Raw genomic sequence first — 55,646 nt, forward strand, 5'->3', positions numbered from 1 at the left:
CCGACCGCGACCAGCAGCACCCAGCCCCAGGTCGACGGCGTGCGCGCCGCCTGCCAGGAGGCACGGCGCTCGGCGGCGCTGGCCGGACGCCGCAGGAAGTACAGCAGCAGCGCCGCGGAGAGCGTGCTGACCAGGGCGATCAGCAGTTGCGCCAGCGCGCCCGGCTGGCCGACCCGCTGCGCCACCACCGATGCCAGGCGATCGGCGGGGATGCCGTGCGCCTTCAGTTCCATCGCCAGCTGGAAGCCGCGGATCACGCCCCAGACCAGGCCGCTCAGCACGCTCACCGCCAGCAGCACCACCGCCGCCAGCAGCACGTCGAGGAAGAAACCGAGGATCGGCCGGCGCGGGCGGGCCGGCGGCGCGGAAGGCAACGGCAGCGGGGTGGCGGGCAACGGCGGCGCGGTCATCGCGATCCTGTGCGGAAGCGGGCGGAAGGCACAGCGGGACGCCCGCCCCGGCGCACGCCAGGGCGGGGACCGCCAGGGTCAGATATCGAGGTTGGCGACCTTCAGCGCGTTTTCTTCGATGAAGTCGCGGCGCGGTTCGACCACGTCGCCCATCAGCGTGCTGAAGATCTGGTCGGCGGCGACCGCGTCCTCGATGCGCACCTGCAGCAGGCGACGCGTATCCGGGTTCACCGTGGTCTCCCACAGCTGCTCGGCGTTCATTTCGCCCAGGCCCTTGAAGCGCTGGATCTGGCGGCCCTTCTTGGCCTCCTCGAACAGCCAGGCGTAGGCCTGGGCGAAGCTGGTGATGGCCTGGGTCTTGTTGCCGCGCACGATCTGCGCGCCCTCGCGCACCAGCCCATGCAACTCCCGCGCGATCTCGCGCAGCGGCCGCAGCTCGCCGCTCTCGAACACCGCCATCGGCACCACATAGGTGGTCTCCTCGCCCATGTGCCGGCGCTCCACCAGCAGGGTGGCCGGGCGCTGCGCGTTGGACGCCTGGAAACGCAGGCTATAGCGCGCCGAGCCCAGGCTGCCGCGATTGAGCACCGCCTGCAGCGCGTCCAGGCTCGGATGCGTCTCGCCCTCGCTCTCGAGCTGGGCCACGTCCAGCGGCGGCAGGTCGATCAGCGCGCTCAGCAGCGCCGGGTCGTAGCGGTGCGCATTGCGCGCCACCGCCTCGTTGGCGCTGGCGAACAGCAGCAGCAGCTTCTCCAGCGCCGCGCCGGTGATCGGTGGCTCGTTGCTGGCCGGGACCAGCGCCGCGCCTTCGACCGCGCTGCTGGCCAGGTAGGCGTTGAGCGCGTTGTCGTCCTTCAGGTACAGCTCCTGCTTGCCCTGCTTGAGCCGATACAGCGGCGGCAGGCCGATGTAGACGTAGCCGCGCTCGATCAGCTCCGGCATCTGCCGGTAGAAGAAGGTCAGCAGCAGGGTGCGGATGTGCGCGCCGTCGACGTCGGCGTCGGTCATGATGATGATGCGGTGGTAGCGCAGCTTGTCCGGGTTGTACTCGTCGCGGCCGATGCCGGTGCCCAGCGCGGTGATCAGCGTGCCGACCTGGTCGGAGGACAGCATGCGGTCGAAGCGCGCGCGCTCGACGTTGAGGATCTTGCCGCGCAGCGGCAGCACCGCCTGGTTCTTGCGATTACGGCCTTGCTTGGCCGAGCCGCCTGCCGAGTCGCCCTCGACGATGAACAGCTCCGACAGCGCCGGATCCTTTTCCTGGCAATCGGCCAGCTTGCCGGGCAGGCCGGCGATGTCCAGCGCGCCCTTGCGGCGGGTCAGGTCTCTTGCCTTGCGCGCGGCCTCACGGGCGCGGGCGGCATCGACGATCTTGCCGGCGATGGCCTTGGCCTCGTTGGGGTTCTCCTGCAGGAACTCCTCCAGGCGTGCGCCGAAGGCGTTCTCCACCGCCGGGCGCACGTCGGAGCTGACCAGCTTCTCCTTGGTCTGGCTGGAGAAGCTGGGGTCCGGCACCTTCACCGACAGCACCGCGATCATGCCTTCGCGCATGTCGTCGCCGGTCAGGTTGATCTTGGCCTGCTTGGCGATGCCGTTCTGCTCGATGTAGGTGTTGAGCACGCGGGTCAGCGCGCCGCGGAAGCCGGCCAGGTGGGTGCCGCCGTCCTTCTGCGGGATGTTGTTGGTGAAGCAGTACATCGTCTCCTGGTAGGAGTCGGTCCACTGCAGCGCCACGTCCACGGTGATGCCGTTGTGCTCGCCGGTGACCGAGATCACGTTCGGGTGCAGCGGGGTCTTCAGCTGCGCGAGGTGCTCGACGAAGCTGCGGATGCCGCCCTCGTAGTGGAAGTCGTCGCGGCGCCCCTCGCCGCGCTCGTCGGCGAGCACAATCTTGACCCCGGAATTGAGGAAGGACAGCTCGCGCAGGCGCCGGGCCAGGATGTCGTAGTGGAACTCCACGTTGTTGTGGAAGGCCACCACCGACGGCCAGAAGCGTACGGTGGTACCGCGCTGGGTGGTCTCGCCGAGCTTGACCAGCGGCGCGACGGCCGCGCCGTTGCTGAATTCCTGCTGGTAGTGCGAGCCGCCCTGGAACACGTCCAGCAGCAGCTTCTCCGACAGCGCGTTGACCACGCTGACGCCCACGCCGTGCAGGCCGCCGGACACCTTGTAGCTGTTGTCGTCGAACTTGCCGCCGGCGTGCAGGACGGTCATCACCACTTCGGCGGCGGAGACCTCACGGCCGAGCTTGGCGCTCATCTGCGCGTGCTTGCCGACTGGGATGCCGCGGCCATTGTCCGACACCGAGACCGAACCATCGGCGTGGATCGTCACCGCGACGTGGTCGGCATGCCCGGCCAGGGCTTCGTCGATGGAGTTGTCGACGACCTCGAACACCATGTGATGCAGACCGGTGCCGTCATGGACGTCGCCGATGTACATGCCGGGCCGCTTGCGGACCGCCTCCAGGCCTTCCAGGGCGGTGATGCTGTTGGCGTCGTAGTTGCCGTTGCTGGGCGGGGTGTTCTGTTCGTCGGTCATGCGGGTGCCGTAGGCTCCACGAGGCGGCGAAGACAGGCCGGGGCCGGTTCGCGCCGCTGGATAGGGGATTGGCGGAAATTATAGCAGCCCGGGCCGCCGGACCCGCGGCGGCCTAGGAAACGGCCAGGATCTGGCCATGTTCCACGTGGAACCGGGCGATCGGCAGGCTGGCGTCGGCCAGCGCCTGCGGGGTCTCGGTGGCAGTGACGAAGACCTGCGCCGGCCCGGCACGCAGGCGCTCAAGCACCCGGGCCTGGTGGTGGCGGTCCAGCTCCGAGCCCAGATCGTCCAAGGCGATCACCGGCCATTCGCCGCGCTGCTCGGCGTAGTCCTCGGCCTGCGCCAGCAGGCAGGCCAGGGCGGTGAGCTTGGCCTGGCCGCGGGAGAGCGCATCACGGCCGGGAATCTCGGCAAAGCTGAGGCTCCAGTCGGCCCGGTGCGGACCGGCAGAGGTATAGCCGAGCTGCCGGTCGCGTTCGCGGTTGAGCAGTAGCGCGTCGGCCAGCGACACCTCCTGGCGGCGCCAGCCGGGCGCGAACTGCAGATGTGAGATACCCAGCGCTGGCGCCAGATCCGGGGCGAGGGCGAGCAGACGCTGAAGCAGGCGGTCCAGGTAGTCCTGGCGGCGCGAGGTCAACGGCTCACCAGACTCGGCGAGCTCGTGATCCCAGGCATCCAGCGCCGCGCCGCTGCCGCCGCTCTTGAGCAACGCATTGCGCTGCTTGAGCGCGCGGGCGTAGCGCCGCCACAGGGACAGGAAATCAGGTTCCACGTGGAACAAACCCCAGTCGACGAAGCGGCGGCGGGGCTCGCCGCCACCGCTGACCAGCAGGTGGCTGCCCGGCTCGAAGGTCACCACCGCCAGCGCAGCACACAGGGTGCCGAGGTGGGCAACGTCCTGGCCGTCGAGGCGGCCACGCCATTCCTGGCCGCTGTGGCGCAGTCCGGCGCGGCGCCGGCGTGTAGTGCCGACCTCAGCCGACTGCTCCTGCCATTCGACGAAGACGTCCAGCGCGTCCTGGCCCTGGCTGACCAGCCCATCGCGCACGCGACCACGGAAGCTGCGGCCATACGCCATCAGGTGCATCGCCTCGAGCACCGTGGTCTTGCCGGCGCCATTGTCGCCGGTGATCAGGTTCAGTCCAGGCGCGGGCGCCAGCTCGAGCGCCGCGAACCGGCGCAGGTGGTGGAAGTCGAGGCGGGAGACGTGCATGCGGGGATAGAGGCGAAGGCGCTCGCACCGGGCGCACGCAGATCGGGGCTTGGGGTAGGGCGGCAGCATACCCAAAACGGCTGATGGGCGCTGTCAGGACGGCCGCGCTCGGGAAACTGGCAGCGCTGCGTGCCAGCAACCTCCGCATCATTGGGATGACGGACTCCCGCGGGACGGTGGAGGCGTGGGTAAGAGGGTCGGCCAGGCGACCACAGGCACGTTGTCTTGCCGCACGGTCTCCTGGCGCTTCGATAATGGTGTGATCCCGCCGAGGTGCCGGAGCCCGTCTCTTTGCAGACACAGTCACGGCCGATGCGTTTTGGCCGGGTAATGCAAGGGTGCAAGCTGCGCGGGCCTCCCGTGGCAACGGATCCCTCTCAGTGCGGGAGCGTTGATCTTGGAGCCCAACAAAAAGAAAACCCGGCACGAAGGCCGGGTCGCTTTCGCACGTGTTCCACGTGGAACACGAACGGGAACCGTCAGAGACGCAGCGGCATCACCACGTGACGGGAGCGGGCGCTGCTGGCTTCGCGCACCAGTGCCGACGAGTTGGCGTCGCGCAGCTGGATCACCACGAACTCCTCGCGCAGCGCGGACAGGGCGTCGAGCAGGTAGTTCACGTTGAAGCCGATCGCCAGGTCGCTGACCTTGGTGTCCGCTTCCACTTCTTCCTGCGCTTCTTCCTGTTCCGGGTTATGCGCGCTGATCTTCAGCTGGCCCGGCGAGACTTCCACGCGCACGCCGCGGTACTTCTCGTTGGACAGGATCGCCGCACGCTGCAGCGCTGCGCGCAGGATCTCGCGATCCAGCTTGACCTCGCGGTCGGCACCGATCGGGATCACCGCTTCGTAATCGGGGAAGCGACCGTCGATCAGCTTGGAGGTAAAGGTGACATCGTCGCGCTTGACCCGCACATGTGCCCGGCCGACTTCCAGCTCGACTTCGCGCTCGCCGCCTTCCAGCAGGCGCTGCAGCTCGGTCACGCCCTTGCGCGGCACGATGATCTGGCGCTTGGCGCCGCCGGCGTTCTCCAGCTCGGTCTCGCACAGCGCCAGGCGATGGCCATCGGTGGCCACGCAGCGCAGGGTCTGGTCGCGCAGGTCGAACAGCAGGCCGTTGAGGTAATAGCGCACGTCCTGCTGCGCCATCGCGAACGCGGTGCGCTCGATCAGTTCCTTCAATGCCGCTTCCGGAACGACCACGCGCTCGGTGGCTTCCACTTCGTCGACCGAGGGGAAGTCGTTGGCGGGCAGCGTGGCCAGGGTGAAGCGGCTGCGCCCGGCCTGCACGGTGATCTTGTCGCCGGACTGGGACACGGTGACCTTGCTGCCGTCGGGCAGGGCACGCACGATCTCGAACAGCTTGCGAGCCGGGATCGTGGTTTCGCCGTCCTGGGCATCGTCGACCGCAATGCGCGAGACCATTTCCACTTCCAGATCGGTACCGGTCAGCGACAGCTGGCCGCCCTGCACCTGCACCAGGAAGTTGGCCAGAACCGGCAAGGTCTGGCGGCGTTCGACCACATTGACGACTTGCGCCAATGGCTTGAGGAAGGCTTCGCGCTGCAGTGTGAAACGCATGTGGTTCCGTGCCCCTATGCTTTAAAAGATGTGGAATAAATCAAAAGCTTGGTGGTGATGGTAGAGCGAAATTCGGTGCAAATGTAGCTCAAACCACTGAAAACAAAAGATTTTTATCGCCCTCAATCCCGTGTACTACTGTCCCGGAACTGGTGGGGAAACCTGTGGATAGTTTTGCCGTCGCCGCCGCGTCGCGCTTTATCCACAGTTTCTCCCGGATTTGTCGCGAAGTCATGCACCGATTTATCACGTGGCTCCAGGTGACCGCCGAACGCACACGCTGCGCGTGTGGATCGGCGTGTCGCCCTGTCCTCTCCGGGCTCACTCGCTGAGCTTGCGGATCAGCTTGTCCCAGTCTTCGCGGAGCTTGCCGTCGGTTTCCATCAGGTGCTTGATCTGCCGGCAGGCGTGCAACACGGTGGTGTGGTCGCGCCCGGCGAACGCATCGCCGATCTCCGGCAGGCTGTGTTCGGTCAGTTCCTTGGTCAGCGCCATCGCCACCTGGCGCGGCCGCGCCAGCGAGCGCGTGCGCCGCTTGGACAGCAGATCCTTGATCTGCAGGCCGTAGTAGTCGGCCACGGTCTTCTGGATGTTGGGGATGCCGATCGCCTGCTGCTGCGCACGGAGCAGGTCGCGCAGGGTTTCCTGGGCGAATTCGGTGGTGATCGCGCGGCCGGTGAAGTTGGCGCGCGCCGCCAGCGTGTTGAGCGCGCCTTCCAGGTCGCGCACGTTCGAGCGCATCTTCTTGGCGATCAGGAACGCCACGTCGTCGGGGATCTCCGCGCCGCGCTCGCGCGCCTTGGCCAGCACGATCGCCGCGCGGGTCTCGAAATCGGGCGGATCGATCGCCACCGACAGGCCCCAGGCCAGGCGCGACTTCAGCCGCGGCTCCAGGCCCTCGACCTCGCGCGGGTAGCGGTCGCAGGTCAGGATGATCTGCTGACGGCCGTCGAACAGCGCGTTGAAGGTGTGGAAGAACTCTTCCTGGGTGCGGTCCTTGCCGGCGAAGAACTGGATATCGTCGATCAGCAGCGCGTCCACCTGCTGGAACTGGCGCTTGAACTGGTCCATGGTCTTGTCCTGCAGCGCACGGATCATCGCGCTGAAGAACTGTTCCGAGCGCAGGTACATCACCCGCGCGTTCGGGTTCTGCTCGCGCATGGCGTTGCCGGCGGCGAACATCAGGTGGGTCTTGCCCAGGCCGGTGCCGCCGTACAGCAGCAGCGGGTTGTGCGCGCGGTCGCCGGGCTTCTGCGCGGCCTGCACCGCCGCGGCCAGGCCGAGCTGGTTGCTGCGGCCTTCGACGAAGTTGGCGAAGGTGTAGTGCGAATCGAGGTTGCCGGCGAACGGCTCCAGCAACGGCGGCGCCGGCGTGCGTGCGGCCGCGGTCTCGCTGGGCGGGGCGGCCGCCGGTTCCGGCGCGCGCGGACGCGAGCCGACCTGCAGCAGCACCTCGCCGCTGCCGGCGAAATAGGTCAGCAGTTCGCGGATACGCGGCAGGTAGCGCTCGCGCACCTGCTCGACGATGAAGGCGTTCGGGGCGTACAGCACCATGCTGTTGTCATGGCGCTGTTCGGCTTGCAGCGGTTTCAACCAAGTGTGAACGTCCTCGGCTGGAAATTCGGCTTCCAGACGTTCCAGGCAACGGGGCCAAGCATCCATCAGATCTAAATTCGTCGATAGACCGGGCATGAAGGGCGCGCTCGGGCGCGGCGCATTCGGCCGGTGGGAGAGGAAAGCGGATGGATCAGACTACCACCGGCGCGCAGGGTCGGGAATGGTTTTCCCACGGCTATTCACAGATCCATCCACAGGCCTGGCGTGGCCGGCCTGTGCCGTCGTCAATACAGGGAGTTGACCGCGGCGTGAGTGGTCCTATAGAATTTCCGGTTCTTTCCGCCCCATTCAGATCAGAGCGCCCCGATGGCCACCAAGCGCACCTTCCAGCCCAGCAACCTCAAGCGCAAGCGCGACCACGGCTTCCGTGCCCGTATGGCCACCGCCGACGGCCGCAAGATCCTGGCCCGTCGCCGCGCCAAGGGCCGCAAGCGCCTGAGCGCTTGATTGCTTCGCCGCCCCAGGCGGCGCCTGCAATCCGGACCGTGAATCATCCCGACCCGCGTAGGCGATTTCCTCGCTCTGCGCGGGTTCGCACGTCTGCGGAATACCGCGTCGTGTTCGATGCCGCGCGCCGCTGTTCCGAGCCGCTGATGAGCCTGCACTGGCGCAGTGCGCCGCACCCGGCGCGGCTGGGTCTGGCGGTGTCGCGCAAGGTCGACAAGCGCGCGGTCGTGCGCAATCGCATCAAGCGCGTGCTGCGCGAGGCCACGCGGCAGCTGTTGCCGTGGCTGAAACACGGCGACTACGTGGTGGTGGCGCGCAGCGCCGCCGCCCAGGCCAGCGGCGAGCAGTTGCGCCAGGCCTATCTGCGCCTGCTGCGTCGCGCCGGCGCATTGCCGGCCCCGGCCGCGGACGGCACAATGCCGCCGCCCGATCGTCCTTCTTCCCCCACATCCACGTCAGAACCTGCTTCTGGCTGAGCCGAGCTTGCCTGTCCGATGAACCAGACCCGCCTTTTCCTGATTTTCGCCTGGCTGATGGTCGCGGCGCTGTTGTGGATGGAGTGGAACAAGGAACACGCGCCGAACGCCACCGCGGCGACGGTCGCGGCAGCGACCACGGTGCCGCCGGCGCAGGACGCCGATGCCGGCGCCACGCATGCCCCGGCCGTTCCGCAGGCCACGGTGCCCGGCACCGCGCCGGCCAGCACCACGCCCGAGACCGCCGCGGCCAGCGCCGCGCCGCGGGTCACCGTCACCACCGACGTGCTGCGCCTGACCCTGGACGGCCGCAGCGTGTTCGACGCCGATCTGTTGCTGTTCCCGCAGACCAAGCAGCCCGGCAGCCCGCCGGTGCAGCTGCTGACCGAGGACGCGGCGCATCCGTACACCGCCACCAGCGGCTGGGTCGGCGAGCACAACTCGCCGTCGCCGGGCCCGGCGGGCTTCCGCCCCGAACACCCGGGCCAGGAGTACGTGCTGGCCAAGGGCCAGGACAGCCTGCAGGTGCCGTTCGTGTGGAACGGTCCGGACGGCGTGACCATCCGCCGCGTGTACACCCTGCAGCGCGGCCATTACGCCGTGCAGGTGCGCGACGAGGTCGTCAACCACGGCAGCAAGCCGTGGCAGGGTTACGTGTTCCGCAAGCTGAGCCGGGTGCCGACCATCGTCAGCCGCGGCATGACCAACCCGGATTCCTTCAGCTTCAACGGCGCCACCTGGTTCAGCCCGGCCGACGGCTACCAGCGTCGTGCGTTCAAGGACTACCTGGAAGACGGCCCGCTCAACCAGACCATCTCCGGCGGCTGGATCGCGCTGCTGCAGCACCACTTCTTCACCGGCTGGATTCCGCAGGCCGACCAGCAGGCGCTGTACGTGCTGTCCAACGACGGCCCGCGGCATGTGATCGAAGCACGCGGCCCGGGCTTCACCGTGGCGCCGGGCGCCAGCGCCAGCACCGAGGCGCGGCTGTGGGTCGGCCCGAAGCTGGTCAGCCAGATCGCCAAGGAGAACGTGCGCGGCCTCGACCGCGTGGTCGACTACAGCCGCTTCTCGCTGATGGCGCTGCTCGGCCAGGGCCTGTTCTGGATCCTCAGCCACCTGCACAGCCTGCTCGGCAACTGGGGCTGGTCGATCGTCGGCCTGGTGGTGCTGCTGAAGCTGATGCTGTATCCGCTGTCGGCCGCGCAGTACAAGAGCATGGCCAAGATGCGCAAGTTCCAGCCGCGCATCCAGCAGCTCAAGGAGCGCTACGGCGACGACAAGCAGAAGTTCCAGACGGCGATGATGGAGCTGTACAAGAAGGAGAAGATCAACCCGATGGGCGGCTGCCTGCCGGTGCTGATCCAGATGCCGATCTTCTTCGCCCTGTACTGGGTGCTGGTGGAGTCGGTGGAACTGCGCCAGGCGCCGTGGTTCGCCTGGATCCAGGACCTGACCGCGCGCGATCCCTACTTCATCCTGCCGGTGATCAACGTGGCGGTGATGTGGCTGACGCAGAAGCTGACGCCGTCGCCGGGCATGGATCCGGTGCAGGCCAAGATGATGCAGTTCATGCCGCTGGTGTTCGGCGTGATGATGGCCTTCGTGCCGTCCGGTCTGGTGCTGTACTGGGTCACCAACGGTTCGCTGGGTCTGCTGCAGCAGTGGTGGATGACCAAGCGCCACGGCGAACCGGCCACTGCCGGTGGTGGCGGCAGCGGCAAGCCGCCGGCCAAGGCCAAGAAGTAAACCCGACAACGCCCGCCCTCCGGCGGGCGTTGCGCATGCGGCCGGGGAAGGCGCCGGCGTCTGCGTTCTTCCCGTAGCGCCTTGCTCGCGAGTCCGTGGTCATGCGCAAGCGCCGTCGTCCGTTGTCGTCGTCCGTGGTCATGATCGGCCTGCTCGCCTTGGCCCTGGCCGCGTGCCAGCGCACGCCTGCCGATAGCGCGGCCACGCCGTCCAAGCCCGCGCCATCGTCGCCGGCGATCGCCATTCCAGGCTCTCCCGCATTGCAGGCCCAGGCGACGACGCTGCTGCAAGGCCTGCAGGCGCAGCTGGCGGCGCAGCGCAAGATCATCGTGTTGCTGGCCGACGAGGCCAAGCAGTCGCAGGCCGACCGACAGACCTCCAGCAGCGTCGGCCAGCAGCTGTTCCACGAGGGCCTGGAGCGCCGCGAGACGCTGGCCAAGCAATTCGATGCGCTGCTGGCGCTGCCCGACCCGCAGCGCTTCGCCGCGGTCGGCAGCCTGCTGGACTACGTCGAATCGGCGCCGGACCTGTACGACGCCGACCGCCTGGCATTCCGCGAGATTCTCGCCGACTGGCAGGTGCGCATCGGCAAGGACTCCTCGCTGCCGGCGATCAAGCTGCACCAGCGCATCGGCGAAGACCTGGAAGCGCTCGACGAGATCGAACGCACCTACAACCGCGAGATCACCGCAATCTTCAGCCGCTTCGATCGCACCCGCGCGATCGTGCAGAAGCGCGAGAAGTGGGAGGACTATGTCGCCCACCTGGGCACGCTGTACACGCGCGAGGCGATCCTGCGCGACTACGGCGTGATCACCCCGTACCCGATGTCGATGAAGGACAGCGACCGCGAGGTGTTCGGCCGCGACCTGCCGCCGAAGACCGTGGTGCTGAGTTTCGACGACGGCCCGCATCGCGAATACACCGACGAGATCGTGGCCATCCTCAAGCGCTACGACGTGCCGGCCACGTTCTTCGAAGTCGGCCGCAACCTGGGCAAGCTGGAGCCGGATGGCAAGGTCGATCTGTCGCCGCTGGCCAGCGTCAGCCGCAGCCTGATGGAGCAGGGCTACACCGTCGGCAACCACAGCCTGACCCACGCGCAGCTGTCCAAGGAAACCGGCGCCGCGCTGCGCAGCCAGATCCTCGACACCGACCGCATGCTGCGCGCGGTCGATGCCAAGCGTGCGCCGCTGTTCCGCTTTCCCTACGGCGCGCGCAACGCCGAGGGCATGCAGATCCTCGGCGAGGCTGGCCTGAAGTCGGTGATGTGGAACGTGGATTCGCTGGACTGGGCCGACCCGGTGCCGGAGTCGATCGTACAGCGCGTGCTCGAGCAGGTCGGCCGCGAGCAGCGCGGCATCCTGCTGTTCCACGACATCCACGAACGCACGGTCAAGGCGTTGCCGCAGATCCTGGACCGACTCAGCGCCGACGGTTACCAGTTCGCCGCGTGGAACGGGCGCGACTTCAGCGTGGCGCGCGCCGCCAGCAACGCTGCCGCGCCGGCGGTGACCAGCGGCTACGACAAGTCGTGGGCCATCGTCATCGGCATCGACGACTACGCGCACTGGCCCAAGCTGCAGTACGCGGCCAACGATGCGCAGGCCATCGCGCAGACGCTCACCGGCAGCTTCGGCTTCCCGTCGTCGCAGGTGATCGTGCTGAAGAACCAGGAAGCCACCCGCAACAATATCCTCGCCGCCTTCCACGATCGCCTCGCACACGGCGGCGTCGGCAAGAACGACCGCGTGTTCGTGTTCTTCGCCGGCCACGGTGCGACCCGCAAGTTGGCCTCCGGGCGCGACCTCGGCTACATCGTGCCCGCCGACTCGGACCCGGCGCAGTTCGCCACCGACGCGATCCCGATGACCGAGATCCAGGACATCGCCGAAAGTCTGGAAGCCAAGCACGTGCTGTTCGTGATGGACGCGTGCTACAGCGGCCTGGGCCTGACCCGCGGCGGCGGTACCAGCGCCTACCTGCGCGAGAACGCGCGGCGTATCGCCCGGCAGATGCTCACCGCCGGCGGCGCCGACCAGCAGGTCGCCGACAGCGGCCCCAATGGCCATTCGGTATTCACCTGGGTGCTGTTGCAGGCGCTGTCGGGCAAGGCCGACCTCAATGGCGATGGTCTGATCACCGGCACCGAGCTGGCCGCCTACGTGGCGCCGGCGGTGTCGAGCATCTCGCAGCAGACGCCCGCGTTCGGCAGCCTGCCCGGTTCGCAGGGCGGCGAGTTCGTGCTGCAGGTACCGGAGGGCGAAGAATTCCTCACCGCCAGCACCCAGCAACTGTCCTCGGCGGCGATCGCGATGAACGACCGCGTCGATGCGGCCGCGCCCGCATCGACCGCGACCCCGAACGCCGGCGCCAGCAGCGCCGACGCACCGCCCGCTGCGTCCAAGCCGGCGGTGGTGGTCAAGGACCTGCAGGGCGGCGAGCGACCGCTGGCGGTGCCGGCCGCGGCCGGCCCGGTGTCCGACCGCCAGCGTGCGCAGCGCGCCAACGACCGCGGCCTGCAGCTGTACAAGGAGAAGCGCTACGACGAGGCCGAAGCGCAGTTCACCGAGGCGCTGAAGCTGCGCCCGGACTTCGCGCTGGCGGCCAACAACCTGGGCTTCATCTACTATCGCCAGGGCAAGTACGCGCAGGCCGTGCGCTGGCTGGAGAACACGCTGAAGATCGATCCCTCGCGCGCGGTGGCCTACGTCAACCTGGGCGACGCCTACCGCCAGCTCGGCGATGCGGCCAAGGCCAAGCGCGCGTTCCAGACCTATCTGGAGCTGCAACCCAACGGGGCGTCGGCCGCCTACGTCCGCGGCCAGCTGCAAACGCTGTGATCCATCGCGCCGCCGAACCTGTCGCCTTCGCCATGCCGCCTTCCGCCACCGAGACCATCGCCGCCATCGCCACCGCTCCCGGCGCGGGTGGCGTCGGCGTGGTGCGCGTGTCCGGTCCGGCGGCGGCGGCCATCGCCGAGGGGCTGGGCCTGGGCACGTTGGTGCCGCGCAGCGCGCGCTACGCGCGTTTTCGCGACGCGCACGGCGAGATCGTGGACGACGGCATCGCGCTGTGGTTTCCGGCGCCGCGCAGCTTCACCGGCGAGGACGTGCTGGAACTGCAGGCGCATGGCAGTCCGGTGCTGCTGCGGCACCTGGTGGCGCGCTGCTGCGAACTCGGCGCGCGGCCGGCACGCCCGGGCGAGTTCAGCGAGCGCGCCTTCCTCAACCGCAAGCTCGACCTGGCCCAGGCCGAGGCGATCGCCGACCTGATCGCCGCCGGCGACTTGCGTGCGGCGCGCGCCGCACGGCGCTCGCTGGACGGGGTGTTTTCGCGGCGCGTCGACGATCTGGCCGAACAACTGATCCGCCTGCGCATCCACATCGAAGCGGCGATCGATTTCGCCGACGAGGCATTGGACACGCTGGGCGGTGCGCAGGTGCGCGCCGGCCTGGCGCAGGCGCGCACGGATCTGACGCAGTTGCGTGCCGACGCCGAACGCGGCCGGCGCCTGCGCGATGGCCTGCACGCGGTGCTGGTCGGCCCGCCCAATGCCGGCAAGAGTTCGCTGCTCAATGCGCTGGCCGGCAGCGATCGCGCCATCGTCACCGACATCGCCGGCACCACCCGCGACACCTTGCACGAGACCGTGCGCCTGGACGGCGTGGAACTGACCCTGGTCGACACCGCCGGGCTGCGCGAGGGCGGCGATGCGATCGAGCGCGAGGGCATGCGCCGCGCGCGCCAGGAACTGCAGCGTGCCGACCTGGCGCTGATCGTGCTCGACGCGCGCGAGGCCGAGGCTGGCCGTGCCGCGATCGCCGACGCCATCGCCGATGTGCCGCAGCGCCTGTGGATCCACAACAAAAGCGACCTGCTCGCTGCCGTGCCCGCCGCCAGCGCCGAGCGCGTCTACGTTTCCGCCGCTACCGGCAGCGGGCTGGAGCAGTTGCACGCGCAGTTGCGCGTGATCGCCGGTGCCGCGGCCGGCGAGGGCAGCGACGGCGAGTTCTCCGCGCGCGCCCGCCATGTCGACGCGCTGCAGCGTGCCGCGACGCATGCCGACGCGGCGGCGGTCGAACTGCAGCACGAACGCCTGGAACTGGCCGCCGAAGAGCTGCGCCTGGCCCATGCCGCGCTCGGCGAGATCGTCGGCACGCTCAGCGCCGACGATCTGCTCGGGCGGATCTTCTCCAGTTTCTGCATCGGCAAGTAGCGCGCATCCGCGCGCCGTCGAGTTCGCTTACGGCTTCAACGCCGCCAGCTGCGCGCGCTGCTCCTGCAGCCACTGTTCGAACGGCAGCGGTGCCTGCCCGGTCAGCGCCTGGTAGTCGCCGGTGACGGTGGCGACGCGGCCGGCGGCGGTGTTGGTGTCGAACGAGGCGTAGATGCGCGCGACCGGCTCGGGCAGGCCGGCGCCGACCATGCCCTGCACCAGGCCTTCGACCGGTACCGGCACGACCTGGATTTGCACCTCCAGCACTTGCGCGACCTGCGCGGCGATCTCGGCGGTGGTGTAGGCGCGCGCGCCGCTGAGGGTGAGCGTGCGCTTGCCGTCGCCGCCGGCCAGGGCGACCGCGGCGGCGCGGGCCAGGTCGTCGCGCGCGATATGGGCGATGCCGCCGTCGCCGGCCGCGCTGTACCACTGGCCCGAGGCCAGCACCGACGGCAGGCTCATGAACAGGTTTTCGAAGTACCAGTGGTTGCGCAGCACGGTCCAGGCGGGCAGGGCGCTGGCGGCCAGGCTGTCCTCGGTGCCGGCGTGATCCGTGGCCAGCAGCAGCGGCGAGTCGTGCGGTTCCGGGCAGGAGGTGTAGACCAGTTGGCCGACGCCGGCACGCTCGGCGGCGGCGATCGCGGCCTGGTGCTGCTGCAAGCGGTGGCCGGGGCGGTCCAGCGCGTCGGTGCTGATCAGCAGCACGCGGCCGGCGCCACGGAATGCGGTGTCGAGCGAAGCGGCGTCGTCGAAATCGCCGTGGCGCACGGCCACGCCGCGCGCGGCCCAGGCGGCCAGGCGCTCGGGCTGGCGGGTCATCGCCACCACCCGCGCCGGCGCCACCTTGAGGGTGTCGAGCAGGTGCGCGAGCACGCGCTGGCCGAACTGGCCGCCGGCGCCAGTGACGAGCAGGGAATCGGAAGATGCGGACATGACGGGTCTCCTGAGGAAGGGCGGCGTCGCAGGACGCCATGGTCTGGAAAAGGAACCTGGTCTATCCTAGAGACCTTGGCCGACCTGTAAAGACGGCACTTTTTCCGCCCCTGCTTACCCCGAGGTAACCACCATGGACACCGTCGTACCGCCGGTCGCCGCCTGCGACGCGCTGTTGAGCCAGCAGTTGCAGGACTACCAGCGTGCCGGCATGGCCATCGACCAGTGCCCGGTGCGCGACGTGCTGGCGCAGATCGGCGACAAGTGGAGCACCCTGTTCGTGATGCTGCTGGCCGAACGCCCGCACCGCTTCGGCGAACTGCGCCGCGCGGTGCCGGACATCTCCCAGCGCATGCTGACCCAGACCCTGCGCGACCTGCAGCGCGAAGGGCTGGTCGCCCGCGAGGTGCTGCCGACCGTGCCGCCCGGCGTGGAGTACCGGCTCACCCCACTGGGGCACTCGTTGAGCGTGGTGCTGGCACCGCTGGTGCGCTGGGCTGCCGATCACCACGCGCAGATCCGTGGCGCGCGCGCCGCGTTCGAGGCCGATGCACCGGCGCGGGCGGTGGGCGCCGCGTACGGTTGACGCGTCCCGTACGAGCGGCTTTACCGAGAACGCCCGGTCGCGGCGGAAGCCGCTCCTTACGGACATTCCCGCATTACCCGCAACCCCGACGGCCCCAAACGCCCGAATTCGGCAACCGCGGATCAGCTCTCCGCAACCACCCGCGCGCTGTAGCTGTCGCCGTCGCGCTGCACCCGTACCGGTCCGCCGAACACCGCCGACAACGGCGCATCGGCCAGCAGTTCCTCGCGCGCGCCGTCGGCGTACACCTGGCCCTCGCGCAACAGGATCACCCGTGCGATTTCCGGCACGATCTCTTCGATGTGGTGGGTGACCAGCACCAGGGTGATGCCCTGACGGGCGAGGTCGCGCATCGTCGCCAGCAAGTGCTCGCGCGCGACCAGGTCCAGGCCGGTACTGGGTTCGTCCAGCAGCAGCGCCTGCGGCCGATTGACCAGGGCGCGCGCGATCAGCACGCGTCGGGTCTCGCCGGCTGACAGTTCGGCGTAGGGCCGCCGCAACAGCGGCAACGCGTGCGCCGCCTGCAGCGCCTCGCGCGCGCGGCCGCGCATCGCATCGGTGACCTCGCGGTGCGGCGGCACCACGTAGCTGGCGAAGAACCCGGACAGCACCGCGCTTTCCACGTCCAGCCCGGGCATGTCGGCGAGATTGACGCTGAGGTCGCCGGTGACGATGCCCAACTGGCTGCGCAGCCGGTCCACCTGCCAGCGGCTCTGGCCGAGCACCCGCACCGCCGGCTCCTCGCCGACGCGCGCCAGCGGATACAGCTCGCGGGTGATGAGCTTGATGAACGAGGATTTGCCGCAGCCGTTCGGGCCGAGGATCGCGGTGTGCTGGCCGAGCGCGATGCGCAGGCTCAGCGAATGCAGCACGCGGACCTGGCCGCGGACGACGCTGGCGCGATCGAGTTCGATCAACGGCGCGGCCGCTGGCACGGGGGTTGCTTGGGAAGAGGCGGCTGACATGGAACCGAAACCGTTCTGTGATCGGAAGCGCTTGGCGGCTGAATACCATACGCGAGCGCCTGGTGAAGTTTGCGCCCGCAACCCCCATCATGTCGTCATCCCCTCACGCCGTCCTACGCTCTGGAGCTTCTGGCAATGTTCGACGCGATCCTCGACTTCCTCGGCAACGGCCTGCTCGGCGTCGGCTGGTGGGGCATGCTGGCCGTGCTGCTGCTGTTCACCCAGCTCACCATCTTCGCGGTGACGCTGTATCTGCACCGCAGTCAGGCGCATCGCGGCGTGGACTTCCATCCGCTGCTGTCGCACTTCTTCCGCTTCTGGACCTGGTTCACCACCTCGATGATCACCAAGGAGTGGGTGGCGATCCATCGCAAGCACCACGCCAAGGTGGAGACCGAGGAAGACCCCCACAGCCCGCAGACCAAGGGCATCGCCCGCGTGTTCTGGCGCGGCGTGGAGCTTTACCGCGAAGCGCGCACCCAGCGCGGCGACATCGAGCAGTACGGCAAGGGCGCGCCGGACGACTGGATCGAGCGGCACCTGTATACCCCGTACGCGAACCTGGGGCCGGTGGCGCTGTTCGCGGTCAACTTCGCGCTGTTCGGCCTGCCCGGCATCGCGCTGTGGGCGCTGCAGATGGCGTGGATCCCGTTCTGGGCCGCCGGCGTGATCAACGGCCTGGGCCACTGGTGGGGCTACCGCAACTTCGAGTCCGCCGACACCTCGACCAACCTGACCCCGTGGGCGCTGTGGATCGGTGGCGAAGAACTGCACAACAACCACCATGCCTTCCCGAGCTCGGCGCGTTTCTCGATGCGCCGTTGGGAACTGGACATCGGCTGGATCGCGATCCGCGCGCTGGCCGCGCTGCGCCTGGCCAAGATCCTGCGCGTGGCGCCGACCCTGGACGTGCGCCCGAACATCGCCGTGCCCGACGCCGACACCCTGCGCGCGCTGCTGTCGCATCGCTTCCAGGCGATGACCGATTACCAGCGCAACGTGTTCAAGCCCGCGCTCAAGGAAGAAGCCGCCCAGGCCGGCGCCAAGCTGCGCAAGCTGCTGCCGCGGCGCCTGCGCAAGGGCCTGGTCGACGATGGCCGCTGGCTCAAGCCCGACGCGCGCGAACAGCTGCAGCACTGGGTGGCGCAGCGGCCGCGCATGCGCACGCTGGTCGAGCATCGCGCCCGCCTGGCGGCCCTGCTCGAAGCGCGCACCCACGATGCCAGCGAGCGTCTCAAGCACCTGCAGGCCTGGTGTCACGACGCCGAAGCCAGCGGCATCGCCGCGCTGCAGGCCTACGCCGCACGACTGAAGGGCTACGCCCTGGCATGAGCCGCGGCGCACCGCATATCCCGTCGCACGAACGCCGCCTTGCGCGGCGTTCGTCGTTACTGGCCGGACTGACGCTGCGCATCGCCTGCGCCCTGTTTGCCGGCGGTATCGTCAGCGCCCACGCGCAGGCGATCGACAGCACCACCAGCTACCTGCAGCGCATGGACCGCGATGGCGACGGCCGCGTCAGCCTGGACGAATACCTGGCCTGGATGAGCTATGCCTTCGACGCGCGCGACCTCGATCATGACGGCGTGCTCAGCCCCGCCGAATTGCCCGGCGGCCGCGGCCCGCCGATCACCCGCGCACAGCACCTGGCCACCCTGACCGCCCGCTTCCGCAAGCAGGACACCAACGGCGACGGCTACCTCAGCGCGCGGGAGTTGGCGGCGCCGCCGCAGTAGGGGACGCCGATCCGGCGGGTGCTGTGCTCGCCGATTCCGGGGCTGGCGCTGCGGTGTCCGGCGCCGAGGCGAGTCTGCGAGCAGAAACCAGGTGCAGCCGCGCCACGGAAAGAAAGGCAATGGCGGTCGTATGCATCTGAAGGCTGACCATCACCCAGGCGAGCAAGCAATACATCGCCGCAAGCTTGCGGTGCATGGACGGCAGCATGGTGATGGCTTTTATCCGCATCAGCGCGACGTCGCCTCGCGATCCGGGATCCAAAGACATTCGCGCATCAGGTGACGCCCTCCAAGACCCAGGCCTTGCAGCGCTGGAAATTCTCTTCCCCTTTCCAGACCTCGGTATAGGTGGGTCCGCGCACGCGTTCGATCAGTTCCAGGGCTTTCTCCCGATCGCGCGCCAGGCAGGCGAAGCGGGCAAAATTCTGCAAATTCCATTCGTCCGCATAGACTTTGAGCACGTCGTCGATGCCAGCGCGCATGGTCGACCAGCGCGCCAGCGATTCGGTGAACAAGCGTTCGTCATAGATCGATTGCGAGGCGTACCAATAGATGCGTGCGTACAGTCCCTGGCCTTCCCGCTCACGTGTGCGCTCCATCGCCATCCTGGCGAAGCGTTCGATGTCGACCGCACTGCCTCCCCACTTGGGCGAATAGAACTCGATCGCCTGAAAGTAGATTTCGTAGTATTCCGGGTACCGGGTCATCCCTTCATTGATCAAGGCTTGGAACCGCGCATCGTCCCATTGCTGCGCCTTGGCTACCGCCTCCATCTTGATGTACCACTCCGGATCCAATGAGGCGATCTGCTTATTGTCCTCAAGATAGCGCCTGGTCGCCTCGATTCCCTCTCTGAACGGCGCCCAGTCTTCTGCGCGTACCGTGTTCGCATAGCCGCCGCCGCGGCGATGCCATGCACGCCTGGCCAAGACTTCCGCATAGGCAAGCCGAGCGGTGGGAGACTTCGGATACGTCTTTACCCATTGTTCGGCGATGTGCTCCTTTTCAGCCAATGTCGCCTTGTCGTACGACGCGAGCAAATAAAAGCGATTGATTCCGCCATGCAGCACGCTCAACTTCCACACGCCGCTGGACGTCCTTGCCTGTTTTGTTCGGTATAGCGCTGCTAGTTGCTCAAGCGCCGCGAGGTCACCCTGCATCATGGCCTTGGTGGTGCTATCCAGAATGGCTGTGCGTTCCTGGATCTCTTCAGCAACCACACGGGTTGGCAATGCTGATGCGGCAAAAAACAGCAGAAAAATCACTAGGCGATGCAGCTTCCTTTGCATGCAATCAATCTCCTTGAAAAGAGGCTTGCTTTCGCGATGGCGCTTCGCTGTTGGACCAATGCTTACCTGTTTTCGCCCAAGCCAAGTAGGTCATGCCGATCTCCAACAACTGCCACCCCCAATAAGCATTCCCTGCATGCGCATTCATCACAGATACGACGAAGTGAATGGCAATCAACGCCGGCGCGGCTAGGAAAATTGCAACAAAGAAATGGGGCCATGTCCGGGCTGCGCGAATCGCGGACGCGAGGTACACGCACAGCGTGATCCCAGGGAAGAAGATCAGATAGCGCAGATAGTCCCCCGCGTCGTACTGATCAAGGAGATGCCGGTTGGCGAAAAAGGTATTCAATCCAGCCAGGAAAAACAGTGCGAATGACATAAACACTGGCACCCATTTGATGAACTTCATGCTTCACCTGCGGCCGCTATCAGCGACGCCGTAGAACGCATGGCGACCGGGTAGGCCGCAGTGGGCGCAGCGGGGAAAAGTCTGCGGAATGCCCGATTCTGGGCAGATGGCCTCAGCCGCGAGTTGGGCGGTAGAGCGAACGGAAATACCACGTTGCGCATCCGACAATCCTTGTCATCACTGAGGCCGATGCTAGTCGAGACCCGTGCCGCTGGCAATCGAGGGCCGGCTGTGGCCATCGCAATGAACCATCCGACGAAACTTGTGCGCATGCACCCACTTCGATGTGCGTCTGTCTGGAGGCGATGCATCCAACGCTGGAAAACGCCCCTAATGATAGAGTTGGTAGCTCCTAGTTCCCGCCCGACCGCTACGGCCGCGTTCCATGCCCGAACTCCCCGAAGTCGAAACCACCCGGCGCGGTCTGGAGCCGCATCTGTCGGGGCGGCACATCCATGGGGTGATCCTGCGGCGGCCGGATCTGCGTTGGCCGATTCCCCCCGAGGTGGCCGAGCGGTTGCCGGGGCAGCGCATCGACGGCATTCGCCGGCGCGCGAAATACTTGTTGCTGGATACCGCGGTCGGCAGTGCGCTGTTGCATCTGGGCATGTCCGGCAGCTTGCGCGTGCTGCCGGGCGACACGCCGCCGCGGGCGCACGACCACGTCGACATCAGTCTGGAAGACGGGCGCGTGCTGCGCTTCAACGACCCGCGCCGGTTCGGCTGCCTGCTGTGGCAGGCGCCGGGGGAGACCCATCCGCTGCTCGCCGAGCTGGGGCCGGAGCCGCTGTCGGATGCGTTCGACGGCGATCATCTGTTCCGGCTCAGCCGCGGCCGCACCGCGCCGGTCAAAACCTTCCTGATGGATCAGCGCATCGTGGTCGGGGTGGGCAACATCTACGCGGCAGAGAGTCTGTTCCAGGCGGGCATCAGTCCGCTGCGCGAGGCCGGCGACGTCTCGCGTGCCCGTTACGCACGCCTGGCCGAGGCAGCCAAGGCGATCCTCGGCTATGCGATCCAGCGCGGCGGCACGACGTTGCGCGATTTCATCAGCCCGGATGGGGCGCCGGGCTACTTCGAGCAGGAGCTGTCGGTCTACGGCCGCGAGGGCGAGGCCTGCAAGCGCTGCGGGCGCACGCTGCGCCACGCCAGCATCGGCCAACGCGCCAGCGTCTGGTGTGGCCACTGCCAGCGCTGAGCAACGAACGCGATCGCGCTGCATGCACCGACGAAGGCGGTCCGGCGTCCGCAGGGATACCGCCAGCACCGCGCTTCTTGTCTTGCAGCGTCTCGGCACGATGGGCCGTCGCGACCGCAAGCGCGATTCAGCCGCGACGGGCATCACCTGTAACGCGTCGGCTCAAGCGCACATGTCGCTGGGCTTCTCGGTGGGCCTTGTCGCGTCGTTAGCGGCTCCCGAAGAGGCCTTGCCCACTCGGGCATAGCGACGCCGATGTGGTCGGGTTGGCAACTGTCTCGGCCGGGGCCCGCCCGCCCACCTCCAGCACGTCTGCGTTCGGGGCTCGCACCCACGGGCACCATCCCTCACCGCCACCTTCGGCGCCGCTTGTCTATGATGGGCGTCCTTTTCCGTTTCGATCCGGCCATGCAACGACGCGATTTCCTCAAGAACGCCGCCGCCGCCTTCGCCGCCATGGGCTTGCCGGCGATGCCGATGCTCGGCCAGGCGGCCCCTGCGGTGGGCCTGCGCCGCCTGGGCAAGCCGCAACCGTTCGACTACGCCTGGCTCAAGGGCCACGCGCGGGCCATGGCCGATGCGCCGTACCAGAGCCACAAGCGGGCGCTGCCGGCGCCGGTGGAGGGCTTGACCTGGGACCAGTACCAGTCGATCCGCTACCGCCAGGATCACGCACTGTGGGCGGCCGAGCAGGGTCCGAAGTTCCAGGCCAAGTTCTTCCACCTGGGGCTGTACTTCAAGACGCCGGTGCACATGTTCGACCTGGTCGACGGGCAGGCGCAGGAACTGGCCTACGACAGCGCGGCGTTCGATTACGGCAGCAGCGGGCTGAAGGGCAAGCCGCTGCCGAAGGAACTGGGCTTCGCCGGTTTCCGCCTCAACACCAAGCAGGACACCGAGCGCGACTTCGCCGCGTTCCTCGGCGCCAGCTACTTCCGTGCGGTCGGCAAGGAGGGCCAGTACGGTCAGTCGGCGCGCGGGTTGGCGATCGATACCGGCACCGGCGGCCCGGAGGAATTCCCGGACTTCATCGCCTACTGGCTGGAGCAGCCCAAGGCCGGCTCGGACACGGTGGTGGTGTACGCGCTGCTGGATTCGCCCAGTGTGGCCGGTGCCTACCGCTTCGCGATCACCAATGGCGACGTACTGCTGATGGACATCGACAGCGCGCTTTATCCGCGCAAGACCATCGAGCGCCTGGGCCTGGGGCCGTGCACCAGCATGTACCAGGTGGGCGAGAACGACCGCCGCATGGATTGGGACTGGCGCCCTGAGATCCACGACACCGACGGCCTGGCGATGTGGACCGGCGGCGGCGAGTGGATCTGGCGGCCGCTGTGCAATCCGCCGCACCTGCGCTTCAACATGTTCGTCGACGAGAACCCGCGCGGTTTCGGCCTGCTGCAGCGCGACCGCAACTTCGATCATTACCAGGACGACGGCGTGTTCTACGAGAAGCGCCCATGCCTGTGGGTGGAGCCGAAGCAGGGCTGGGGCAAGGGCTCGGTGCAACTGGTGGAGATCCCCACCGTCGACGAGACCTTCGACAACATCGTCGCGTTCTGGAATCCGCAGGACAAGCCGCAGCCCGGCCAGGAGCTGCTGTTCGGCTACCGCCTGTACTGGGGCGCACAGGCGCCGGCGTCCTCGCCGCTGGCGCACTGCGTGGCCACGCGTACCGGCCTGGGCGGCGTGGTCGGGCAGAAGCGGCATTACTTCTCGTGGCGCTTCGCGGTGGATTTCGTCGGCGGCGAACTGGCCAAGCTGGGCAAGGAGAAGGACGCCAAGGTCGAGGCGGTGCTGCAGCTCAACCGCGGCCGCACCGAGATCGTTTCGGCGCGGCCGTTGCACGAGATTTCCGGCTACCGCGCGATGTTCGACGTGGTGCCGCCGGACGACGGCACCGAGCAGATCGACATCCGCCTGTACCTGCGCAGCGGCGAGCGCCCGCTGACCGAGACCTGGCTTTACCAGTGGACGCCGCCGCCGGCGGCCGAGCGCAAGTTGTACTGAGCCGCGAAGCGCTCGGCGCCGGCCGGCATCGGGCGCTCGTTGGATGGGGCGGTTGCGCGGGTGTTTAAGTCCCGACGCAGTCGGGGGTGCGAGTGCGGTGCGCCTCGCGCGTCGCGGCTGAGCCACTCCCACAGGGGCGCACAGGCCCGGCACTGAGCTGCTGTGGGAGGGACTTCAGTCCCGACGCGGGAATGGCTCCGCGTTCAGTGCTTGCCCGGCTCCTGCGGCGGCGTTGGCGGTGCGCCTTCCGTGCTGATGTCCTCGACATCGCCGATGTCGACCCGGCCCGGGGTGCGGCCGTCCCACACCTGGTCCTGCAGCTTCCAGTACGCGCTCGGTTCCCAGAACTGCTTGGCGTAGAACACCTCCGGATCGATGCTGCCGCCACGCGGGCCGTTGATCGACAGCGGGCCGGCCGCGCCGGAGTGGCCGAGCAGGCCGCCGGTGCTGCGCATCGCTTCGCGCCGCAGGACCGCTTCCTGGCGCGGCTTGGCGACCTGATCGCCGTAGTCGGCGAGCATCGACTTGTCGAGCTTGGCCGCGCGCTTGCGCTCGTCCGGAGTCAGCTGGTTCCAGTACTCCATCTTGCGCGCGCCGAACTGGTCGTAGCCGCGCTCGGCGGCCAGCGCCATCCACAGGAAGCCCATCGTATGGTCGGCGGCGCCGCCCTGGCCTTCCCAGTACATCTCGCCCAACCGCGCCTGCGACGGCTTGTCGGCATAGCGTGCGGCCAGTTGGTACTGCTTCCTGGCCTCGGCGTACTCGCCCTTCTTGTCGGCGCGGATACCGGCGCGGCGATAGAACAGGTCCAGGTGCGCCTCAAGGAAGCCGTCGGTGAGCACCTGCGCCGGGATGTCCTGGAAGGTGTGGTCGCCCGGGGCCGCAGCGGCGGGGCCAGGCAGGGCGAGCAGCAGGGCACAGGCCAGTGCGGTGCCGCTGCCGGCAAAAAATCCTTTGAACGAAAGCATGTTCCTCATCCCATGAGTGCGATCGGCGCGATTCTAGGCATGCCGCCTGGGCGCGCTCCATAGACTGATGGCATAGGCACGGGCGCCTGCGCGGCAATCGTCAGCGGCGGTTCATCGCGGTCCGATCCGACGCACCAGTGCGGTGCGTCGCGCGTTGCATGCGAGTTACAGCGGCAGTGCGATCTGCAGCGGATCGATGCGCCCTTCGCCGCGCATGATCTTCTTGAACTCGGGGCGGCTGACCGACACGTAGCGCTCGTTGCCGCCGATCTCCACCTGCGGGCCGTCCTGCACCGCATGGCCGTTCTCGTCCACGCGCACGGTCATCGTCGCCTTGCTGCCGGTGTGGCAGATGGTCTTGATCTCCTGCAGTTCGTCGGCCCAGGCCAGCAGGTACTGGCTGCCCTCGAACAGCTCGCCGCGGAAATCGGTGCGCAGGCCGTAGCACAGCACCGGGATGCGCAGCCGGTCGACCACTTCGCTGAGTTGCCAGACCTGCGCACGGCTGAGGAACTGCGCTTCGTCCACCAGCACGCAATGCAGCGGCCCGTGGCTGGCGATGTCGGCCTCGAGGGTGGTCAGCAGATCGGTGTCGGCGACGAAGGGCATGCCGTCGGCGCGCAGGCCGATGCGCGAGGCGACCACGCCGCTGCCGGCGCGATGGTCCAGCCGCGGCGTCAGGATCGCCGTGCGCATGCCGCGCTCGCGGTAGTTGTGCGCCGACTGCAGCAGCGTGGTGGTCTTGCCGGCGTTCATCGCCGAATAGTAGAAATACAGTTTCGCCATGCCGCCGATTCTAGCGCGGCGGCCGCGCGCCCCGGCCGCCGGGCGGTTCGCGAACCGGTTCAGCGCCGGCGCGGCGGTGGGGCGTCGGCGCCGGCCGGCGCCCGTTACAATGCGCGGCCAAGGGAAGTCTTCATGCACGGTCTCAATCCTCCCCAACGCGCCGCGGTCCTGCATTGCGAGGGTCCGTTGCTGGTGCTGGCCGGCGCCGGCAGCGGCAAGACCCGCGTGATCGTGGAAAAGATCGCGCACCTGATCGCCAGCGGCCGTTACCCGGCCAAGCGCATCGCCGCGATCACCTTCACCAACAAGTCGGCCAAGGAAATGCGCGAGCGCGTGGCCAAGCGCATCCGCAGCGAGGCCGCCGACGGCCTGACCATCTGCACCTTCCACGCCCTGGGGCTGAAGTTCCTGCAGATCGAACACGCGGCGGTGGGCCTGAAGCGCGGCTTCTCGATCTTCGACGCCGACGATGCCGCCGCGCAGATCAAGGATCTGATGCCCGGCGCCAAGCCCGATGCCATCGAGGACGCCAAGAACCTGATCTCGCGCGCCAAGAACGCCGGGCTGTCGCCGGAGCAGGCGATGGCGGCGGCGCGCAGCAACCGCGAGCAGGAGGCGGCCAGCCTGTACGAGCGCTACCAGGCGCGGCTGAGCACCTTCAACGCGGTGGACTTCGACGACCTGATCCGCCTGCCGGTGCAGGTGCTGGAGGAGAACGAAGACATCGTGATGGCCTGGCGCGAGCGCATCGGCTATCTGCTGGTGGACGAGAGCCAGGACACCAACGATGCGCAGTACCGGTTGCTGAAGATGCTGGCCGGCCCGCGCGGCAACTTCACCTGCGTGGGCGACGACGACCAGAGCATCTACGCCTGGCGCGGCGCCAATCCTGAGAACCTGTTGCAGATGGGCCGCGACTATCCGGCCCTGCAGATCATCAAGCTGGAGCAGAACTACCGCTGCTCCAACCGGGTGCTGCGCGCGGCCAACGCCCTGATCGCGCATAACCCGCACGAGCATCTGAAGACGCTGTGGAGCGATCAGGCCGACGGCGAGCGCATCCGCGTGTGGGAGTGCCGCGACAGCGAACACGAGGCGGAGAAAGTGGCTGCCGAGATCGCCTATCTGGGCACCGCCAAGCAGGTGCCGTGGAGCGATTTCTGCATCCTGTTCCGCGGCAATTTCCAGTCGCGGCCGCTGGAAAAGGCGCTGCAGATGGCCAGCGTGCCGTACCACATCACCGGCGGCACCGCGTTCCTGGAGCGGCAGGAGGTCAAGGACGTGCTGTCGTGGCTGCGCCTGCTGGTCAATCCCGACGACGACGCGGCGTTCCTGCGCGCGGTGCAGGCGCCCAAGCGCGAGGTCGGCGCGACATCGCTGGCCAAGCTGGCCGAACTGGCCTCGGCCAAGCACCTGCCGATGTCGCGCGCGGCCGAGTCGGTGGGCGCGCTGCAGCAGTTGCCGCCGCGCGCGGCCAACGGCCTGAGCGACTTCGTCGACATCCTGCACGAACTGCGCACGGCCTCGACCACGCTGTCCTCGGCCGACGTGGTGCGCCAGCTCGCCGAGCAGTCGGGGCTGATCCGCGAGCTGCGCAGCCAGTGCAAGGACGAAGCGAGTTTCCAGCGCCGCCGCGGCAACCTGGAGGAACTGGCCAAGTGGTTCGAGGGCGGCCCGCGCGGCGCCACCGTCGGCGACCTGGCCGCGCAGCTGGCGCTGCTGTCGCGCAACGACAAGGACGACGGCGGCAACCAGGTGCGGATGATGACCATGCACGCGTCCAAGGGCCTGGAGTTCCGCTACGTGTTCATCGTCGGCTGCGAGGACGGCGTGCTGCCGCACGAGGTCAGCCTGGAAGAAGGCAACCTGCAGGAAGAGCGGCGCCTGCTGTACGTGGGCATCACCCGCGCCAAGGAGCAGCTGTGGATGAGCTACAGCAAGCTCACCCGCAAGTTCGGCGAGCATATCCGGCTCAAGCCCAGCCGCTTCTTCGACGAGATCCCGGCCGAGGAAATGCAGCGCGACGGCGCCGACCCGGTGGCCGACGCAGCGCGCAAGAAGGAGCGCGCCAATGCGGGGTTGGCGGCGATCCAGGCGTTGTTTGATTGAAGGCCGGGATTGGGGAGTTGGGATCGGGGATTCGTAATGGCGGGGTGCGTTGTGCGCGCCGTGGCTGGGAGGGGACGTGCGGATGTGCGCAGGGGCTAGTCGGCTGTTCCTTCTCCCGCCGGGACCACGGCCCCCTTTTGGGGGAAGGTGCCCCGGAGGGGCGGATGAGGGTGCGGGCGAAGCCTCGTGTCCTCAATCTCTGCATGTCGCTTCGCGCCGTACCCTCACCCCAACCCCTCTCCCGGAGGGAGAGGGGCTAGTCGGCTGTTGCTTCTCCCTGCGGGACCACGACCCCCTTTTTGGGGAAGGTGCCCCGAAGGGGCGGATGAGGGTCCGGTGAAGCCTCGTGTCCCCAATCTCTGCGGGTCGCTTCGCGCCGTACCCTCACCCCAACCCCTCTCCCGAGGGGAGAGGGGCTTAGCGCGGGCGCTTGCACACGTTGTTGTGAAGGACGCAAGCGAACGCGCCTGCAGGGGGCTTGCGGGCAGCAGGGAGCTTGCACTGTGGGAGGGACTTCAGTCCCGACGCATTGCGGTGTGCCGAAGCCATTGGCGCCGAGCATTGCCGCAGGAGCTCCACCCGAAAAACGAGAACGGGCCGCGCGAGGCGGCCCGTCTCCGGTTCGACGCTTCTGCTGCTTACGCCGACAGGTGCTCGATCGCCGCGACGCTGCCGAGGCGGTCGCCCAGGCGCTTGAGCAGGGCCAGGCGGTTGCGACGCAGCGCCGGGTCGTCGGCGTTGACCATCACCCCGTCGAAGAACGCGTCCACCTGCGGACGCAGCCGTGCCAGGAAGTTCAGCACGGTGACGTAGTCGTGCTGGCGCAGCGCGCCGTCGGTCTCGGCAATCGCCGCTTCCACCGCCTCGGCCAGCGCGCGCTCGGCCGGCTCGCGCAGCAGGCCCGCGTCGACCTGCGCCGGAATCTCGCCCTCGGCCTTACGCAGGATGTTGCGGATGCGCTTGTTGGCCGCGGCCAGCGCCTCGGCCTCCGGCAACGCGGCGAAGGTGCCGATCGCGTCGATGCGGCGGTCGAAGTCGTACAGGGAGGCCGGCTTCAGTTCTGCCACCGCGTTGAACTGCGTCGCCGGCACGCCCTTGTCGGCGTAGTAGCCGCGCAGGCGGTCGAGGATGAAGTCGAAGATCTCCTCGACCTGCTCCAGCGAAACCGTACCGAACTGATGTTGCCCGGATGCAATCTCAGCGCCTTTGCGCTTCGCCTCTGCTGCTGTGTCCAGCTTCTTCAGCAGGGCGGAACGCCGAACTGACTCCATCGCCTGGGTCGCAGCCGTCGACAGGAGCGCCTTCACATCCACATCAAACCCACTCTCAATCACCGTCCGCGCCAACCCCAGCGCATTGCGCCGCAGCGCGAACGGATCCTTGTTGCCGGTGGGCTTCAGCCCGGCCGCGAACCCGCCGGCCAGCGTGTCCAGGCGTTCGGCGATCGCCAGCACCTTGCCCAGCGGCGACAGCGCGATGTCGTCGCCGGCGAAGCGCGGCTGGTAGGCCTCGTCGATCGCCAGGGCGATCTCGCTCGGCTCGCCGGCGGCGACGGCGTAGTGGCGCCCCGCGATGCCCTGCAGCTCGGGGAATTCGTTGACCATGCGCGACTGCAGGTCGTTCTTGCTCAACTCGGCGGCGCGGCGCGCCTGCGCCGGGTCCACGCCGACCTGCGCGGCGATCGCCTCGGCCAGCGCGGCCACGCGCTGCACCTTGTCGGCGATGCTGCCCAGTTTGGCCTGGTAGGTGACGCTGGCCAGGCCGGCGCCCATCGCCTCCAGGCCCTGCTTGAGGTCTTCGTCGAAGAAGAACTTGGCGTCGGCGAAGCGCGGGCGGATCACCCGCTCGTAGCCCTTGGCCACTTCGGCGACGTCGCGCGAGACGATGTTGGCGATGCCGATGAAATGCTCGGTGAGCTTGCCGCCGGCGTCCAGCACCGGGAAGAACTTCTGGTTGCTCTCCATGGTCTCGATCAGCGCTTCCTGCGGCACCGCCAGAAACGCCGGCTCGAACTTGCACAGCACCGCCGACGGCCATTCGACCAGGTTCACCACCTGCTCCAGGTTGTCCTCGGCGATGCGCGCGCTGCCGCCGGCCTCGCGCGCGGCCTGTTCCACCTCGGCGACGATGCGCGCGCGGCGCACGTCCGGGTCCACCAGCACCTGCGCGGCCTGCAGCGCGGCCACGTAGTCGCCTGGCTGCGACAGCGGCACCGGTGCGTCGTGCAGGAAGCGGTGGCCGCGGCTGTCGCGGCCGGCCTGCACGCCGAACAGCGGCATCGGCACCACGTCGCTGCCGAACAGCAGCACCAGCCACTGCACCGGCCGCGCGAAACCGTAGTCGTGGTCGCCCCAGCGCATCGGCTTGGGGATCGGCATCGCCGCGATCGCTTCGCGCAGGATCTCCGGCAGCAGCGTGGCGGTGCGCGCGCCCGGGTTCACCGCGCGGTGCACGAAGCGCTCGCCCTTGGCGTCGCTGGTGCGCTCCAGCGCGGTCCAGTCGATCCCGGCCTTGGCGGCGAAACCTTGCAGCGCCTTGGTCGGCTGGCCGTCCGCGTCCAGCGCGATGTTGAGGTAGGGGCCGAGCACTTCGGCGCGCTGCTCCGGCTGTTCGACGGCCACGCCCGGCAGCAGCACCGCCAGCCGGCGCGGCGTGGACAGCGGCCTGGCGTCGCCGCGCTCGACCGCGATGCCGCGCTTCTCCAGCCCGGCGATCACGCCGTCGAACAGCGCCTGGGCCAGGCCCGGCAATGCCTTGACCGGCAGTTCCTCGGTGCCCAGTTCGATCAGCAGGGGGTGCATGCTCATATCACGTCCTTCCGGGTCGCCAGCAGGTCGCCGCGCCCAATCGATTTGTCTTTAGGCTTGCCGCGGCTATCGCGGTCGTCGCCGTTGATCGCCAGCAGCCACAATCCGGCTACCGGCAGCAGGAAGCAGCCGAACAGGAACCAGCCAAAGGCGCTGCGCCCGCGCTGCTGTGCCCACCAGGCGCAGAAGTAGCCGAACGCCACCGGCGCCGACCACAGCAGGCCCAGCACCACGAACAGTTCCCGATCAGGCCGCATCGGCCGCGCCTCAGCGCTTCACGCCGGGGAAGCCCAGCTTCTCGCGCTGCGCGTAGTAGGCCTTGGCCACCGCCTGCGCCAGCGCGCGTACGCGCAGGATGTAGCGCTGGCGTTCGGTCACCGAGATCGCGCGGCGTGCGTCGAGCAGGTTGAAGGCGTGGCTGGCCTTGGTCACCTGCTCGTAGGCCGGCAGCGGCAGCCCGACCTCGACCAGCGCCTGCGCCTCCTGCTCGCAGGCGTCGAAACGGTGGAACAGTTCGGCCACATTGGCGTGTTCGAAGTTGTACGCGCTCTGCTCCACCTCGTTCTGGTGGTAGACGTCGCCGTAGGTGACCGGCGTGCCGTCGGGGCCGTAGGTCCACACCAGGTCATAGACGTTGTCGCAGTTCTGCAGATACATGCACAGCCGCTCGAGACCGTAGGTGATCTCGCCCAGCACCGGCTTGCACTCCAGGCCGCCGGCCTGCTGGAAGTAGGTGAACTGGGTGACTTCCATGCCGTTGAGCCACACCTCCCAGCCCAGGCCCCAGGCGCCGAGCGTCGGCGATTCCCAGTTGTCCTCGACGAAGCGCAGGTCGTGCACCAGCGGATCGATGCCCAGCGCCTTGAGCGAATCCAGGTACAGCTGCTGGATGTTGTCCGGGTTCGGCTTCATCGCCACCTGGTACTGGTAGTAGCGCTGCAGGCGGTTCGGGTTCTCGCCGTAGCGGCCGTCGGTGGGACGCCGGCTCGGCTGCACGTAGGCCGCGTTCCACGGCTCCGGCCCGAGCGCGCGCAGGAAGGTGGCCGGATGGAAGGTGCCGGCGCCCACTTCCAGGTCCAACGGTTGGATCAGCACGCAGCCGTGCTGCGCCCAGAACTGGTTGAGGGTCTGGATCAGACCCTGGAACGTGATCGGAACGGACCGGGAAACGGACATCTCGCAGGGGGCCGGTTGAGGGGTGCGCTAGTATAGCGACCGACTCGCGGGGACTTCCGCGCACCGGACCTGGACCATGGATTCGCGCCCTGCCGCGCCGCCCGCGTCGTCGCCCGCCGAACCCACCGTGGCGTTGCCGCCGGGCCGGTTGAGCTTCGAGCGCGTGGCCGCCGCATTGCTCGCCGACGGCCTGGTCGCACCGGCCGAACGCGGCCGCGTGCAGTTCTCGGCACAGACCGCACGCACCGTCAGCGACGTGCATCCGCTGGTGCTGTTGTCCAACCTGAAACTGGCCGCCACCCGTCCGCCCGGCAGCGAACTGAGCCTGGAACGGCTGACCGAGTGGCTGGCGCAGCGCTGCGGCCTGCGTTACCTGCGCATCGATCCGACCCGGGTCGACGTGGCCGCGGTCACCGGCGTGGTCTCGCACGCCTATGCGCGCCGCCACCGGATCCTGCCGCTTGCCCTGCAGCCCGAGCGTCTGCTGGTGGCGACCAGCGAACCGCTGGCGCTGGACTGGCTCGGCGACGTGCAGCACCTGGCGCGGCGCCGCATCGAGGTGGTGGTGGTCAACCCGCTGGACCTGCATCGCTACACGATGGAGTTCTTCGGCGTGACCCGCTCGGTGCGCGGCGCCAAGGACGGGCGCACCGAACAGAGCAGCGGCCTGCCCAGCTTCGAGCAACTGGTGGAACTGGGCCGCGGCGGCGACGTCAACGCCGACGACCACCATATCGTGCACATCGTCGACTGGCTGCTGCAGTACGCCTACGAGCAGCGCGCCAGCGACATCCACCTGGAGCCGCGGCGCGAGGCCGGGCGCATGCGCTTCCGCATCGACGGCGTGCTGCACAAGGTGCTGGAAGTGCCGCCGGCGGTGATGACCGCCATCGTCAGCCGCATCAAGGTGCTCGGGCGCATGGACCTGGCCGAGCGGCGGCGCCCGCAGGACGGGCGCATCAAGACCCGCTCGCCCGGCGGGCGCGAGACCGAGATGCGCCTGTCGACCATGCCCACCGCCTTCGGCGAGAAGTGCGTCATGCGCATCTTCGACCCGGATGCCGCGTTCAAGAGCGTGGACCAGCTCGGTTTCAGCGCGCAGGAAGCGGCTGGCTGGAACGCGCTGGTGGAGCGCCCGCACGGCATCGTGCTGGTCACCGGCCCCACCGGCTCGGGCAAGACCACCACGCTGTACTCCACGCTCAAGCGCCTGGCCACGCCGGACGTGAACGTGTGCAGCGTGGAAGATCCGATCGAGATGATCGCCACCGAGTTCAACCAGATGCAGGTGCAGACCAACATCGACCTGGACTTCGCCAGCGGCGTACGCACCCTGCTGCGGCAGGACCCGGACATCATCATGATCGGCGAAATCCGCGACCTGGAAACCGCGCAGATGGCGGTGCAGGCCTCGCTGACCGGGCACCTGGTGCTGTCGACCCTGCACACCAACGATGCGCCCTCGGCGATCACCCGCCTGCTCGACCTGGGCGTGCCGCATTACCTGGTGGCCTCCACCCTCAACGGCGTGCTGGCGCAGCGCCTGGTGCGCACCCTGTGCGGCCACTGCAAGCGCCCGCACACCCTGGAAGCGCACGAGTGGGACGCGTTGCGCGAGCCGGGCGAGGCCCTGCCCGAGCCGCTGCAGCCCTACGCCCCGGTCGGCTGCCTGGAGTGCCGCCGCACCGGCTACCTGGGCCGCGTGGGCCTGTACGAACTGCTGCCGGTGACTCCGCGCCTGCGCACCCTGATCCGCGCCGACATGGACCTGGCCGGCTTCAGCCGCGCCGCCCAGGACGAGGGCGTGCGCACGCTGCGCCGCGCCGGCCTGGAAAAGGTGGCCGCCGGCCTGACCACCATCGAAGAAGTGCTGTCGGTGCTGCCGCCGCGGGAGTAAAGCGCGGGGCGCTTCCCCGCCTCATGATCGCCAGTTATATGGCTATGCCGCCACCGCCGCGCGGCCTTGAACAATCCACGGCGACGGCGTCTAGAATCCCACCATGCCGTTCGCTTCTCCCGTCCGTCGCCGTGCTGCGCCCTTCCTGATCCTCGAAACCGGTGAACCGGTGGCGACGATGCGGCGCTACGGACGCTTCCCGCACTGGATCCGCGTCGCCGCCGGCCTGGCCGAGCGCGAGACGGTGGTGACCAACGTCGCCGCCGGCGAGGCGTTGCCGGCAAGGGGCGACTTCGCCGGGGTGATCGTCACCGGCTCGGCGGCGTTCGTCACCGACCGGGCCGAGTGGAGCGAACGCTCGGCGGCCTGGTTGCGCGAAGCCGCCGAGGACGGCACGCCGCTGCTGGGCATCTGCTACGGGCACCAGTTGCTGGCGCACGCGCTGGGCGGGGAGGTCGCCTACAACCCGGCCGGGCGCGAATCGGGCACGGTGGACATCGAACTGCATCCGCCAGCGGCCGAAGATCCGCTGTTCGCCGGTCTGCCGGCGAGGTTCCCCGCGCATGCCACGCATCTGCAGACCGTGCTGCGCGCGCCGTCCGGCGCCACGGTGCTGGCGCGCTCGGCGCAGGACCAGTGCCACGCGTTCCGCTGGGGCGAGGCGACCTGGGGCCTGCAGTTCCATCCGGAGTTCGCCACCCACCACATGCGCGGCTACGTGCAGGCGCGCGCGGACTGTCTACGCAGCGCCGGACGCTGCGCCCGTACCATCGCCCGCGAGGTCAGCGCCGCACCGCTGGCACGCAAACTGTTGCGGCGCTTCGTTCAGCACGCACGCGGGCAGCACAGCAGCGGCCAGGCAAAACCGCGATAATCTGTGCAGTCGCCGCCGCTGTACGGCGTCCCCCACTTCGGATTGGCAATGATCGAGATTCGCAAGCTGCCGGCCTCGGCCGGCGCGGAATGGCTGTTGGCCGGTGTTGCGCTGCTGCGCCGTGCGCCGCTGGCGCTGGGTCGGTTGGGCGCCACTTGGGGCTTGGTGATGCTGTTGGTCGTGTTCATCGGTTTGCTGCATCCAACACTGGGCATGCTCTCGCAACTGCTGATGGGCATGGCGGGACCGGTGCTGTTTGGCGGCCTGGTGTGGGCGGTCCGCGAAGTCGACCAGGGCCGTAGCGCGCAGCCGGCGCACCTGTTGCAGGGCTTGCGCGACCAGCGTTTGCCCAATCTTCTGGTGGCGTTGCTGCCGCAGGCGGTGGTGGGGCTGACGCTGAGCGTCCTGGCCGTGGTGGTGATCACTCCGAGCGGCTTTGAGCAGATGACCACGGTGATGACCCAGCTCAACGAACTCAGCCAGTCCAATGCGCAGCCGGATCCGGCGCAGGTCGAGCAGTTGGTGGCGACGCTGCCGGCCATGCGTATCCTGCTGTGGCTGCTGCTGGTGGCGCTAGGCTTCGTGGTGGTAGGCCTGGTCCTGTTTGTGTTCGTGCCGCAGGTGATGTTCGACCGGCGCAACGGGCTGGAAGCCATACGTGATGGCCTGCGTGCCTGCCTGCACAACTTGCCGGCGCTGCTGGTGTTCTTCGTACTCGCCTTCATCGTCATGTTCATGCTGTCGTTCGCGTTGGCGGTGGTGATCAAGCTGCTGCAGATGATGGTGGGCGCCACCCTTGCCGCCCTGATCGCGCAGCTACTGGCGACGGCGTTGGTGACCCCCGTACTCGCCGGTGCCGTGTACGCGGCCTGGAAGCAGATGTTCGTGCATGCCGAAGACGCCACGCCGGTGGTACCGCCGCCGCCGCCGTCCGACGTGTTTGTGGCGTAGAGCCGGGATTGGGGAATCGGGAATCGGGAATCGTCAGAGCAACAGCAACAGCAAAAACGGCCCCGAGGGGCCGTTTTTGCGACGTGCGATCTGGCGGGGGGGCGTGAGGCGAAGCGAACCGCTGTTCCGATTCCCTATTCCCGTGCCTCGATTCCCGGCTTCTTGGTCACCGCCGCTGCCGCGATGATGCCTAGCTCGTACAGCAGGCACATGGGGATCGCCAGCATCAGTTGCGAGACCACGTCCGGCGGGGTCAGCACGGCGGCCAGCACGAAGATGCCGACCACCGCGTAGCCGCGGCCCTCGCGCAGTTGCTGCGGGGTCACCCAGCCGAGCAGGGCCAGGATCACCAATGCCACCGGCAGTTCGAAGCTGGCGCCGAAGGCGAAGAAGATCGCCAGCACGAAGTCCAGGTAGGCGCCGGCATCGGGGGTGAGCTGGATCACGTCCGGCTTGAACGTGGTCAGGAAGTGGAACACCGCCGGCAGCACCAGGAAGTAGGCGAAGCCGCAGCCGAGGTAGAACAGCAGCACTGCCGAGGCCAGCAGCGGCAGCGCCAGGCGCTTCTCGCGCTGGTACAGGCCGGGGGCGACGAAGGCCCAGGCTTGGTACAGCAGCCAGGGGGCGGAAACGAACAGGGCCAGGAAGAACGCCAGCTTCAGCGGTGCGATGACCGCGCCGGCCGGGTGCGTGGCGATCACGCTCTGGCCCACTGGCAACTGCGCCAGCATCGGCTCGGCCAGCCAGGAGTACAGGCGCTTGGAGAAGGGCAGCAGCGCCACCACCACCACGCCCAGGCCGATCAGCGCGCGCATCAGCCTCGCGCGCAGTTCGATCAGGTGTTCGATCAGGCTGCTCTCGGCTTCCACGTTCATCGCGGCGCCTCCGGATCAATGGAGGGCGGCTGGCCGGTGTGCGCCGTGGCGGTGGACGCCGGATGCGGTGCGGCGGCACCGCGCGCGGCGGCCGGCACCACGGAAGCGGCGGGCACCGTCGCGGCAGAGTGCGTGGGCAGGGGCGTGGTCGTGTCGGGAGCGTGCGGAGTCGGGGTGTCGATTGCGGCGGCTGTCGCTGGCGGCACGGTCGACGGCGCGCTGTCGGCAGGCGGCACCGGCGGGTTCGGATCGATCTCGCGGCGCAGCGCCTCGGTCTGCCGCTGCAGTTCCTCGCTGCCATCGCGAAACTGGGTCTCGGCATGGCGCAGCGAGCTCTGCACGTCGTGCAGGCTGCGCTTGAGTTCCTCGGCTTCCAGTTCGCGTTCCAGTTCCTGCTTCACCGAGTCCCACTGCGCGCGGGCGCGGCGCACCCACAATCCGGCGAAGCGCGCCGCCTTGGGCAGGCGCTCGGGACCGAGCACCACCAGGGCCACCACCGCGATCACCAGCAGTTCGCTGAATCCGATATCGAACACGCCGGCGGGGTCCCGTCAGTGCGCGTCGCGGTCGCGCTCGGCCTGGGTCTGGCGGGACGGCTCGCTGCTGCTGCGCGTCTCGTCGCCGAGCTGGCCGGCGGGCTTGTCGTCATCGCGCATGCCTTTCTTGAATTCCTTGACCGCGTTGCCCAGATCCTTGGCGCCGCTCGTCAGCCGCTTGGTGCCGAACACCAGCAGCACGATCACCAGCACCACCAGCCAGTGCCAGATGCTAAGACTGCCCATGATCCGCTCGCAGAAAAGTCGTAAGGAACCCGCAGGATAACGCACCGCGCCGCGCCGCGTTACCTTTCCCGGCCGTGCAGGCCTGCCTGCACGGCGCGATGGACAGGTGGCGTTGGGAACCGCGCTCAGCGATCGCCGTCGAGCTTCTCGGTGCGGATCTCGCCGTCGGACACCGGCTGGAAGCCCTGCTGCGCCGGTTGCGCCTGGCCCTGCAGGGGGACGGTGCTGGCAGCGGCGTCGGGCGCGGCGGTCGGTTCCGGCGTGGCCTGCGGTGCCGGCATGGCCGCCGGTGCCGGGGCGGCGCCCGGGCTGCCGTTGCTGTCGGTGCCACGGCTCTGCCGCGCGGCGTAGGTGGCTTCCTCGAGCTTGTCGCGGAAGGCGACGATGTCGTTGGACGGCCGGTTGGTGGTGCGGCCTTCGAAGATCATCCGCGGGGTGGTGTTGCTGCCGTAGGCGTTGAGGTCGGCGGCATCGTCGATCTGCAGCGCGGCGCCATCCAGGGCGACGCCGGCGAACAGGCCGCGCGCGCGCGACCACGACCAGATCTCGGCCTTGAGCTGGCCGTCGGTGGCGGCGGCGGCGTTGCGCCCGACCGGGCCGGCGGCGACGCCGGCATCGGCGCCGAGGGTGAACTTGCCGTTGACGATGTTGTCCAGGCTGCGGTCGTTGCGGAACACCAGCACCACGTCGGAGGACTGCACGCCGACCTGGAAGCCGATGCTGCCGCCGGTGAGCTTGACGAACACCGGGTTGGACCAGGTGCCGTCGGGGCGCTTGACCGACATCAGGCCGTGGCCGCGACGCCCGCCGATCACCAGGCCGGCCTTGAGCGTATCCGGGATCACCACGATGGCACGGCCCTCGTCGAGCAGCTTGTCGGGGATGGCCTGCTCGGGAATCTTCTGGATGTCGGTCAGCACGCGCAGCGCGTTGCGGGCGCGCTCGTCCTCTTCCGGTCCGGCCACGGCGTGGCCGACGAACAACAGGGTGCTCAACAACAGGGCGAGGCGCGGCAGGAGGGGCATGGCGGGCTCCGAAATAGGTCCGCAGCAAGATACTGCAAGTGCTTGAACTTAGTCACAGGGCAATGAATCGGCAATGAGTGGTGCCGGCACCGCATGCAGGCGCCGTCGATCGCCGCGATCGAGCGTATCGACACGCCGCAACGCGCGCGCTCTGCCACAATGCGCGCATGTCCGACGCACCCGAGACCGCCATCCTGGTGGTGAATCTAGGCACGCCCGAGGCGCCGAACGCGCCTGCGGTCGCCCGTTATCTGGCCGAGTTCCTTGGCGACAAGCGCGTGGTCGCGATCCCGCGGCTGTTCTGGTGGCCGCTGCTGCACTGGGTGATCCTGCCGCGGCGCTCGCCGAAATCGGCGGAGAAGTACGCCCAGGTGTGGCTGGCGGACGGCTCGCCGCTGGCGGTGTACACCCGGCGCCTGGCCGAGGGCATGCAGCGCGAGCTGCCCGGGCACCGGGTGGCCTGGGCGATGCGCTACGGCGCGCCGGCGCTGGCGCCGGCCCTGGACGCGCTGCGCGAGGCCGGCGTGCGCCGGATCGTGGTGCTGCCGCTGTACCCGCAGTATTCGACCACCACCACCGCCTCGATCGAGGACGTGGTGCAGGCCTGGCAGGCGCGCCATCCGCAGCTGCCGGTGCACCTGATCGAGGACTACCCGACCGATCCGGCCTGGGTCGCGGCGGTGGCCGACAGCGTGCGTGCGCACTGGGCGCAGCATGGCCGCGGCGAGCGGCTGTTCTTCTCCTTCCATGGCCTGCCGCAGCGCGTGGCCAACAACGGCGATCCCTACCCGCAGCGCTGCGAAGCCAGCGCGCAGGCGATCGCCACCGCACTGGGCCTGGAGGCGGGCCAGTGGGAGCTCGGCTACCAGTCGCGCTTCGGCGCCGAGCGCTGGCTGCGCCCGTACGCCGAGCCGCGGCTGTGGGAGCTTGCCGGGCAGGGGGTCAAGCAGGTGGACGTACTCTGTCCCGGCTTCGCCACCGACTGCCTGGAAACCCTGGAAGAAGTGGCGATGGGCTTCGTCGAGACCTGCGCCGAACGCGGCATGCAGGTGCGCTACATCCCCTGTCTCAACGACGCCCCGGCGCACGCGCGCGCGCTGGCGCAGCTGGCGGCCCGCGCCGCATGAGTTTGCGTGCTTTTGCCTGCCCGTCGCGGGTGGGCGCGCTGGCCGGACTGCGCAGCGGCGACCCGCAGGGCCCCAAGGCACTGGCCTTGCACGGATGGCTCGACAACGCCGCCAGCTTCGTGCCGCTGAGCCGACACCTGCCGCAACTGGACCTGGTGATGCTGGATTTGCCCGGCCATGGCCACAGCAGCGACCTGCCCGATGGTGCCGAATACCTGCTGGCCAGCGCCCTGCACCCGGTGCTGGACGCGGCCGATGCGCTGGGCTGGGAGCGCTTCGTGCTGATCGGCCATTCGATGGGTGCGGCCATCGCCAGCCTGCTGGCCGCCGCGGCGCCGCAACGCATCGAGAAGTTCGTGGCGATCGAGATGCTGGGCGGCCTGGCCGAGAGCGAGGCGGGCGCGGTGGAACGGCTGCGCAACAGCGTCGCCAGTACCCGCCGTGCCACCGCCACGTCGTTGCGCGTCTTTCCCGATCTGGCCGCGCCGGTGCGGGCGCGGATGCTGGCCAACCAGCTCAGCGAGCCGGCCGCGCGGCTGCTGGTGGAACGCGGCGTGCGCGCGGTGGACGGCGGCTACGTGTGGCGCAGCGACCGCCGGCTGACCCTGCCCACCGCGATCCGCCCGACCGAGCCGCAGATGCAGGCGCTGCTGGCCGGCATCGAGTGCCCGACCGCGGTGGTGTTCGCCGATCCGGCGCAGGACATCCTGCCCGAGTCGCTGCGCCTGCAGCGCGCGGCGTGCCTGCGCGACGGCCGCGTGCACACGCTGCCCGGCACCCACCATCTGCACATGGAACAACCGGCGGCGGTGGCCGCGTTGCTGCACGGCTTCCTCTGACGCAGACGCGGCGCTGACCGCGTCGCCATGCGTCTGCACCGCCGCGACCATCGCATCCGGGCATCGCGCACGCACACTGCGACGCAGTGGGCGCCGGTGCTGCGCAGGCCGCCGCAATTGTTCCTTTCGCGGCGTCACAGTTCGACATGTTGTCGCCGTGCCGTCGCGGTTCGGAAAACTTCGGCGCACAGCGTAGCGCGCACCTTTCCCCCTGACGCCGCGCTTCCATGATCCGCCTCCTTCGCCGCTACCGGGTCGGCCCACGCCTGACCTTCGCCTTCGCTGCCCTGCTGTTGATCTGCGGCGCCCTGATCGTGGCCAGCCTCGCGTCGATGGCGCTGGCGCGCCAGCAGCTCGACGACATCGCCCTGGACAAGATGGAGAAGATCCGCCTGTCCAACGCCATGGTCGCGGCGCAGGCGCGGCTGGAGATCGGCCTGCTCAACGACGTCATCCTGACCAACCCCGACGAGAAGCAGGCGGTGGTGCGCGCGATCGGCCAGGCCCAGCGCGACTACGCGCAGGCACGGCGCAAGCTGTTCGCGCTGCGCCTGGACCCGGCCGACCGCACCGGCGCGCAGCTGCGCGCGGCGATCGACAAGGCCTATGTGCAGGTGCAGCCGTTCCAGTCGCAGGTGCTGGCGATGGCCGCCGACAACCAGAACCTGGATGCGCAGACCTTGCACCTGTACACCTTGCAGCCGCTGCTGGCGCAGTGGCAGCAGGCGATCCAGCGCAACGCCGCGCACCTGCGCACGCTCAGCGACGGCTCCTATGCGCAGGCGGTGACCACCATGGCCCGCGCGCGCTGGTTGCTGCTGCTCGGCGGCGGCCTGCTGCTGGCGGTCAGTGCGTGGCTGGGCTGGTGCATCACCCAGAGCCTGGTGCGGCCGCTGCGCGAAGGCACCCGCGTGGCCGCGGCGATCGCCGCCGGCCAACTCGACGCGGTGTTGCCGGCACAGGGCAACGACGAGGCCGCCGAGCTGCTGCGCAGCATGCAGACCATGCAGACCCAACTGCGCGCGGTGCTGGCCGAGCAGCGGCGGATGGCGCAACGACATGCGGACGGCGCCATCGCCTGCCGCGGCGATGCGGCCGCCTTCCCGGGCGACTACGGTCAATTGCTGCGTGACGCCAATGCGCTGGTCGACCTGCACGTGGGCACCGCGCAGTCGATGGTGGCGCTGATGCGGCGCTACGCCATCGGCGATCTCAGCGAGGACATGCCGCGCCTGCCCGGCGAGCAGGCCGCGATCTCCGAGGCGATGGATGCGATCAAGGCCAACCTTGGTACGCTCAGCCGCGACATCTGGCATCTGGCCGAGGCCGCCGCGGCCGGCGACTTCAGCGCGCGTGCCGATCTCGGCGCGCACCAGCACGATTTCCGCATCATGCTCGAGAGTCTCAACCAGCTGATGGCGACGGTGGACGGCAACCTGGGCGAGTTGTCCGGGCTGTTGCGCGCCATCGCCAGCGGCGACCTCGGCGTGCGCATGCACGGCGATTTCCATGGCGTGTTCGCTGACATGCGCGACGACGCCAACGCCAGTGCAGACCAGCTCGCGGCGATCGTGGCCGGCATCCAGCATGCGGCCGCGGCGATCGATGCCGAGGCCGGCGCCATCGCCGGCGGCCACCAGGACCTGTCGCAGCGCAGCGCCGAACAGGCCGGCACGCTGGAGCGCACCGCCCGTGCGGCGGCGCGCCTGACCGACACCGTGCGCCAGAACGCCACCCATGCGCACCATGCCAACCAGCTGGCCGACGCCGCGGCGACCGTGGCCGGCCAGGGCGGTGCTTCGATCGATGCGGCGGTCGGTGCGATGCAGGGCGTGGAAGCGGCCTCGCGCAAGATCGGCGAGATCATCGCGGTGATCGACGGCATCGCCTTCCAGACCAATATCCTGGCGCTCAATGCCGCGGTGGAGGCCGCGCGTGCCGGCGAGCAGGGCCGCGGCTTCGCGGTGGTCGCCAGCGAGGTGCGTGCGCTGGCGCAGCGCTCGGCCGATGCGGCCAAGGAGATCAAGCGCCTGATCGAGGCCTCGGTGGACCAGGTCGCGGTGGCCTCGGCGCAGGTGCACGACGCCGGCCGCACCATGGGGCGCGTGCTGGCCTCGGTGGACGAGGTCAATGCCCTCATGGCGGGCATTGCGGCGGCCTCGCAGGAGCAGGCCGCCGGCATCGACGAAGTCGGACAGGCGATGGCGCAGATGGACCGCAGCACCCAGCAGAACCTGGCGTTGGTGGAGCAGGCCACGGCCGCATCGCGCGCCTTGGAGCAGCAGGCCGGCAGTCTGAGCGAGGCGGTGGCGGTGTTCCGGCTGGCCGATGCGGCACCGTCGGTCCCGCCGGCGGAGCAGGCGTTGCCGGTGCTGGCGATCCAGCCTGCGCCAGCCGGCTTCGACTATGCGCGCAGCGCCTGATGCGGAAGCGTTCGCAGGAGCGGGGCGCCGCGGGCAGTGCGGTTGACGACCGCTACGGCGTCCATCGCCAGGCCGAACGCACCCACGTCGGGGACACGCGGACAGGTCTGTAGGTGTGTTCCCTACACACCTATCGTGAAGCTTGTGTGTAAAAGAATTTTCGCTTAAGTTGCGCCCGCGCCTGCCGTCAACAGGCGTAGACGCGATACGTCCTGTGTACGCGGCTCGATCCCGGCGTCCTGACATGCCGGCGTAGTGCCGCACGGACCGTACCGCCTCGCTGGCGCCGGAGGTCGCGCCTGATTCGCGGTAGGCGGGAGGAGAGGGGGCCTGCCGGGCGCTGCATGGAGTTCTGCTTCCGCAGCGCTGGGCCAACACACCGCGATGCGACCGCATCGGCGCGCCCACCCGCCTGCTCGTTCCCCCTTGTTCGCATCCCCGTTTGCGCCATGTCGTGCCGCAGCGCAGCATGCGTGCCCGATTCGCCGCTCGACCGCAGCCTCGCCGCGGCCGTCGATCGCGCCGCGATGTTCGGTGTTCAGCCGTGGTCCTGGCGCACCCGCCGCAGCGTCTTCGAGCGCTTCGACGAACGCGCTCTCGCCCAAGCCGATCTGTCGGATGCAGCCTGTCCTTCAGAAGCTGCTTCTACGGAGTGTTTCCCACCATTCGTGGATGGACGCTTCAGTCGCGATCCGGCCGCAGCAGCCAGCGCAGATGCGCCTTGAGCTGGCGACCGTGCTGGTGGAACCAGGTGCGCTCGGCGCGCCAGTCGGGGAAGCGCGCTTCCACTTCGTGCCAGAACGCCGGCGAATGATTGGCCTGGATCAGGTGGCAGAGTTCGTGCACCAGCACGTACTCGAACGCCGAGGGGCGTCCCAGCACCAGCGCCAGATCCAGCGCCATGCTGCCGTCGGGCGCCAGCGAGCCCCACTGCGAGGACATGACCTTGTAGCGCACCGCACGCGGCGCGCGCGGCAGCGACGGCAGGTACTGCGGCAGCCAGCGGCCGACGTCGGCGCGGGCCTGGGCTTCGTAGAAATCGCGCAGCGCGCGGCGCAGTGCCGCGTCGCCGCCGCGTGGTGGCAGGTGCAGGTGCGCCACGCCGTCGGCGACCTCGATGCGCGCGTAGCGGGCGTCGTGCCAGGCCACCGGCAGCGACTGCCCGCGCAGCGGCAGTTCGCCGGCCTCGCCCGGGCGCAGCGGCGTCAGCGTCTCGGCGGCGACATAGCGCGAGAGCTGCTGCGCCAGCCACTGGCGGTTCTCCAGCAGGAAGCGCTCGCCGGCGATCAGGCTCGCGCGCAGCGGCAGGGTCAGGCGTGCGCCGCGTTCGTCCACGCTGAGCTTGATGCGCCGCGCGCGCGGATCGCGCACGCGCAGCACCTCGACCTCGCGCTCGTCCAGGCGGAAGCGGACGAGGTCGCGTTCGACGGCCGCCGGGGGCGGCGCGATCAGGCGACGGAGCAGATCGGGCATGGGCACAGCATACCGCCGGCGCGGGTGCGCACGGTGACAGCCGCGTGCACCCGCTTGCGCCGCGGCATCAGTCGGCCTTGCTCAGCTTCAGCGCCGCTTCCAGCAACAGGAACAGGCGCCGCACTTCGGCGCTCATCAGCGCGAAGCGCGCGTCCAGTTCGGCGCGCACGCCGTCCTGGTCGGCATGCTCGAGCTGGTCCAGCGCACCGTCGAGGAACTTCAGCTTGCGGATCACCAGATCGTCGCCGAGCACGAAGGACACGTGGTCGTCGAGCACCAGCGCCAGCTTGGTGACCTGCTTGCCGGCTTCCAGGTGCTTGTCGATCTCGTCGCAGCGCAGCTCCTGGTGCTGGCACTTGACCACCGCGCCGCCTTCGATCGGATCCTTCATCTCGCATTCTTCGCCCAGGCTCAGGCCTTCGGGCAGCGGCTCGCCGGCGATCCAGCCGGTGAGGATCGAGCGCGGCGCCACTTCGGCGTTGAGCGGCAGCGCCGGGAAGCTGCCGAGCAGGCCGCGGATCTCCGACATCACGTTCTCGCCGGTCTTGCGGCTGGAGGTGTCCACGGCGACGTAGCCGTGCTGCAGGTCGAGCATGGCGTCGGTACGCGAGGACTTGACGAAGGCGCGCGGCAGCAGCTCGTGGATCAGGTCGTCCTTGAGCCGCTTGCGCGCGCGGCCGCCGGGGCGCCGGCCTTCCTTCTCCTCGATCTCGGCGACCTTGCGCGCGAGCAGGTCGTTGACCACCGAGCCGGGCAGGATCTTGTCCTCGCCACCGACGGTCAGCCACAGGAAATCGGCGATGCGGTGCGACAGCGCTTCCTGCTCGTCGCGGCCGAACGGGGAGATGAAGCCCCGCGAGCTCATTTCCAGCGGGCCGACCGACTTGAGCAGGGCCTCCGGCAGGAGCGTTTCGACCTCCGAGAAATCGAGCGTGGTGGGGAAGCGGAACAGGGTCAGATTGCGAAAGAACATCGAGCATCCAGCGGAAGGAAACGGAACGGTCCGGCGGCGTGCGCCGGGGAGCGGTGGCCATTGTCGCATCGCGCCCGCCCCGGCACCGCATCGGGCGGTTCAGCGAGATGGATCAGCCCAACGGGTCGTCCGCCCAGGCGCCGGCCGTGGCCGCGCCGCCGAGCGCGGCGAAGTCGAACAGCGCGCGGTCGGCCAGCTGCGCCGGATGCACGTTGCCCAGCGCGCGAGCGATCTGCTCCACCCGCCCCGGATGCTCCCGGTCCCACTGCTGCAGCAGCTGGCCGACCTGGCGGCGCTGCAGCGTCTCCTGGCTGCCGCACAGCGTGCAGGGGATCAGCGGGAAGCCCTGCGCCTGCGCATAGGCGGCGATGTCGTCCTCACGCACGTAGGCCAGCGGCCGGATCACCACGTGGCGGCCGTCGTCGCTGCGCAGTACCGGCGCCATCGCCGCCAGCTTGGCGTGGAAGAACAGGTTCATGAAGAACGTGGCGACGATGTCGTCGCGGTGGTGGCCCAGCGCGATCTTGGTGATGCCGTTCTCCGCCGCGTAGCGGTACAGCGCGCCGCGGCGCAGCCGCGAACACAGCGAACACAGGGTCTTGCCTTCCGGCACCACCCGGGTGACCACGGAATAGGTGTCCTGCTCGATCACATGCCAGGGCACGCCGCGCTGGCGCAGGTAGGCCGGCAGCACGTCGGCGGGAAAGCCCGGCTGCTTCTGGTCCAGGTTCACCGCCACCAGCTCGAACGGTACCGGCGCCTTGCGCTGCAGCTGCAGCAGGATGTCCAGCAGGGTGTAGCTGTCCTTGCCGCCGGACAGGCACACCATCACCTTGTCGCCGGCACCGATCATGCCGAAATCGGCGATCGCCTGGCCGACCTGCCGGCACAGGCGCTTGCCCAGCGCCGCGGCGTTGCGGGCGGCAGGCGGTGTGGGATCGGCGAGCGGGTGCAGCGGCGGCAGGGGCAGGGGCGAGGTCATCGGCGGTAGTGTAGTCGGCGCGGCTGGCGCAGCACCGCGCGGGCGGCGTTGCCGGTCATTCCAGTTCCGCCACCTCGACCGTCCCGAACGTGCTGGTCAGGCGGGCGATGACCGTGCCGAGGCAGCGCAGTCCCTCGCTGGTGTTCGCGCAAAAGGACAGGCCGTCTGCGGTGCACCAGAACACTGCGTCCGGCATCGGGCGTGCCAGCGCGGCGGCGCCGGCACCGCGCGCGTCCGCGTCTTCCACGCCCGGCAGCTGGCCGATGGCTTGCCGTGTCTTTGCTGGATCGGCGCCGGCAAACGTCAGGCGATACTCATATCCCATGTGCTGCTCCGATTCGGGGCGGTGCCTAGCGGCGTGCGACGTCACCGCTTCGCGGATGCGATGCCCCGGCACAGCCGACACGCCAATTTCGTAGTGCTGATGTTCGGTCGGAATGGGCCTTCGTACACCGTCGAGTCTTACGCGCCGACGCCGACCGGGTCTTGGGTCAGCGTACCGCCGCGGCACCGCGCGCGGCTCCACGCCTCCGCTACACCGGACGGAAACGCGGCCCGCGGCCCACAAACATCCACACCGACGACAGCGTTATGGCGTCGTCCCCTGGTCCGTCGCAACGGAGATGGATGTGTGCGTCATCAGCGCAAACAGTTCGGCCACCCGCTGCTCGGAGATCCCTTCACGCTGTTCGACTGCGAGCGGGTGCGCGGTCGGCTCCAGTTCGATCCATGGGCGAATGCCGTCGTTGCGCAGATGGACCTGCGTCTTGAGGCCGGCGGTCTCCGGATACGGCGACAGGCGTGTATTCAGCCAGCCGAAGAATGGCCCCACATGCGCACGCTGCGGCTGATCGAAACAGTGGACCCACTGCAGGTAGCTGGCTTCGCTGAGCGAGACCCACACGCCCCAGGAAAACGGTTCGGCGTGGCCATGCACGGGGATCTCGATGCAGCCGCGGACGAAGAAGTGAGCCTCGTCGATCACACAATCGTCCGAGCCCAGCTCGCAGCGGGTGGCGCGCTGCGCCTCCGGAATCAGCGCATAGCTCAGCGGCGACGCCACGCTGAAGCCGGGCATGCCTTCGTGGAGCTGATCACAGGCGCTGCAGGTGAAGCGGAACGTCATGGCTGGAGTCGAGACGGCAAGAAGGCTGGCCAGTGTAGCCGCCTGCGGCATTGCCAGCCCCCGCGCGCGGCAGGCGTCTGGCGCCCCTGATTTTGTCGTCATGTCGTGCCGGGACCGGCCCGCTACACTCGCCACTGGTCACCGACGCAAGGTCGCCCCATGTTCAAGAACCTCATTCCCAAGATCTTCTACGCGCGCATGCAGGACGGGCTGGACTTCTTCGTGGGCGGCCTGGGATTCCAGGTGCTGTACCAGGACGCCACGATGGCGGTGATCGCGCGCGACGGCGCCAAGGCCTATCTGGTGGAAAACGCCGAGTGGGCGGCGAAGGACCGGCCGGAACTGGGCATCGAAACCGACAGCATCGACACGATCTATGCCGAGTTGTCCGCACGTGCGCCGCAGTGGCTGCATCCGAATTGCCGTACCGTCGCGCTCAAGCCCTGGGGCGCACGCGAGTTCGCGATGCTGGACCCCACCACGGTCTGCGTGGTGTTTCGCGAGTGGCCAGCGCAGGAGTGAGCGACGGCGAGCCTGGGCGAGCTGTGGATGGGCATGCGCAAGAAACAGGATCTGCCGGAAAAGCCCTGCCTGCACTGCGGCAGGCCGTTCCGCTGGCGCAAGAAGTGGGAGAAGGTCTGGGACGAGGTGAAGTATTGTTCCGACCGCTGCCGTGGCGAACGCAAGCGCGTGCGCGCGCCGGAGGCGCCGTGAGCCGCCGGGCCGTGCGCTGGCGCACCGCATGTACGCGGGCGTGCCGCCCCGCATGAGTCCGCTGCCCACCACCGCCCACACCCTGCGCCTGGTGCTCGGCGACCAGCTCGATCCCGAGCACGCCTGGTTCGACGTGCGCGATCCCGGCGTGGTGTATGTGTTGATGGAAGTGCGGCAGGAGACCGACTACGTCCTGCACCATGCGCAGAAGATCCTGGCGGTGTTCGCCGCGATGCGCGATTTCGCCCGCCAGCTGCGGGCGACGGGCCACCGCGTGCGCTACGTGGCGATCGATGACGCCAGCAATCGCCAGTCCATCCCCCCCAATCTCGAGGCGCTGATGGCGCACTACGGTGCGCAGCGCCTGCAGTATCAGGATCCGGACGAATGGCGTCTGGACCAGCAGCTGCGGCAGTGGGGGGCGATGCAGGCCTTCGCCACCGAGGCGGTGGACAGCGCGCACTTCTACACGCGTCGCAACGAAGTGGCGGACTTTTTCCGCGGACGTGGGCAGTGGCTGATGGAGCATTTCTACCGGCACATGCGCAAGCGCCACCGCATCCTGCTGGCGGCGGACGGCACACCCGAGGGCGGGCAGTGGAACTACGACCACGACAATCGCCAGCCCTGGCATGGCGAGCCGCCGCCACCCCCGGATACGCGCCCGAGCCACGATCACCGCGCGCTGTGGGCCAGCATCCAGGCCGCCGGCGTCGCCAGCTTCGGCCAACCGCAGGCAGAGGCGGTGCGCTGGCCGCTGAACCGGGCCGAGGCCCTGGCCTGCCTCGATCGGTTCATCGTCGACGCCCTGCCGCATTTCGGCCGCTACGAGGATGCGATGAGCACGCGCAGTCCGCGCCTGTTCCATTCGCAGCTTTCCTTCGCCCTCAACACCAAGATGCTGCGGCCGCAGGACGTGGTGCAGCGCGCGCTGGCGGCCTATGGCGCCGGCGCCGCGCCGCTGGCGGCGGTGGAAGGTTTCGTGCGGCAGATCCTGGGCTGGCGCGAGTACGTGCGCGGCATCTACTGGGCACACATGCCTGGCTATGAAGCGCGCAATGCGCTCGGCCACGACACGCCGCTGCCGGCCTGGTTCTGGACCGGCGACACGCACATGCGCTGCCTGCAGCACGCCATCGGCCAATCGCTGCAGGATGCGTACGCGCACCATATCCAGCGGCTGATGGTGATCGGCAACTTCGCCCTGCTCGCCGGCCTGGATCCGGCGGCGGTGCATCGCTGGTACCTGGGCGTCTACATCGACGCGTTCGAATGGGTCGAACTGCCCAACACCGTGGGCATGAGCCAGTTCGCCGACGGCGGCCTGCTCGCGACCAAGCCCTACGTCAGCAGCGCGGCCTACATCGACCGCATGAGCGACTACTGCCAGGGCTGCCGCTACGATCGCAAGCAGAAGACCGGCGCGCGTGCCTGTCCCTACAACGCGCTGTACTGGGACTTCTTCGCACGGCACCAGGACACGCTGGGGCGCAATCGTCGCCTGGACATGGTCTACCGCCAGTTGGGCAAGTTGCCGGCCACGCAACTGCAGGCCTTGCGCGCACAGGCGCAGCAGTTGCGCGAAGGTCTGGACACGCTGTAGCGCGGGCCAGGCGACTCGCGCGCATTCGCAGCGGCTGGACGCGATGCAGGAATGTGTCCTGCGACGCACCCAAAGCGTGCCGCATGCTGCGCATCGACACCCTGTCGCATGCGCGGCGCACGCAATCGCGCGATCTGCTACCTGCGTTCTGGCCGATCGACACGCGCTCAAGCACCCTGTGCCGCCGGTCGGCCCAGGCCGCCGGTTGCACTCAAGGTGTCAGCGACGTGGATGACAGTTGGATGACTGTCGCGCGTCGTTTTGTTCCCCCGCAACCCTATCGAGCATGATCATGACCACGACGCTCTCCCTCACCACCAGCGCACGCGCGCTGGGTGTCCTTGCCCTCATGACCGCCGCCACGGCGATCGCCGCCGTCCCCGCCGCGCCGCAATGCAGCGTGCCGCAGGCCTGGGCGTTGCCGACCACGACCACCGTGGTCGGCAACGGCACGCAGGCCAGTTGCACCGCCAGTGCGCTGGCCACCGCTGCGGCGCAAGGCGGCTACATCACCTTCAACTGCGGCAGCAAGCCGACCAGCATCGCCGTCGCCCGTTCGATCGTCATCGCGGCGACGACGCCCACGGTGATCGACGGCCAGGGCAGGATCACCCTGGACGGCCGCCAGTCCGCCCGGATCCTGCTGGTCAATGCCGGCAGCGCGCTGTCAGTGCGCAACCTGAAACTGCAGAACGGCAGCTCCGTGCAGCCGGCATCGAATCAGGCCTACGACCCGGGCACCTGGGGCGGCGGCGCGATCAAGGTCGGCTACCGCGGCAAGCTGGAAGTCATCAACAGCCAGTTCCTGGCCAACCGCAGCAGCATCGGCGGCGGCGCCATCTTCGCCGGCAGCGACGCCGAGGTGACCATCGTCCGCAGCGGCTTCTACAAGAACAGTTCCTGGCTCGGCGGCGCGCTGTACACCCAGCTCAGCCGGCTGACCATCGTCGGCTCGGAATTCGCCAACAACCAGGCGATCAATGCGCCGCAGGGCTTCCCCGATGCCGGCAACTTCGGCGGTGGCGGGGCGATCGACACCGACGGCGCATCGCTGGCCGGCTATCTCAAGGGCGGCGTCGGCAGTGGCGGCACGCTGGCGGTGTGCGGCACCGTGGTCCGCAACAACGTTGCCGCCAATGGCTCCGGCGGCGCCACGTTGTGGGCGTACGCGCCGGACACCATCGACGTGAAGTACTCCACCTTCGCCAACAACGTCGCCACCGGCGGTCCGGGCGGCGGCGCGCGCATCAGCATGGGCTTCACCGACACCTCGCATGCCGGCACCGCCATCACCACGCCGGGCACCATCAACGTCGCCGAGACCAGCTTCCTGTCCAACAAGGCCGAACAGGGCAACGCCGGTGCGCTGTACCTGGATTGCTACGGCGCCTGCGACGTCAGCAACAGCACTTTCTACGGCAACTACGCGAAAGGCGTGGGCGCGGCCATCCAGCACGTCGGCTGGCAGCCGGCCAACGGCGACCAGGGCAGCCCCAGCGTGCGCTTCAACAACGTCACCTTCGCCGAAAACACGCCGTGGGTGACGCTGTTCGGCGACAAGTTCGACCTCCGCAACAGCATCCTGTACTCCAAGACCGAGCGCGTGTTCTGCAACAACCAGAGCAACACCGGCAACAACCTGATCGAATACTCGGCCAAGGGCGCGGTGTGGCCGAATGCCTGCCTGGCCGCGGGCACCGTGAAAGCGGCCGATCCGTTGCTGTCGGCCCCGGCCAACAACGGCGGACCGACGCTCACGCAGCTGCCCGCGGCCAACAGCCCGGCGTTGAATGCAGGCAGCCGCTGCGCCGCCATCGACCAGCGCGGCAATCCTCGCAATACTGCGGTGTGCGATCTCGGCGCGGTGGAGGTCAAGTAGGTCGATCGGCCTTCGTTCGCTGCACGAAAGCGTGCGGTCGCGCCGGCCTGGCCGGTGCGGCCGCGCGTATTGATCCGATCGTCAGCAACGCCGCGGGATGGCCCTGCTACAGTGCGCGCGGCATGCGCCGAAGACCGCAGGAGCGACCATGAACGAATCCGACGCCTACGTGTACGACGAGATCCGCAAATGGGTCTGGTCCGGGTTCTACTCCCAGGACGAGATCCAGGAGATGCTCGAGGACATCCTCGAAGACGACTGCGACGAGGCCATGTTGCGCGCCTCGGTCGCCAGCCAGTGGCAGGCCAAGCAGCAAGCGGAACAGACCTGGCCGGCGCAGACCGATTGCGACCGGCTCGATGCGCTGTTCGAGCGGCTGCACGACGCCGGCATCTGTGCGCTGGCCAATGCCGGCTACACCATGTCCGACGGTCACGTCGAAGTGAACCAGGCGGTGGCCGACACGCCGGACCGGCGCTACCACGGTTACTGCTTCTATCACGGCCAGGACATGGAGCGCGCGATCGACGGCGGCGGGCTGATGCTGGCCTTCGGCGATCTTGAAGGACGGGAGGACGCAGACCTGGCGGTCGGCCAGCAGGTCGCCGCGGCGTTGCGTGCGGCGGGCTTCACCGTGGACTGGGACGGCACGCCGCGCAAGCGCATCGACCTGCCCGGCTTTGTCTGGCAGCGCCGCGCCGACTGGGATTGCTGACGCCTCGGCCTAGCGGCAGGCTGCGAGACGTCGACGCGCTGGCTACAATCGCATGCTCATGCCTGACCGCGCCCGGCTGCGCGCGCGGTAGGCGTTTGACGGAGAGGCGTTTCATGGAGCGGATGCTGTATCGCAATCGCCGCGGGTCGCGGCACGTCGCCGGCACGCGCCTGGCGCCGCGCGCGGCCCTGCTGCTGGCCACCGCGCTGCTGGCCGCCTGTGCCGGTGCGCAATCTTCTTCCCCCTCGATCACCCCTGCACACACGGAGCGGACCATGTCGGAGATGACGCCAGAGCACCTGGCACAAGGCGTAGTACGGTTGATCCTGGCGATCGGCGGCAGGCAGGATCTGGTCGCCGCCCAGGTCGCGGCGCAGACCGGGCTGCAGGTCGAGGATGAGGGCGGGCATGCGTTCAGCGCATCTGGCACGCTCGCCGGCGGTGGCGGCTACACGCTGGAATCGGTCGCCGATGCCGACGCTGCGCCGCCGTCGCGGTTGGATCTGCGTTTCACCCCCGCGCCGGGCGCGGCGCCGTCGCAGTGCACGCAATCGTTGGCCGGGTATCGCCAGGCACTGGTCGCTGCCGGCTTCGTGCCGCGCTGGATTGCGCCGCCGCGCCAGGGCAGCGCCGGCCGCTGGCATTTCGAACGCGGCGCTGTCGCCGTGTACGCCTTCGTCGGCAAGGACGCCGGCGAGCACGACGCGCAGGCGTGCGTGGAGATGCTGCAGATCCTGGTCGACGCGTAAGGAGAGCGGAGATGGCACACGACGACGAACGCCTGAAGGGCATGGTGGACACCTTCGCGCAGGCGCATCCGAAGGAAGGCCAGGCGCTGCGGCAGATGCTGGACAACACGCCGGAACTGCGCACGCGCGTGGAGCAGGCGATCGGGCAACAGCAGCTGTCCGGCTTCGCGCCCAGCCCCGAGGCGGGTACCGGGTCGTACAGCCCGCGCACCGGACAGATCGAGTTGCCGATGGACGTGCTGGCCACGGCGAAGATGAACGCACCGCGCGACGATTCGGCCAACACCGCCCGCATCGTGCTGGGCCACGAGATCGGCCATGCCATCAACAAGGCCGCCATCGACCGCAGCGATGCCGCGTTCGCGGCCAAGGTCGACGGCATCGCCGCCTCGCCCTCGCCGCACGACTACACCGCCACGCTCCAGGCCTACGGGCAGGAGCAACGCACCCGTGAGGCCAAGGACGAGATCGCCGGGGTCAACACGCTGGCCGACTATGTCACCCGCACCAATCCCAAGGCCACGCTCAAGGACCTGTACAACGCCAGCAGCGAGATGGCCAGCTACATCGACAAGCAGGGCGTGGGCAGCAAGGCCACCTACACCGCCAAGGACGGGTTGAGCTTCGGCAAGGACCTGAAGATCGACGCCGACAATCCGCGCAACGTGGAGGCGATGGGCAAGCTGTTCTACGACGCGCGCGGCTATCCGCAGAACTATGGCGAGCGCGCGCTGGCGCAGATCGCCGATGCCGAGGACCGGGCGCAGGCGCAGCACCCCGAGCGCACGCCGCCGGCGGTGCATGCCGACCTGAAGGCGGTCGGCATCGATGCCGCGCAGGTGCCGCGCGATGTGCTGCCGGCGGGATTCCGCGATGGCCCCGCACCGGCGCCCGCGCCCGCGCCGGCACAGCAGCCCGAGCCGCAGGCGCAGCCGCCCGCGCCGCGCGCCAGCGAGCCGGCCGCCGCGCCGGGTGCCGCCGACCGCGCCCTGCACGAGCGGGTCCGCAGCGGCGTGGCCCAGGCCGAACAGGCGATCGGCAAGGGCTGGGACGACAACAGCGAGCGCATGACCGCCAGCCTGACCCTGTTGGCCAGGCAGAACGGCTTCAGCGAGCGCGACCAGCTGGCGGTGGGCTTCAACCGGCCCACCGCCGCGCACCAGGGCGGCGAACTGGCGTTCGTGTACCGCAATGGCGGCGACGTTTCGCCCGATCCCTACGCCAACCGCGCGCACATGCCCACCAGCGAGGCGATCGCGCGGCCGGCGCAGGAGACCTACCAGCAGCTGCAGCAACTGGGCGCGCAGCAGGGCCAGGCGCAGCGCCAGGCGCAGGAGCAGGAACAGGCGCTGCAGGCCACGCAACAGGGCCCGACGCGGAGCGATCCGCCGCAGGTGCTGAGCCGCTGAGCGCAGCAGGGTGGCAGTGCGCGTGCGGTACTGCCGTCTCGGTGGGCCATGGTCGCGGCAGGCCGCGGTCACGGCGCGCCGCTCGCGCCGCCTCCCATCGCGTCGGGAGCGCGGCGCCAGGGCACACTGGGCTTACGGTTGCCAGACCAGGTTCTGGGTCTTCGGATCGGCGGTGACCTTCTCGACCTTACCGGCGCCGTCGAAGGACACCTGGAACTCGTTGAAGCTGTCGAGCCAGTAGCGCCACAGCGGCGCGTCCAGGCTCGGGTTCTCGCTGGTGATCGGATAGCCCAGCGCCATCAGCACCTGCTCGCGGGTCATGCCCTTGGTCACGCGGTTGGCGGCGATCGCCTCGCGGATCTTCGGCGGGTAGGCCGCCAGCTTCGCCGTGGGATCCTGCGCGACCACGTAGCGCTGGGCGAAGGCCTCGTTGCCCAGGTCGCGGCTGTAGTCGTTGCCGATCGACTGCTTCTTGCCGTCGATCAGCACATTGACCCGGTAGCGGCCGTAGCCGGTCACCTGCACCGGCGTGCCGGCCGGGATCACCCGCTTGCCGTCTTCGGCGTAGTTGCTGTCGCTGATCCAGCTGCCGTCGCTGCGCATGTTGCAGCACAGGAAGCCGGAGAACTTGGCATCGGCCGCCGCGGCCAGCTGCGGCAGGGCCGCCGCCAGGGCGAGGGCGAGAACGAACGGGGAACGGAACGAACGCATGGCTGACTCCTTTCGGCGCGGCGATCCTGCCGCGGGTGGCACGAGGGTGGGAGGGCGCCGCCTCCGCCGCGGCGCCCGCGCGCATTGTGCAGGCTGGCCTGCGCCCGGCATAGCGGCGCGTTGCACGGTGACGGCGGACCGGTGGCCTGTGTATGCTCGAACCTCGTGGACACCCTGACGCCCGCCGAGATCTCCCTGCGCATCGACGCCCTGCGTCGGGAGCACCGCGCGCTCGACGAACAGTTGCAGCGCATCCCGGCCAATCTGGACGACGAGCTGGAAGCCAAGCGGCTGAAGAAGCGCAAGCTGCAACTGAAGGACTGCATCCTGCGCCTGGAACATCTGCTGATCCCCGACGAACCGGCGTGAGCGCGGCGACCTTCTTCAGCGTCGGCCATTCCACGCGCAGCCTGGAGACCTTCCTGCAGATCCTGCAGGGCGCCGGCGTCACCCGGCTCGCCGACGTGCGCGCCTTTCCGTATTCGCGGCGGTTCCCGCAGTTCGACGGCAGCGCGCTGGCACCGGCGCTGGCCGCCGCGGGGATCGCCTACCGGCACTTCCGCGCCCTGGGCGGACGCCGCGGCAGGCAGCCGGGCGTCGATCCGCGGCGCAACGGTCACTGGCGCAGCGTCAGCTTCCACCACTACGCCGACTACGCGCTGGGCGCCGAATTCGCCGAGGCGCTGGCCGAGTTGCAGGCCTTCGGCGAGGACGGCGCGTGCGCGGTCATGTGCGCCGAGGCCTACTGGCGGCAGTGCCACCGCCAGATCGTCTGCGACCACCTGCTGCACCATGGCCATCCGGTGGTGCACCTGATCGATGTCGGCCGCCAGGAGCCGGCCACGCTCAACCCGGCTGCGCGCAGCGACGCGCAGGGGCAACTGGTCTATCCGCCGGATGCGGCGGATGCCGGACCGCGCACCGGGGACCTGTTCGAGGCCTGAGCCGCGCCGTGGTCGCCGCGTCAGGGTGTCCGGCGCGTCGCCACGCCCCGGGATTCCACTGCGGGTCGCGCCACGCGCAGCGGCGTCAGACTCAGTCCTGCGGAACCGACGGCACCGCGATCGCATTGCTGCGCGGCGTATCGTCGGTGCTGACGAGCGTGGTGGTGCTCTGCCCGCTTGCTCCGTCCTGGTTGGCGGCGAGCAGGCGCAGAGGCTGGCCGCGATAGCGGTACTCCAGCGCCTGCTGCAGCTGGTCCAGCCGCGCCACCCGCGCACACAGCGCCTGCGCCTTGGTTTCGATCCCCTTGCTGCGCGCATCCAGCCGCGCCTCGAGGGCGGCGTCCA

53 protein-coding genes (2 of these 53 only partly in view) are annotated in these 55,646 nt (G+C 68.9%); 27 read left to right on the forward strand and 26 right to left on the reverse strand.

Translation table 11 applies throughout. The features are described from left to right. The 5 genes from SLW52_RS08675 to dnaA all read right to left on the reverse strand — a co-directional run. Positions 1-410, reverse strand: the 5' end (the start) of a protein-coding gene (locus SLW52_RS08675) for a type II CAAX endopeptidase family protein (protein WP_267095288.1). Its footprint begins 436 nt before the window's first position; only the first 410 of its 846 coding nucleotides appear in the window; the start codon lies at positions 408-410; its stop codon lies off the left edge, out of view. Positions 411-488: 78 nt separating this feature from the next. Further along, complete coding sequence (gyrB, locus tag SLW52_RS08680) at positions 489-2,951, reverse strand: DNA topoisomerase (ATP-hydrolyzing) subunit B (protein ID WP_017915838.1); 2,463 nt, start codon at positions 2,949-2,951, stop codon at positions 489-491. 112 nt (positions 2,952-3,063) lie between these two features. Further along, on the reverse strand, positions 3,064-4,164 hold the full coding sequence (gene recF, locus SLW52_RS08685) for a DNA replication/repair protein RecF (protein WP_152237606.1): 1,101 nt from the start codon (positions 4,162-4,164) through the stop codon (positions 3,064-3,066). A gap of 479 nt (positions 4,165-4,643) precedes the next feature. Continuing rightward, the gene (dnaN, locus tag SLW52_RS08690) at positions 4,644-5,744 is read right to left on the reverse strand and encodes a DNA polymerase III subunit beta (RefSeq protein WP_017911750.1); all 1,101 of its coding nucleotides are present in this window, start codon (positions 5,742-5,744) and stop codon (positions 4,644-4,646) included. A 321-nt stretch (positions 5,745-6,065) separates the two neighbouring features. Next, the gene (dnaA, locus tag SLW52_RS08695) at positions 6,066-7,406 is read right to left on the reverse strand and encodes a chromosomal replication initiator protein DnaA (RefSeq protein WP_026144198.1); all 1,341 of its coding nucleotides are present in this window, start codon (positions 7,404-7,406) and stop codon (positions 6,066-6,068) included. Between the two features lie 261 nt (positions 7,407-7,667). Between dnaA and rpmH the strand changes: the two genes are divergently transcribed. From rpmH to mnmE, 5 genes are all read left to right on the forward strand, one after another. Continuing rightward, positions 7,668-7,808 carry a 50S ribosomal protein L34 gene (gene rpmH / locus SLW52_RS08700; protein WP_003469983.1) on the forward strand — a complete coding sequence of 47 codons (141 nt, stop codon included), beginning with the start codon at positions 7,668-7,670 and terminating at the stop codon, positions 7,806-7,808. A gap of 38 nt (positions 7,809-7,846) precedes the next feature. Then, positions 7,847-8,284: a ribonuclease P protein component gene (gene rnpA, locus SLW52_RS08705; RefSeq protein ID WP_267084863.1), complete on the forward strand. Its 438-nt coding sequence runs from the start codon at positions 7,847-7,849 to the stop codon at positions 8,282-8,284. 18 nt (positions 8,285-8,302) lie between these two features. Continuing rightward, the gene (gene yidC / locus SLW52_RS08710; RefSeq protein WP_320740011.1) at positions 8,303-10,033 is read left to right on the forward strand and encodes a membrane protein insertase YidC; all 1,731 of its coding nucleotides are present in this window, start codon (positions 8,303-8,305) and stop codon (positions 10,031-10,033) included. A 101-nt stretch (positions 10,034-10,134) separates the two neighbouring features. Then, positions 10,135-12,876 (forward strand): tetratricopeptide repeat protein, encoded by a 2,742-nt coding sequence (locus tag SLW52_RS08715; protein WP_295948373.1) that lies wholly within the window; start codon positions 10,135-10,137, stop codon positions 12,874-12,876. Between the two features lie 32 nt (positions 12,877-12,908). Then, entirely contained in the window at positions 12,909-14,252 is a 1,344-nt protein-coding gene (gene mnmE, locus SLW52_RS08720; RefSeq protein WP_320740012.1) for a tRNA uridine-5-carboxymethylaminomethyl(34) synthesis GTPase MnmE, read from the forward strand. Positions 14,253-14,279: 27 nt separating this feature from the next. Here the strand turns inward: mnmE and SLW52_RS08725 are convergent, their stop codons facing one another. Continuing rightward, positions 14,280-15,185: an NAD(P)H-binding protein gene (locus SLW52_RS08725; RefSeq protein WP_320740014.1), complete on the reverse strand. Its 906-nt coding sequence runs from the start codon at positions 15,183-15,185 to the stop codon at positions 14,280-14,282. A 133-nt stretch (positions 15,186-15,318) separates the two neighbouring features. Between SLW52_RS08725 and SLW52_RS08730 the strand changes: the two genes are divergently transcribed. Next, positions 15,319-15,771 (forward strand): helix-turn-helix domain-containing protein, encoded by a 453-nt coding sequence (locus SLW52_RS08730; RefSeq protein WP_267093186.1) that lies wholly within the window; start codon positions 15,319-15,321, stop codon positions 15,769-15,771. Between the two features lie 122 nt (positions 15,772-15,893). On the opposite strand, the gene SLW52_RS08735 is transcribed toward SLW52_RS08730, so the two are convergent. After that, complete coding sequence (locus SLW52_RS08735) at positions 15,894-16,736, reverse strand: ATP-binding cassette domain-containing protein (RefSeq protein ID WP_295948392.1); 843 nt, start codon at positions 16,734-16,736, stop codon at positions 15,894-15,896. Positions 16,737-16,871: 135 nt separating this feature from the next. Here SLW52_RS08735 and SLW52_RS08740 point away from each other — a divergent pair, with 135 nt between their 5' ends. After that, the gene (locus tag SLW52_RS08740; protein WP_017907974.1) at positions 16,872-18,068 is read left to right on the forward strand and encodes a fatty acid desaturase; all 1,197 of its coding nucleotides are present in this window, start codon (positions 16,872-16,874) and stop codon (positions 18,066-18,068) included. Continuing rightward, on the forward strand, positions 18,065-18,472 hold the full coding sequence (locus SLW52_RS08745) for an EF-hand domain-containing protein (protein ID WP_267121633.1): 408 nt from the start codon (positions 18,065-18,067) through the stop codon (positions 18,470-18,472). Before SLW52_RS08740 ends, SLW52_RS08745 begins: the two co-directional genes overlap by 4 nt. Here SLW52_RS08745 and SLW52_RS08750 read toward each other — a convergent pair. Genes SLW52_RS08750 through SLW52_RS08760 form a run of 3 tightly spaced genes read right to left on the reverse strand, consistent with a single transcriptional unit; the run spans position 18,438 to position 20,173 of the window. Further along, positions 18,438-18,740 carry a hypothetical protein gene (locus SLW52_RS08750; protein WP_320740016.1) on the reverse strand — a complete coding sequence of 101 codons (303 nt, stop codon included), beginning with the start codon at positions 18,738-18,740 and terminating at the stop codon, positions 18,438-18,440. The two genes, SLW52_RS08745 and SLW52_RS08750, sit on opposite strands and share 35 nt — an antisense overlap. A 7-nt stretch (positions 18,741-18,747) precedes the next feature. Next, positions 18,748-19,761 (reverse strand): DUF4034 domain-containing protein, encoded by a 1,014-nt coding sequence (locus SLW52_RS08755; protein WP_026143416.1) that lies wholly within the window; start codon positions 19,759-19,761, stop codon positions 18,748-18,750. 4 nt (positions 19,762-19,765) lie between these two features. Then, positions 19,766-20,173 carry a hypothetical protein gene (locus SLW52_RS08760; RefSeq protein ID WP_017915271.1) on the reverse strand — a complete coding sequence of 136 codons (408 nt, stop codon included), beginning with the start codon at positions 20,171-20,173 and terminating at the stop codon, positions 19,766-19,768. 385 nt (positions 20,174-20,558) lie between these two features. Between SLW52_RS08760 and mutM the strand changes: the two genes are divergently transcribed. Next, a complete protein-coding gene (gene mutM / locus SLW52_RS08765) occupies positions 20,559-21,371 on the forward strand; it encodes a bifunctional DNA-formamidopyrimidine glycosylase/DNA-(apurinic or apyrimidinic site) lyase (RefSeq protein WP_320740018.1) in 813 nt (270 codons plus the stop codon). Positions 21,372-21,779: 408 nt separating this feature from the next. After that, the gene (locus SLW52_RS08770; RefSeq protein ID WP_039726155.1) at positions 21,780-23,384 is read left to right on the forward strand and encodes a glucan biosynthesis protein D; all 1,605 of its coding nucleotides are present in this window, start codon (positions 21,780-21,782) and stop codon (positions 23,382-23,384) included. A gap of 203 nt (positions 23,385-23,587) precedes the next feature. Here SLW52_RS08770 and SLW52_RS08775 read toward each other — a convergent pair whose 3' ends face one another. Both SLW52_RS08775 and SLW52_RS08780 read right to left on the reverse strand, forming a co-directional pair. Beyond that, entirely contained in the window at positions 23,588-24,352 is a 765-nt protein-coding gene (locus tag SLW52_RS08775) for a sel1 repeat family protein (protein ID WP_017912190.1), read from the reverse strand. A gap of 165 nt (positions 24,353-24,517) precedes the next feature. After that, the gene (locus tag SLW52_RS08780; RefSeq protein WP_320740020.1) at positions 24,518-25,138 is read right to left on the reverse strand and encodes a thymidine kinase; all 621 of its coding nucleotides are present in this window, start codon (positions 25,136-25,138) and stop codon (positions 24,518-24,520) included. Positions 25,139-25,270: 132 nt separating this feature from the next. Here SLW52_RS08780 and rep point away from each other — a divergent pair, with 132 nt between their 5' ends. Further along, positions 25,271-27,247 carry a DNA helicase Rep gene (rep, locus tag SLW52_RS08785; protein ID WP_152239410.1) on the forward strand — a complete coding sequence of 659 codons (1,977 nt, stop codon included), beginning with the start codon at positions 25,271-25,273 and terminating at the stop codon, positions 27,245-27,247. A gap of 638 nt (positions 27,248-27,885) precedes the next feature. On the opposite strand, the gene glyS is transcribed toward rep, so the two are convergent. Genes glyS through glyQ form a run of 3 tightly spaced genes read right to left on the reverse strand, consistent with a single transcriptional unit; the run spans position 27,886 to position 31,230 of the window. Beyond that, complete coding sequence (gene glyS, locus SLW52_RS08790; RefSeq protein ID WP_267102769.1) at positions 27,886-30,054, reverse strand: glycine--tRNA ligase subunit beta; 2,169 nt, start codon at positions 30,052-30,054, stop codon at positions 27,886-27,888. Beyond that, positions 30,051-30,311, reverse strand: coding sequence for a hypothetical protein (locus SLW52_RS08795; protein ID WP_267082394.1), 261 nt, complete (start codon positions 30,309-30,311; stop codon positions 30,051-30,053). Before SLW52_RS08795 ends, glyS begins: the two co-directional genes overlap by 4 nt. Positions 30,312-30,321: 10 nt before the next feature. After that, positions 30,322-31,230 carry a glycine--tRNA ligase subunit alpha gene (glyQ, locus tag SLW52_RS08800; RefSeq protein WP_019801178.1) on the reverse strand — a complete coding sequence of 303 codons (909 nt, stop codon included), beginning with the start codon at positions 31,228-31,230 and terminating at the stop codon, positions 30,322-30,324. A 76-nt stretch (positions 31,231-31,306) separates the two neighbouring features. Here glyQ and SLW52_RS08805 point away from each other — a divergent pair, with 76 nt between their 5' ends. The 3 genes from SLW52_RS08805 (at position 31,307) to SLW52_RS08815 (ending at position 34,952) form a co-directional block, all read left to right on the forward strand. Further along, positions 31,307-33,127 (forward strand): GspE/PulE family protein, encoded by a 1,821-nt coding sequence (locus SLW52_RS08805; protein WP_267102771.1) that lies wholly within the window; start codon positions 31,307-31,309, stop codon positions 33,125-33,127. A 103-nt stretch (positions 33,128-33,230) separates the two neighbouring features. Beyond that, positions 33,231-34,001: a glutamine amidotransferase gene (locus SLW52_RS08810; protein WP_320740023.1), complete on the forward strand. Its 771-nt coding sequence runs from the start codon at positions 33,231-33,233 to the stop codon at positions 33,999-34,001. A 48-nt stretch (positions 34,002-34,049) separates the two neighbouring features. Next, entirely contained in the window at positions 34,050-34,952 is a 903-nt protein-coding gene (locus SLW52_RS08815; RefSeq protein ID WP_320740025.1) for a BPSS1780 family membrane protein, read from the forward strand. A 134-nt stretch (positions 34,953-35,086) separates the two neighbouring features. On the opposite strand, the gene tatC is transcribed toward SLW52_RS08815, so the two are convergent. The 4 genes from tatC to SLW52_RS08835 all read right to left on the reverse strand — a co-directional run bounded on the left by tatC (position 35,087) and on the right by SLW52_RS08835 (position 37,634). Next, complete coding sequence (gene tatC / locus SLW52_RS08820; protein WP_017907961.1) at positions 35,087-35,827, reverse strand: twin-arginine translocase subunit TatC; 741 nt, start codon at positions 35,825-35,827, stop codon at positions 35,087-35,089. After that, entirely contained in the window at positions 35,824-36,363 is a 540-nt protein-coding gene (gene tatB, locus SLW52_RS08825) for a Sec-independent protein translocase protein TatB (RefSeq protein WP_320740027.1), read from the reverse strand. Before tatB ends, tatC begins: the two co-directional genes overlap by 4 nt. A 15-nt stretch (positions 36,364-36,378) precedes the next feature. After that, positions 36,379-36,609 carry a Sec-independent protein translocase subunit TatA gene (gene tatA, locus SLW52_RS08830; protein ID WP_010340619.1) on the reverse strand — a complete coding sequence of 77 codons (231 nt, stop codon included), beginning with the start codon at positions 36,607-36,609 and terminating at the stop codon, positions 36,379-36,381. A gap of 125 nt (positions 36,610-36,734) precedes the next feature. Beyond that, positions 36,735-37,634 carry a YSC84-related protein gene (locus SLW52_RS08835; protein ID WP_148828608.1) on the reverse strand — a complete coding sequence of 300 codons (900 nt, stop codon included), beginning with the start codon at positions 37,632-37,634 and terminating at the stop codon, positions 36,735-36,737. A gap of 167 nt (positions 37,635-37,801) precedes the next feature. Here SLW52_RS08835 and hemH point away from each other — a divergent pair, with 167 nt between their 5' ends. The 3 genes from hemH (at position 37,802) to SLW52_RS08850 (ending at position 42,023) form a co-directional block, all read left to right on the forward strand. Next, complete coding sequence (hemH, locus tag SLW52_RS08840) at positions 37,802-38,761, forward strand: ferrochelatase (protein WP_320740030.1); 960 nt, start codon at positions 37,802-37,804, stop codon at positions 38,759-38,761. Continuing rightward, complete coding sequence (locus tag SLW52_RS08845; protein WP_320740031.1) at positions 38,758-39,600, forward strand: alpha/beta hydrolase; 843 nt, start codon at positions 38,758-38,760, stop codon at positions 39,598-39,600. The genes hemH and SLW52_RS08845 overlap by 4 nt, the downstream gene beginning before the upstream one ends. 227 nt (positions 39,601-39,827) lie before the next feature. Further along, positions 39,828-42,023, forward strand: a complete 2,196-nt coding sequence (locus SLW52_RS08850) for a methyl-accepting chemotaxis protein (protein ID WP_017912116.1) — start codon at positions 39,828-39,830, stop codon at positions 42,021-42,023. A gap of 681 nt (positions 42,024-42,704) precedes the next feature. Here the strand turns inward: SLW52_RS08850 and SLW52_RS08855 are convergent. The 5 genes from SLW52_RS08855 to SLW52_RS08875 all read right to left on the reverse strand — a co-directional run bounded on the left by SLW52_RS08855 (position 42,705) and on the right by SLW52_RS08875 (position 46,577). Beyond that, entirely contained in the window at positions 42,705-43,496 is a 792-nt protein-coding gene (locus SLW52_RS08855) for a SprT family zinc-dependent metalloprotease (RefSeq protein WP_148828610.1), read from the reverse strand. 67 nt (positions 43,497-43,563) lie between these two features. Continuing rightward, the gene (locus SLW52_RS08860) at positions 43,564-44,469 is read right to left on the reverse strand and encodes a recombination-associated protein RdgC (protein ID WP_017912119.1); all 906 of its coding nucleotides are present in this window, start codon (positions 44,467-44,469) and stop codon (positions 43,564-43,566) included. 112 nt (positions 44,470-44,581) lie between these two features. Beyond that, entirely contained in the window at positions 44,582-45,451 is an 870-nt protein-coding gene (gene ttcA / locus SLW52_RS08865) for a tRNA 2-thiocytidine(32) synthetase TtcA (protein WP_043093757.1), read from the reverse strand. Between the two features lie 55 nt (positions 45,452-45,506). Continuing rightward, complete coding sequence (locus SLW52_RS08870) at positions 45,507-45,857, reverse strand: hypothetical protein (RefSeq protein ID WP_267121624.1); 351 nt, start codon at positions 45,855-45,857, stop codon at positions 45,507-45,509. Positions 45,858-46,040: 183 nt separating this feature from the next. Then, positions 46,041-46,577, reverse strand: a complete 537-nt coding sequence (locus SLW52_RS08875; RefSeq protein WP_320740033.1) for a DUF2199 domain-containing protein — start codon at positions 46,575-46,577, stop codon at positions 46,041-46,043. A gap of 159 nt (positions 46,578-46,736) precedes the next feature. Here SLW52_RS08875 and SLW52_RS08880 point away from each other — a divergent pair, with 159 nt between their 5' ends. The 8 genes from SLW52_RS08880 to SLW52_RS08915 all read left to right on the forward strand — a co-directional run bounded on the left by SLW52_RS08880 (position 46,737) and on the right by SLW52_RS08915 (position 53,646). Next, complete coding sequence (locus SLW52_RS08880) at positions 46,737-47,099, forward strand: hypothetical protein (protein WP_017907949.1); 363 nt, start codon at positions 46,737-46,739, stop codon at positions 47,097-47,099. A 27-nt stretch (positions 47,100-47,126) separates the two neighbouring features. Then, positions 47,127-47,291, forward strand: coding sequence for a DUF2256 domain-containing protein (locus SLW52_RS08885; RefSeq protein ID WP_081616418.1), 165 nt, complete (start codon positions 47,127-47,129; stop codon positions 47,289-47,291). A gap of 52 nt (positions 47,292-47,343) precedes the next feature. Next, positions 47,344-48,894 carry a cryptochrome/photolyase family protein gene (locus tag SLW52_RS08890; protein WP_320740035.1) on the forward strand — a complete coding sequence of 517 codons (1,551 nt, stop codon included), beginning with the start codon at positions 47,344-47,346 and terminating at the stop codon, positions 48,892-48,894. An 83-nt stretch (positions 48,895-48,977) separates the two neighbouring features. Further along, positions 48,978-49,184, forward strand: coding sequence for a hypothetical protein (locus SLW52_RS08895; RefSeq protein WP_320740036.1), 207 nt, complete (start codon positions 48,978-48,980; stop codon positions 49,182-49,184). Next, positions 49,181-50,773: a choice-of-anchor Q domain-containing protein gene (locus SLW52_RS08900; RefSeq protein ID WP_320740038.1), complete on the forward strand. Its 1,593-nt coding sequence runs from the start codon at positions 49,181-49,183 to the stop codon at positions 50,771-50,773. The genes SLW52_RS08895 and SLW52_RS08900 overlap by 4 nt, the downstream gene beginning before the upstream one ends. 148 nt (positions 50,774-50,921) lie before the next feature. After that, on the forward strand, positions 50,922-51,488 hold the full coding sequence (locus SLW52_RS08905; RefSeq protein ID WP_267116992.1) for a hypothetical protein: 567 nt from the start codon (positions 50,922-50,924) through the stop codon (positions 51,486-51,488). A gap of 113 nt (positions 51,489-51,601) precedes the next feature. Then, the gene (locus SLW52_RS08910) at positions 51,602-52,237 is read left to right on the forward strand and encodes a hypothetical protein (protein WP_320740039.1); all 636 of its coding nucleotides are present in this window, start codon (positions 51,602-51,604) and stop codon (positions 52,235-52,237) included. A gap of 11 nt (positions 52,238-52,248) precedes the next feature. Next, the gene (locus SLW52_RS08915) at positions 52,249-53,646 is read left to right on the forward strand and encodes an XVIPCD domain-containing protein (protein WP_267084838.1); all 1,398 of its coding nucleotides are present in this window, start codon (positions 52,249-52,251) and stop codon (positions 53,644-53,646) included. 132 nt (positions 53,647-53,778) lie between these two features. On the opposite strand, the gene bamE is transcribed toward SLW52_RS08915, so the two are convergent. Continuing rightward, the gene (gene bamE, locus SLW52_RS08920; protein ID WP_017912129.1) at positions 53,779-54,357 is read right to left on the reverse strand and encodes an outer membrane protein assembly factor BamE; all 579 of its coding nucleotides are present in this window, start codon (positions 54,355-54,357) and stop codon (positions 53,779-53,781) included. A gap of 165 nt (positions 54,358-54,522) precedes the next feature. On the opposite strand from bamE, the gene SLW52_RS08925 reads away from it, so the two are divergent. Together SLW52_RS08925 and SLW52_RS08930 are read left to right on the forward strand one after the other, a co-directional pair. After that, positions 54,523-54,726: a DUF465 domain-containing protein gene (locus SLW52_RS08925; RefSeq protein ID WP_017908896.1), complete on the forward strand. Its 204-nt coding sequence runs from the start codon at positions 54,523-54,525 to the stop codon at positions 54,724-54,726. After that, positions 54,723-55,301, forward strand: coding sequence for a DUF488 domain-containing protein (locus SLW52_RS08930; RefSeq protein ID WP_267121615.1), 579 nt, complete (start codon positions 54,723-54,725; stop codon positions 55,299-55,301). The genes SLW52_RS08925 and SLW52_RS08930 overlap by 4 nt, the downstream gene beginning before the upstream one ends. Before the next feature lie 91 nt (positions 55,302-55,392). Here SLW52_RS08930 and SLW52_RS08935 read toward each other — a convergent pair whose 3' ends face one another. After that, positions 55,393-55,646 carry the end of a YggN family protein gene (locus SLW52_RS08935; RefSeq protein ID WP_267084836.1) on the reverse strand. 589 nt of this gene lie beyond the right edge of the window, so only the last 254 of its 843 coding nucleotides appear in the window; its start codon lies off the right edge, out of view; its stop codon occupies positions 55,393-55,395.

It is taken from the genome of Xanthomonas sp. LF02-5 (assembly GCF_034105325.1).
In the GTDB taxonomy this organism is placed as follows: domain Bacteria; phylum Pseudomonadota; class Gammaproteobacteria; order Xanthomonadales; family Xanthomonadaceae; genus Xanthomonas_A; species Xanthomonas_A sontii.

Bases quoted from the DNA above. Each gene is read 5' to 3' on its own strand.
- gyrB (WP_017915838.1), bottom strand. From the start codon at position 2,951: ATGACCGACGAACAGAACACCCCGCCCAGCAACGGCAACTACGACGCC.
- recF (WP_152237606.1), bottom strand. From the start codon at position 4,164: ATGCACGTCTCCCGCCTCGACTTCCACCACCTGCGCCGGTTCGCGGCG.
- dnaN (WP_017911750.1), bottom strand. From the start codon at position 5,744: ATGCGTTTCACACTGCAGCGCGAAGCCTTCCTCAAGCCATTGGCGCAA.
- dnaA (WP_026144198.1), bottom strand. From the start codon at position 7,406: ATGGATGCTTGGCCCCGTTGCCTGGAACGTCTGGAAGCCGAATTTCCA.
- rpmH (WP_003469983.1), top strand. From the start codon at position 7,668: ATGGCCACCAAGCGCACCTTCCAGCCCAGCAACCTCAAGCGCAAGCGC.
- yidC (WP_320740011.1), top strand. From the start codon at position 8,303: ATGAACCAGACCCGCCTTTTCCTGATTTTCGCCTGGCTGATGGTCGCG.
- SLW52_RS08715 (WP_295948373.1), top strand. From the start codon at position 10,135: ATGCGCAAGCGCCGTCGTCCGTTGTCGTCGTCCGTGGTCATGATCGGC.
- mnmE (WP_320740012.1), top strand. From the start codon at position 12,909: ATGCCGCCTTCCGCCACCGAGACCATCGCCGCCATCGCCACCGCTCCC.
- SLW52_RS08725 (WP_320740014.1), bottom strand. From the start codon at position 15,185: ATGTCCGCATCTTCCGATTCCCTGCTCGTCACTGGCGCCGGCGGCCAG.
- SLW52_RS08730 (WP_267093186.1), top strand. From the start codon at position 15,319: ATGGACACCGTCGTACCGCCGGTCGCCGCCTGCGACGCGCTGTTGAGC.
- SLW52_RS08735 (WP_295948392.1), bottom strand. From the start codon at position 16,736: ATGTCAGCCGCCTCTTCCCAAGCAACCCCCGTGCCAGCGGCCGCGCCG.
- SLW52_RS08740 (WP_017907974.1), top strand. From the start codon at position 16,872: ATGTTCGACGCGATCCTCGACTTCCTCGGCAACGGCCTGCTCGGCGTC.
- SLW52_RS08745 (WP_267121633.1), top strand. From the start codon at position 18,065: ATGAGCCGCGGCGCACCGCATATCCCGTCGCACGAACGCCGCCTTGCG.
- SLW52_RS08750 (WP_320740016.1), bottom strand. From the start codon at position 18,740: ATGTCTTTGGATCCCGGATCGCGAGGCGACGTCGCGCTGATGCGGATA.
- SLW52_RS08755 (WP_026143416.1), bottom strand. From the start codon at position 19,761: ATGCAAAGGAAGCTGCATCGCCTAGTGATTTTTCTGCTGTTTTTTGCC.
- SLW52_RS08760 (WP_017915271.1), bottom strand. From the start codon at position 20,173: ATGAAGTTCATCAAATGGGTGCCAGTGTTTATGTCATTCGCACTGTTT.
- mutM (WP_320740018.1), top strand. From the start codon at position 20,559: ATGCCCGAACTCCCCGAAGTCGAAACCACCCGGCGCGGTCTGGAGCCG.
- SLW52_RS08770 (WP_039726155.1), top strand. From the start codon at position 21,780: ATGCAACGACGCGATTTCCTCAAGAACGCCGCCGCCGCCTTCGCCGCC.
- SLW52_RS08775 (WP_017912190.1), bottom strand. From the start codon at position 24,352: ATGCTTTCGTTCAAAGGATTTTTTGCCGGCAGCGGCACCGCACTGGCC.
- SLW52_RS08780 (WP_320740020.1), bottom strand. From the start codon at position 25,138: ATGGCGAAACTGTATTTCTACTATTCGGCGATGAACGCCGGCAAGACC.
- rep (WP_152239410.1), top strand. From the start codon at position 25,271: ATGCACGGTCTCAATCCTCCCCAACGCGCCGCGGTCCTGCATTGCGAG.
- glyS (WP_267102769.1), bottom strand. From the start codon at position 30,054: ATGAGCATGCACCCCCTGCTGATCGAACTGGGCACCGAGGAACTGCCG.
- SLW52_RS08795 (WP_267082394.1), bottom strand. From the start codon at position 30,311: ATGCGGCCTGATCGGGAACTGTTCGTGGTGCTGGGCCTGCTGTGGTCG.
- glyQ (WP_019801178.1), bottom strand. From the start codon at position 31,230: ATGTCCGTTTCCCGGTCCGTTCCGATCACGTTCCAGGGTCTGATCCAG.
- SLW52_RS08805 (WP_267102771.1), top strand. From the start codon at position 31,307: ATGGATTCGCGCCCTGCCGCGCCGCCCGCGTCGTCGCCCGCCGAACCC.
- SLW52_RS08810 (WP_320740023.1), top strand. From the start codon at position 33,231: ATGCCGTTCGCTTCTCCCGTCCGTCGCCGTGCTGCGCCCTTCCTGATC.
- SLW52_RS08815 (WP_320740025.1), top strand. From the start codon at position 34,050: ATGATCGAGATTCGCAAGCTGCCGGCCTCGGCCGGCGCGGAATGGCTG.
- tatC (WP_017907961.1), bottom strand. From the start codon at position 35,827: ATGAACGTGGAAGCCGAGAGCAGCCTGATCGAACACCTGATCGAACTG.
- tatA (WP_010340619.1), bottom strand. From the start codon at position 36,609: ATGGGCAGTCTTAGCATCTGGCACTGGCTGGTGGTGCTGGTGATCGTG.
- SLW52_RS08835 (WP_148828608.1), bottom strand. From the start codon at position 37,634: ATGCCCCTCCTGCCGCGCCTCGCCCTGTTGTTGAGCACCCTGTTGTTC.
- hemH (WP_320740030.1), top strand. From the start codon at position 37,802: ATGTCCGACGCACCCGAGACCGCCATCCTGGTGGTGAATCTAGGCACG.
- SLW52_RS08845 (WP_320740031.1), top strand. From the start codon at position 38,758: ATGAGTTTGCGTGCTTTTGCCTGCCCGTCGCGGGTGGGCGCGCTGGCC.
- SLW52_RS08850 (WP_017912116.1), top strand. From the start codon at position 39,828: ATGATCCGCCTCCTTCGCCGCTACCGGGTCGGCCCACGCCTGACCTTC.
- SLW52_RS08855 (WP_148828610.1), bottom strand. From the start codon at position 43,496: ATGCCCGATCTGCTCCGTCGCCTGATCGCGCCGCCCCCGGCGGCCGTC.
- SLW52_RS08860 (WP_017912119.1), bottom strand. From the start codon at position 44,469: ATGTTCTTTCGCAATCTGACCCTGTTCCGCTTCCCCACCACGCTCGAT.
- ttcA (WP_043093757.1), bottom strand. From the start codon at position 45,451: ATGACCTCGCCCCTGCCCCTGCCGCCGCTGCACCCGCTCGCCGATCCC.
- SLW52_RS08875 (WP_320740033.1), bottom strand. From the start codon at position 46,577: ATGACGTTCCGCTTCACCTGCAGCGCCTGTGATCAGCTCCACGAAGGC.
- SLW52_RS08880 (WP_017907949.1), top strand. From the start codon at position 46,737: ATGTTCAAGAACCTCATTCCCAAGATCTTCTACGCGCGCATGCAGGAC.
- SLW52_RS08885 (WP_081616418.1), top strand. From the start codon at position 47,127: ATGGGCATGCGCAAGAAACAGGATCTGCCGGAAAAGCCCTGCCTGCAC.
- SLW52_RS08890 (WP_320740035.1), top strand. From the start codon at position 47,344: ATGAGTCCGCTGCCCACCACCGCCCACACCCTGCGCCTGGTGCTCGGC.
- SLW52_RS08895 (WP_320740036.1), top strand. From the start codon at position 48,978: ATGCTGCGCATCGACACCCTGTCGCATGCGCGGCGCACGCAATCGCGC.
- SLW52_RS08900 (WP_320740038.1), top strand. From the start codon at position 49,181: ATGATCATGACCACGACGCTCTCCCTCACCACCAGCGCACGCGCGCTG.
- SLW52_RS08905 (WP_267116992.1), top strand. From the start codon at position 50,922: ATGAACGAATCCGACGCCTACGTGTACGACGAGATCCGCAAATGGGTC.
- SLW52_RS08910 (WP_320740039.1), top strand. From the start codon at position 51,602: ATGGAGCGGATGCTGTATCGCAATCGCCGCGGGTCGCGGCACGTCGCC.
- SLW52_RS08915 (WP_267084838.1), top strand. From the start codon at position 52,249: ATGGCACACGACGACGAACGCCTGAAGGGCATGGTGGACACCTTCGCG.
- bamE (WP_017912129.1), bottom strand. From the start codon at position 54,357: ATGCGTTCGTTCCGTTCCCCGTTCGTTCTCGCCCTCGCCCTGGCGGCG.